The organism is Paenibacillus sp. FSL A5-0031 (assembly GCF_001956295.1).
Classification (GTDB): domain Bacteria; phylum Bacillota; class Bacilli; order Paenibacillales; family Paenibacillaceae; genus Pristimantibacillus.
Genome location: NZ_MRTD01000018.1, coordinates 1 through 57,671, shown reverse-complemented (window position 1 = coordinate 57,671; position 57,671 = coordinate 1). Strand labels below are relative to the sequence as shown.

The window sequence follows — 57,671 nt, the reverse complement described above, 5'->3', positions numbered from 1 at the left end:
TTCAAGGAGCAGCCTATCCGGGCTTAAATAACGCACGACAGGATCTTTAGTGCCGTCATTTGCAAGAGTTTTCATTTTCTCCTCGAACTCATCCCACGTCCATGCTTTTGCCGGATCGAGATCTACCCCAGCGAGCCGTTCCTGATTGCCAAACCAGATGCTCGTCGTTACACCATAAGGCAGGGCATATAAACCTTCGTTATACTTTAAGGCGTCTAAAACATTCATATAATAGTCATCCTGTTTAAAGCCATCTGCTTTGTCCATCAAATCGTTTAAATTGGCCAGAAGACCTTTTTCAGCATATTTGTTATAAGCCAGTGCGTCAACCGCAATAATATCAGAAGCATTGCCGTTCATCAGCTCTGCATTTACAGTCGTCACAAACTTCTCAACCTCAACGGGATCGACCCCTCCACGTGAAGTACGCCCACTGGATTCCGGTACGGTATAAGAGGGCTTGATTTCAATTTTAATATTAGGATTCGCAGCTTCAAATTTCTCTTTGGCCATCTCTAGGAAACGAGTTGACGTTATAACCGAAAGCGTAATTACTTTTTTCTCATTAGAATTTGGTTTATCCGTAGCTACCTGCTCTTTATTTGAAGGACTATTTGAAGAGCCGCATGCCGAGATTACAAGCATGAAAGAAATAAGAGTTAAAATAAGACCTTTTTTACCCATCCTGTTACGTTTCATATCGAACATCCTTTCGTTTGGGGCTATTATAAATAGCAGCGATTATACAAAATCCGAATATAGTAATCCATAGTCCGGGCTGAACCACCTGCGGCATTCCAGCAAGTATTAAGGTGAAATTCGTAAAAGCGTAACTAGTAGCCATGCAATAAAAAAGTGTAGTCATTTGACCTTGCTTCGAAAGTCCGGCGAGCCGCCATTCGCGAATCCCCATAAGAAACAAAGGCAATCCAAGCAGAATTCCCATCACCGTCAACAAGGGTACAAATGAACGAAGTCTTGACTCCATGAGCTGAAATTGAAAGGCTTGCTCAGCGAGTACAGGCTTTTCTCTCCAAAATTCAAACAGCTTCGATTTAAAAAAATGCAAGTCGATCCATCTCTCAGGTATCATTTCAGAAGGAATATAGAAGGAGTACCTTGTGTAGGGCCATAAAATAACCACCATCACGGCAAGACCCATACAAGCTATGGCCCGCGTCCATATGAATCCACTTTCCTGTCTCCAAGCATCACTTGCATAGCCCATTTGCAAAGCTGATCGGAAACGCCAAAAGATAAGAAGCAGCAGCTTTCGCATCAGCAGCAAGCTTAATCCAATAACCAAGAGGCCCGCCAAGGATGGAAGCAAACGCGGCAATTGTTCCATTAACCGCATTTTGTGATCTCCGATTTGGATGGTATAGCCATCAAGCGGTAATTTGTTTGCCTGCAGCACGACTTGCACATCTCGCTCACCGCTCAATATTGCATCAGATGCTTGAAGCTCGATCGTTCCCACTCGCAGCTCTGGCAACAGTTCGCTCAAAACGCCCGCTGGCAGAAGCACCTCCGGCTTTGTGCCGGTTGTCATCCATTCCAGCAAATGATTATCTTTCCGATAGACACCTATAATTTGAAATTTTTTATTCAGTATCGTAATCTCCATGCCAACAACGTCAGTAGAGCCAAAGAGCCGTTCTGCCAAGCCTTCGCTTAATACAACAATATTAGAATCCTCAGACATCGATCGCTTCGTAATCATGCTGCCTTCCGATAGCCATAGCGTTGTAAAATCGGTATAATCCCCGCCGATCCCCGCAATCTGAACAGCTTCCGAGCGCTTCCCTGCCTGCACAGGTACCTCTGCTTGCATTTTATAGGAAGCCTTTCGCTGCCAAGCTTCAATAAGCTTGTTCGCCTCAGCATTCGAAAAACCCGATGCTCCGTCATTTCCTTGCACTGAGTTCACCTGCATGATGATTCTACTCGCACCAACGGAACCGCCCGATTGCTTCCATACCATGATTGCCGCTTCGGAGAACCCGCTGCTGAAGCACATCAGCAAGATGCCGATAGCCGCTAGAAATGTACCAAAGCGTATCGTTCTCACTCCTCTCCACCTGCAATCAACACTCTTTGACCGTCTTTGATCTGTTTATTGCTGGATATGACGATGCGCTCGTTTCCATTGAGGCCATCTTTGATCTGAGCATTTTGATCGTCAGCCTCTTTTACAACCACCTTTGTTTTGCGAATGAAGTATTCCTTGCCGAGCGAACCTTCCCTTTCACCGATGTAGTATACAAACTTCCCCTCCTCATTGCTTTCTCTTAAGGCAGCATTAGGAATGAGAAGTGCTCTCATATCTTCATCGTTATCAGGCTCCTGCTTCCATTCAAATTCCCCATACTCACCTCCTTGAAGTCGTTTATCATTCACAGCAACGCTAATCTCCTTCTTTCCAGTTGGAGGCTGTGAGTTGTCTGATTTTTCTGATTTTTTAGTTTTTATGGCGCTGATTTTCCCTTGAATTACGGAATCATCTAAGCTTGGGATGGTAACATGGATAGCTTGACCAACCTTAAGATACTTTGCTTGTTCTTCGGATACATCAGCTTTGAAGACATATCCTCCTGTTGACTTCTGAATGACGTTAAAAGCCGCAGTACCTGAAGGAATGGTCATCCCAACAGTCGCAAGCACTTCTTCAACCTTACCGTTCACCGTCGAAACGAGCTGTGCGTTTTGTGTGATTTGTTTCTGCAAATCATTTATTTTGCGTTTTTGTGCGTTGAGCGTTAATCTGCTGCTTTCTATATCAAGGGCGATGCTGCCAAGCAGCTTTTCATCACCGCTTTGAATTGCCTCTTTGTAGCTGATTTGCAGTTTTTCCAAATTGATTTGCTGCTGATCATAGCTAAGCTGTTCATTAGCGACCGCTTCCTCAGCAGCCTTCGTATCAAACTCGATCAATACTTGTCCTTTTTTAATTTGATCTCCTACCTCTACCTTGACCTCTTTTACCGGCCATGACGTTTGTACGGCATTTATTTTGACCGTTTCTGCCGATTCAACAGCTCCAGATCCACTCAACTTAAAATTCAATCCGCCAAATGTCGGCATTTTAGCAGTAACCCTTGGTAAAGAATATTGAAGCAATGTATTCGACATCAACGTCAGCACCAGCATCATCAGAATAAAAGCAATGATTAGGCGTCCCGTTGTTTTCCTCATTGATTTGCCGGGAGTGACGGTTTCTTCTGCAGCAGTTGCGGCCATCGTTATGATCTCCTTTCTATCCTTTTATTCCTGACAGCTGGACTCCTTCAACCAGCTCTTTCTCCGCAAACAGCATGAGGAGAATCGCCGGAAGCATATATAAGACCGATGCTGTAAAGGCGATGCCAATATCCGCTTCATTGATATAACTGAGATAAACGGATAACGGCTGCTTGATCGCATCCTTTAAAAAAATTAGCGGCTGCTCCACCATGTTCCAGTTATCGATAAATGCCAGTACCGCCAGTGCCGCCATCCCTGAGCGGCACATCGGAAGCACAATAGTTAACAAGATAGTAAAGTGGCCTGCGCCATCCATACGAGCGGCTTCTACGTAGCTGTAAGGAACAGCCTGCATGAACTGCCGCATCAAGAACACGCCAAAGGCGCTAAATATGCCAGGCAAAATAATCGACAACTCGCTATTTAGTAGTCCCATCCAATTCGCCATAATATAGTTCGGTACAAGCGTTACCTGAAATGGCATCAGCATGACAACGATATAAGCGAAAAACAAAGGTTCTCTCAAGCGAAACCTTAACTGAGAGAATGCATACCCAGCTAAGAGGGAAACAACAAGCTGCCCGGCAACAATCGGTATTGTCAGCTTCATCGAGTTCCAAAAAAGAAATAAAAATTGCGGTTGTCCTAATAAAATGTCATAGTACGCATTCAAAGTTACTTGAAACGGAACCCAGTGCAAGCGAACATACTGGCCTTCAGACAGCAGCCCATCGAGAGAATGGTCTTCCTCATCGGATTGAGGTCCCAAAATCGGCGCGAGCTCTATTTTTATTTCGCTTGGAGACATGAATGAATGGGTGACCGTAATGACGATGGGAAAAACGATAACCAGAACAAGCATCAGCAGCATCAGCGTTAGCAAGCTTTTGTAAATCGCACTTCCAACACTTGCTTTCCGCTCTTGCAAACGCCTTATGATTTCCATCCCTATAACTCTCCTTTCACGAATCTAGTTGTCATGCTGCTAGAGCCAACGACTAAAGCGACGTTCCACCATAAACAGGAACAAAACGAGCATGACGATAACGGTCGCCATCAAAAAAGCGGCCGAAGTCATTTTCTGATAATCAAGCTGTTGAAACATGTTGTTCATAAAATGCTGGAGCATATACAAGCTGGGATGCGGGTATGGGCCAGCCAGCATATACGTTTCTCGAAACACCTTAAACGAATTAATAATCGACATAATAAAGACGAAAAAAGTCGTAGGCGTCAAGTAAACGAGCGTAATAGATCGCCATTGCCGCCATCTTCCCGCGCCATCTATACGCGCAGCTTCGTAATGATCTATTGGGATGTTTTGCAGACCCGCGAGAAACAAAAGCATGTTGTAGCCGACATTTTTCCAGACATAGATCATGATTGCGATGTAGAGTGCTGAGCCGCCCTCCATCCAATCCTTAGGCGCCATCCCCCATGCATCCAGCCAATTGTTCAGAATCCCGTTCATATCGAAAAAGATTTGCCAAATCAGCACAATGGATGCCACAGGAATGACTAGCGGCGATAAAAAGGCAATTCGAAACCATCGTTGACCGAACACCCTTCCATTTAACAAAGAAGCGAGAATGAGCGACAGCAGCATATTTATAGGCACGCATAGAACAGTGAACAAAAACGTGTTCCACATCGCTCTGCGAAACGAATTGTTGCCAAGAAGATCAATGTAATTCCGAATCCCTACAATTTTCCCATCTATCGGTGTATCCACTAGCGAGTAATAAAACCCGATCCCAAACGGCAGGAAGAAAAAAATAGTCACTCCCACTAAGCTCGGGATCAGGAATAAGGCGGCATATGTTCCATCCGATCGGACCATTCTCAAAGCTGAGCGTCTAAGATTGATGATCTTTCCCATCAACATCGGCACCGCCCTCCTCTGGCAGCGTCAACCTAAATGCGACCCCGCTATTTTTATTAACAATCTCGATTTGTGCTCCAATGTTATTTAAAATTTGCTTAACGATCGCAAGACCAAGCCCGAATCTGCCATGTGGTCCCATTTTGAAAGGATCAAATACGTCCTGAAGCAGTGAAGCCTCCATAGGCGGACCGTCATTATAAATTTCAACCGTTAATGCCCGAGCTATGTTGTCAATCTCCGCTGAAATCAAAATTTCGCTGGAAGCATAACGGATTTGGTTGTCGATTATATTTTCAAATACCACCTTCCATTGTTCCTCGTTCCCTGTGATAAACCAATTGGGCATTTCAAAGGACCAATGCAGCTCTGGACGCCGATAGCGCAGCCGCTCTACAACATCTTCCAGTACTGCCCTAATATCCATCGGTTTCATTGCAGATTGGCGGGCAGTGGACCTGATGTACTGCAGTCTGTTCAAGTTCAGCAAGCTGTGGATCTGTTTATCCAATCGCTCTGCTTCCGAGATAATCGTTTCAATACTATTTTCAATCGTTCCCTTCGGATAAAAACCATCCTTAATGGAATGAGCATAGCTATGGATGACCATAACAGGCGTTTTTAATTCATGAGAAGTATTTTGCAAATAAGATTGCTGCGCTTGATCCTGTTGAACGAGCCGCTGGCGCATCGTCTCAAAAGCTTTGGCCAATCGCCCTATTTCATCCTTTCGATCCAAATCGAAGGGCTCATGCCAATCATGCTCCGAGATGCGGTTAATTTGCTTTTCCATAACGGAAAACGGCTTGGACAAATAACGAGCAAGCCACATACAGGGAAGCCAGCTTACAAGCATTAAAGCGATTAACAGCAGGCTGAGATTTCGGAACAATGTCCCGATTTGCTCATTCCGATAGTTGTTTGAGGTATACGAGACTAAGAAGCCTGATTTATTATCCTTCGGCTTTTGGATAATATATAAGATACTCTGTCCACCAATTGTTTCTTCATAAGTCTCCACTGGTTTCGTTTGGCTGGCCGTCTCCTGCTTAAGCTTCTCAACAAAAGATTCTGGTAATTCTGTACTGGCTGCCACAGGAATTAACTGATCCTTATAAAAAAACAAATGTGTAATATCTGCTCCTCTAGGTACGAATGTTGTTGTAGTACGTGCTGGCATCGCCTGATCTCGACTATTCGAGCTAGGACTCGTTTCTAATACTGGCCTTCTAATGATAGGTACTAGAAAGAGTGAAGCCGCTTCGTTATCTTGAGTAGAGATGGTGATGGATAAGGTATCATTCTCCTCGCTTATCGTGAATCCAGCGAATAGCTTTTGCGAATCTTTAATCATTCCATATATTTGCCCGGTAAAAAAACTTCTGAGCATAGAAGGCATTAGCAGCGATACAGCTAAAAATAGACATAACATAACTGTTGCAAATACAGCCCAAATTTTGACTGCCATCGGCCAATGCTTCATAGCTTCACCAGTCTGTAGCCCGAGCCATATACCGTTTCCAGCCGCAGCTCCGGCATTTTTTTGCGCAAGCGCCGAATGAGATCATCGACAACACGCTGTGCCGTAGTAGTCGTCTCCCCAAACCTGCTTCAAAACCTGCTCTCGCTGCATCAGTTGTCCTGTGTGAAGGGCGAAATACATTAACAAATCAAACTCCTTGCTTGTTAAATCTATTTTCCCTTCAAGGCCGCACTTCACGATTCGAGCTTTTCCTTCAATTAAATATGGTTCGATTTCTATGTTTTGAATCGGAGCCAGTTCCTTTTGAAAATTACCATAGACGCGATTGAGCAGCTTCCTTGTACGAATGACCAGTTCACGGGGCAGAAATGGTTTGGCCAAATAATCATCGCTCCCAAGCTCAAGACCAACAATTCGATCCAGATCAGCATCTCTGGCAGAAATAAAGATTATCGGTGTATCGTTATTGTCCTTTTTGATTTCCGTTAACAGCTGATAGCCATCCATGCCAGGGAGCATAATATCAAGAATCCACATATCCGGTTTTTGCTGAATAGACCGCCTTGCTTCCTCACCGTCCGTAAAACTGCTAACCTGCCAGCCTTCCTGTTTTAAGTAATAAGCAAGAATCTGATTCAAGTTCATATCATCCTCAACAAGATAAATCGTGTACATAGCGTGATCTCCTTCATGTTTCTGTGCTTAGTCTAACAAATGATTATCGCCAAATTACCAAAAAATTATGGGAAATTGTATGAAAAAAATAAAATATCTGCGAATCCAAACTTACACGTTAATTCAGATAACCTATATTATTTCAATTAATAAGTTAAAAAGATTCAAACAAGTTACAATTATTTTCCACTGTATACTCGTGTGCGCGGTCTGCCCAATCTTAGGCACAAATAAATAAACCACTTCAGCAGAAGTGGTTTGAATTTATGGTTTGATGGAGACTAGCGGGATCAAGCCGCCGACCTCTTGCAATATGCCCCTAACCTTAACATCACACAGAGAAAACTAAACGCCAAACTGCTTTAAATGATGGTCCAAGTGCTTGTAGATACCGATGCCCCACTGCTCGGAGGTAAGCTTGCCGAAAAAGGGGTGGGGATGAGTCGTGCACCTCTCCGGTCCATTTCGCTGAAATAAGTCGGTTTTTTGTTTCAATAATTCTCTTTCTTTATCGAATTCTCTTTCATCTGTAAATTTAATGGTCGGGATTGTTGACATATTGCGAGGTAATGTCTTGTCATTATACATTATTGGTTTCACGAAGCCTCCAATCACGATCCCAAGCCATCCTCTCTTTGGGAAAGAAACGCCCGAGGCAATGTCCTGGAATGCGGAGCAGTGAGCGAGCATTTGAGCAGCATTCATCTGCCCCCAATGTGGTTCTGAATGACCCTCTAACTTATCGATTCGTGCTAAAATCTCGTTCGTATAGTTTCGATCAAAAATACTTTTCATTCATTGCCGTCCCTTCTCCGTAGATGAGCAGTTCATAGAAACCATATCGTTCAGGAATAATCCATATGAGAATCGGACAAGCGAATCATCCGGCTTTTCAGTCGAGTTTGTCATGATTGCAGGTTACCATAATGACAACCTTCTGTCGATCATCCACCTTCCACTACTTCCGAGTGGTCGAAACGATAGGGGTATTGCACAACACGGAACTCAAGCAGATTACTACTATCATACAAAAAAGACTTCTGCATAGCAGAAGTCTCATTTCGGATTAACAATATTTATGAGAATGCAAGAGGTCATCAGTTCAAGCGCAGAGTCTTCATCCAAAAAGCATTCGTTCGACCTTTTTATTTTTCACGAATCCAAACCGTCATTTCACCCGGCTTCCGATTACCCCAAAATGCGTATGGCACAGCCAAAATCGGGACGCTCTTCTTCTTTCGCGTGACCGGCCTGTACAGGTCATCTTCCCAACAAAAATCTGAACGCAGCCCCTCTCCGTTTAACACGACAATACCGCCTAGAACATCCTCCTTATACACTGCCGTTAATTCAGAATCCTCGGGAAAGCAGATATCCGTAAGGTCCGGGCCGTTGTCCACTTCCTCCATACAATAAACGAGCGGACCGTATTGCAAAGCGATTTTGCCTGCATTCTCGTGCACTTTGGGGTTCGACTCAATGCGCTCAACGATCATTGGGAAATGCAGCTTGATTTCGTCTTTTTCCATCCACGTTCTGCTGATATGCGCATAGCCACTCTTGACGATCGTATCCAGCACTATCAAGTTCCCGTTAACCGTGATGTAAGGGTCTCTGCACCATGAAGGAATCCGGAAAGAAAGCGTGCAGTCGGTCGGCTCATCCGTTTGCAGTCGGATCTGGATATTTCCGTCCCATGGATAATGAGTTTCCGTATGCAATACCAGCTTTCTTCCTTGAACATCGAATGTACTCTCATTGGAAGCATAAAGATGCATAGCGATATCCGCACCGTTTTGCGTAAAGAAGTAAGTGTCCAAAGACGTCAGCAGCCTTGCAATATTAGGCGGACAACAAGCGCAGCCGAACCATGGCACGCGCTCGGTTCTGACGTGCTGCATATCGTAACGGTATTGAGTTACAGCAGGATGAACCTCCAATGGATTGACGTAAAAATAACGTTTGCCATCTAGCGACATCCCGCTCAGCACCCCATTGAATAGAACGCGTTCCAGCACATCCCCGTATCGGCTGTCAGTTTCAATCTGGAGCATTCTAAATGCCCACATGGCAAGTCCGATGGATGCGCATGTTTCAGTGTATGCCGTGTCGTTAGGCAGATCGTAATCAATCGTAAAGCGTTCGGCATGACCTTGCGAGCCAAGCCCTCCCGTTATATACATCCGCTTGGAAGTCACATGAACCCATAGTTTGCGAAGCGCTTCAATCAGCGTTTCATCTCCGTATGCAATCGCGAGATCCGCCATAGCCGAATACAAATACATGGCACGCACAGAATGTCCTTCTGCCGTTTCCTGCTCTCTTACGGGGGTGTGAGCCTGATGGTAATCCAGATCGAACCAGCGATCCTTGGATGGTCCGCCGAACTCAGGCTCCTCCTTCAGGAAACTCGGCTGCTTTCCACGCTCCTCTACGAAGTATCGGCTCAAATGCAAATACCTTTGTTCTTTCGTTGCCTTGAACAGCTTTACGAGCGCGAGCTCAATCTCCTCATGCCCGCAGTACACCTGCATTTTATCCGAATCCGGACCCATAATCCGGTCAATATAATCGGCGTAACGGCACATCATATCCACAAAAGACCGCTTGCCCGTGGACTCGTAATAAGCCACCGCGGCCTCGATCAGATGGCCCGCGCAATAAAGCTCATGCCCGAATGAAAAATCCTTCCAGCGCTTTTCCGGTGCAGCGACTGAATAATAAGTGTTCAAATAGCCGTCTGACTGCTGGGCACGTCCCATCAGATCAACAACCGCATCGATGACGGCTTCGAGCTGCGGATTCGGAAAGTGCCGCAGGCTGTACGCGGCTGCTTCGATCCATTTGGCTACATCACTGTCCTGAAAGACCATTCCGTAGAAAGTTCCTGTCTGTTCTCCTGCCGAGATGCGGAAGTTTTCTACGGCGTGACTTGGCTCCGCGCCTTCGATTTCATCGTTCAGCGCCTTCCATTGATAGGGAATCGTTTCCTGGATAGTTTGCCGAACTCTGGGCTGCCAAAATTGGTCATTAAGCCTCACATTCATTTCGATAATTCTCCTTTCAATGGGACAAAGCGACAATGATCCGAACTAATTTTTCAATCCGGTCATCGTGATTCCCTCTACAAAATACTTTTGACCAATCAGGTAGAAAATGACACCTGGAGCAAAGGATAAGCACGTGGCGGCCATCGTCATCGACCAATCTTGCTTCAATTGACCTCTGAAATTGGTGAGCCCCAACGCTATGGTGAATTTATCGCTCGAATTAATGTAAATCATCTGTTGGAGCAAATCGTTCCACAAGCCGATGAAAATAAACAGTGCGACGACGATCATGGCGGGCTTAATCGCTGGAATAATAATATTGAACAAGATGCGGAAGTATCCGGCTCCGTCAATCGTTGCCGCTTGGTCGAGTTCTCTCGGTATGGAAAGAATAAACTGTCTAATTAAAAAGATATTAAACGCGCCGCCTCCGCAAAAATATGGCAAAATCAATGGCAGATAGCTGTCATGGACCCCCAAACCCCGCGTCCATCCAATGTACAGCGGAATGAGCGTAACCATGGTAGGCAAAAGCATTGAACCGACACATAGAGTCCAGATCAACTGTTTGCCCCGAAACCGCAGCCTCGCAAAGGCATATCCGCACAAGGTGGCCGTAAACGTTCCCGCCAAACAGGAAGGAACGATGATGATCATCGTATTGCCTAGATATTTCCAAAATTTAAAAACCTTCAGCGTATCTTCATAATTGGAAAACAACCAATTTCCCGGCAATAGGGATGGCGGATATTTGTAAATCTCGGGATTGGTCATCAGAGACGTACGAAAAATCCACCAGATCGGAAAGAGCACGATTAAGGCAAATAAAACAACGACTACAAACATAATCACGTTTATCGTTCGTTCACTGCGTTTCTTGCTCTTTAGTCTGACGTACGCTGCTTCACTCAATTGCCATCGCCTCCTTCAGAAAAGATCCACAGATTTGATGTCTTGAACAAAACACCGGTAAACGCGGCAAGGATGGCGAAAATTACAAAGGTTGTCGCGCAAGCATAACCCAGCCTGTAATTGACGAAAGCCTGATCGTACATTAGATAAGTCATGAACCTTGAAGAATTGCCCGGTCCGCCATTGGTCAGAGAAAGGGCCGGCGTTATGACTTGGAGATTAGCGATCAGGCTCATCAACAAGTTGTAAAAGATAATCGGCGTCATGCAAGGCAAGGTGATATGCCAGAAGCGTTTCCATCCGCTTGCGCCATCCATCTCAGCCGCTTCATGATAGACGCTCGGAACGTTCTGAAGCCCGGCCAAAAAAATAACGATCAAGTTCCCCGATAACCAGACCGCAATCAAAGAAAGCGAAGGAACTACCCATCTGGAATCCGCAATAAAGAGAATTTTGCTGAGCCCGATTTCGGAGAGGAGAAAGTTGAAGAAACCGAAATTCGCCTCGTAAAGCCAAGACCATCCTACGTATATAGCTGCAGCCGGCAAAACGAACGGCACATAAAATACGGCTCTGAAAAAACCTCTTGCGGGAATTTTACGATTCAACAACATCGCGATGAAAAACGAATAAATCATGCTTCCGGCTACGGATAATACGGCGAAGTAGATCGTTGCGATAATCGAATCTTTAATGTACGGATCGGTGGTAAACAGCTTGATATAATTATTGAGGCCAACAAATTCGGGTTTGGCTAACCCTGTCCAATTCGTCATGCTGATTCCGAGCACCCCCAGAAGAGGCAGGTAGGTCAGGAAGATCAGTCCGAGGAAGGCCGGAATCAAGCAAATATAAGCAACTCTTGCCTCGCTTGAGTAAAAGCGAGAACGACGCTTCAGCGGTTTGTTAATCGGTTCCATATCTCGCTCCCCACCTCATGTTTGAAGGAAGACCGCCACTTGCAATATATTGGCGGTCATTCCTTTTATCCGTTATTTATTGCCTGTATGAGCCGCATTCAAAGCATCGAGATTTTTGGTTATGGCTTCCTTCGCGGTCGTCTTTCCGGTCCAAACATCCCCCAGAGTTGATCCGAGCAAGGTGTTAAAGTCCGTTGTATGATTTGTATAGAACCATGAAGCAGGTCTCGCAGCGGAGGATTGCGCATAATCGACTACCGCAGACTTGTATTCGTCATACGGAGGGAAGTTCGGATTGTCGACCCATTTATGGGTGAGAGTTTCATCCGTATACCACTTTTGGAGCGTTGGCATCCAAATGCCTGATGAGATGAGCCCCCAGTTGTTTTCTTCGGAATTGTACCATTTGAGCCATTCCATCGCTTCTTTCGGATGCTTGGTCTGGGAGAATACGACATTGGCGCCGCCCGTGTTTAAAGTAACCTTTTCCTTCATATATGGCAGTACGGCAACGCCATAGTTCAAACCTTTCTCCTTGGCTGTATTCAAGCTGGTTCCTACATTCCACGCACCATTTGTGGCCATGGCAACCGTTCCTGCAATGATAGTGCGCTGAATGCCATCATCGGTCTGGCCAACCGACAACGGGGCAACATGATCTTTCAAGTATAGATCAGCAACTTTCTGAATCGCTTCCGTACTGGCATCTTCTCCGATTCTCACTTCGTTCCCGTCACTTGAATAGAAACCGCCGCCATTGCTAAGCGCCCAGGTTTCCAGCTGCCACGGTAGATTTTCAATAGAGGCGCCATACTGAACGATACTCTGCGATTTAAAACCATCCTCGTCAGGATGTTTGCCATTCTTGTCAACCGTCAGCTTCTTGGCCGCAGCTACGAATTCATCCCATGTCCATGCTTTATCCAGTGCGGATGGTGGATAAGCCACATTCGCTTTGTCAAACATGTCTTTGTTGTAATAAAGGAGGAGGATTTCATTGGCAGCAGCATAGGCTACCGTTTTGCCTTGATATTTGTAGGCCAAGCTATCGAGCGGCTTGCTGTCGCTTCCATCGTACATGGAGCTCACATCATTCAACATGCCGTCGGAGGACCACTGGATGACGCCATCCTCCTTCAATATCCCCGTATCCGGCAATTGGCCTGCCGTTGCCTGTGTATTCAATTTTGTCATGTAGTTTTCCCAAGGAATCGCTTCCACTTTTACTTCGATTTTGTCTTGGAAAGCATTAAACTTGTCTGCCGCCGCCTGGACGGTTTTCCCTTCTTCTTCGCTACCCCACATCGAATACGTAATCTTGACCTTCTCCGTTTTGGAAGGCGAATTCTCCGGTTTACTTGTAGCCTCTTCTGCCGATGGTGTTGTATTTGTCTCTTTGTTACCATTGTTCCCACAGCCTACTGCACTGAATGTCAGTGCAGCCAAGATTAGACCTACCCCAAGTCTCTTTCCTACTTTCATTGCCCCGTTCTCCCTTCATCAATTAAATGATGTTAAATGCTAATCGTTTGAATGAAACGTTTAGCCTTTCTACGCCTGACCAAACCGTCGTGTTTTTCCGTTGCAAGATGACATGATTCAGGAAAGCGCTTTAATAGAATTGTGACATGAAGTACCTTGAAAAAAAACAACATTTTCCAACCTGATTTTTAATATTTTCAACCTTCGTTCTTACGCCGCCGACTTCCCGATATCGGGCAATCGAACTTATGCCAGATGATCAGCAGGAAACTCTTTATTTAAAAGACAACTATGAAGTATTATAAAAATAACAATATTTTCTACCTTGATATTCACGATTCCAATCTTAGGAGGAAACAGTGTGGACTCTACGATTCTTCATTTTATCTCACCACCGATTCCCTATTTCGTGGATTGCGGTTATGCCTATTACGAGGTAGGAGATACCCATATCGACCGAAATTGTATCAATGTATTCGATCTGATTGTCGTCCGCAAAGGGGTTCTCCCCATTGCCGAAAATGACCATACCTGGGAAGTCAATGAGGGAGAAGGACTCATCCTTCTCCCGAATGCTCATCATTACGGCAACGCTCCCTGCAAAGCCGATACGGAAATCATCTGGATTCACTTTCAAACGTTCGGCAGCTGGCAGATGTGCCGAGATATGAACGAATGCCAGAGCAACCAGCTGGAACTGATCGAGGAACACAAAAAGCTAGCGTATGTCAATCACGCCGATGTCTGCTCCATCTTCCTTCCCAAGCACATGAAGCTGTCGACGAAAGCGTTGGAGGCGCTTGAGACCTTCTTTCAGCAGGAGAATGAACCGCAGTCGCTTCGGAACTGGAAGCGGCAAGTTTCCTTCCAGTTATTTTTGCAACATTTGGATCGCGAGCTCGCTTCCCCCACGAACGCCACCGCGATTCAGCTCGCCGAGCAGATCGAACTGTTCATCCGCCAGAACTATGCCAGCGATATCACGAACTCGGTGCTGCAAAAGAAGTTGAACTATCACCCCAATTATCTGGCTAAGGTGATGCTGAAAATGTACGGAATGACCCCAATAACCTATCTACAATATTACCGGCTCGAACAGTCCAAACGGCTGCTGCTGCAAACCTCCAAATCTATTGCCCAGATCGCAGATGAAGTTGGCTTCCATCATATCTCGCATTATTCCACCTGTTTCTCCAAGAAAGAAGGTCTCTCTCCCTCAGGCTTCCGCAGCAAATTTGCCAAGAAACGCTAGATGCAGCGAATTTAACCACGCATGATGTTTTGACAACTGGCGCGCAAAGGATTCATGGTAACTAAGTAGGCATGAGCCCAATCATTGGTTTTTCCTAACTTTGCTGTGGGCATAATTTACCATACGCGCTCTTGTGATTTCACAAATAAAAAACACGCCCTCTATTGGCGTGTTTTTTATTTGTGCATGGTGAAGCACGAACATTATTTGTTGTAAATTCTGTAGAGCAGCACCGCCGTCTCGGCTCTTGATGCATATCCAAGTGGATTGATGTTATTGCCGCTTCCGTTGACGATTCCGTTCTTGACTAGGGTAGCAATGCTTTGTCCTGCATAATCTGCAATATTGTCTTTATCGGAGTACGCATTCACATCAGCAGAAGTGCCTGCAAGCAAAGGCTTGTTGGCGAATGCCATCGCCCTTTCGATAAGAACCATCATATCCTGCCTTGTAATCGTCGCATCCGGATTAAACTTTCCATCGCCCATGCCGGTAGCTATGCCGATCTTCTTGGCTACGGCTACAGCTTCCGCATAATAAGCTACTGGATTCACATCAGAGAAGTTCCCTTCTGTTGTCGCGCTTAAGCCTAAGGCATTGACCAAAAGAAGAATGAAATCCGCTCTTTTAATTGGTGCGTCAGGTGTATATGTGTCAGTCGATGTACCGTTGATGACCCCTTTAGATGCTAAGACTTCAATCGCTTGCTTAGCCCATCCAAAGTTGGCAATATCGGTGAAGCTTTTCTTAACGTAAGCTATTGCAAAATCTCCGAAAAGCGTTGTGGTAAACGTGACAGTACCTTTGACAGGGTCGTACTTTCCTGTTGGTACAGGGGTGACCTTGCCTGTCTCATCAATACCCCATACAACAATATGTTCGTGATCAGACAATTCAGCTGGCGAAGGCGTATAAGGAATCGATACCGTTACCGGTGCACTTGGATTGCTCCAAGACTTTGTAACACCATCCAGCTTGAGGTCAATTCCGATTACTGGTCTTGTAGATAGATTGGCCTGATCAGCAGCATCCAGTTCACTTGCATCCTTTTTCGTAATCACAATCGAAACGTTATGCGCTCCAGTCGTTTCAATCGTGCCGAGCATAGCTGCAGATACCGTGACAGTTCCGATTGGAGTCGTAATCTCGACTGTGCTAGTCGAATCTCCTGCTTTAAAGGCTGCTATTGGAACCGTAACATTATAGGCATTAGCGCCGTTAACGCTCGGGATCTCAATATACAATTGCTTGGAAGCATCCCTTGCTTTACGGAATGTCTCCGAATCAATGACGGTCGTTGCCGTGCCCGATGAATCTATCGAAGGTACAGGAGCCTTGATATGATTCGGTTTAGTTGTGACTGGAGGTGGCACCGATCCTCCATCGCCGCTTCCACTATCACCACCGCTTCCTGAACCCGAGGTAGTGGTTACGGATGTCGATGGTCCGTCAGTACTCCAGTTATTCTCTGCATCGCCCGCTTCAACCTTGAACGTATAGGTCGTGCTCGCAGATAATCCAGCCACGTCATAACTATTAATATTTCCTTGCAACGTAGCCAAAAGTTCCGTTCCGTTATACACTTTGTAACTTGTCACTGCAACATTGTCTTCTGCATTAGTCCAGTTTAGTGTGACCTCTTTGGAGCCTACGTTTGTTGCCTTGAGCGAGCTGCCTGCAGGCCATACTGGTGCAGTTGTATCACTAGGCGTTGTTTCGTCCGGTAACGTTGTAATTACGGCGACCGGTCCATCTATGCTCCAGTTATTGTCTGCATCGCCTGCTTCGACCTTAAACGTATAGGTCGTGCTCGGCGATAGCCCATTAAAGGAATAACTATATACGCTTCCTGTTACCGTGCTCATGAGGTCTGTTCCATTATATACTCGATAACCCGCTACTTCATTATCGCCAGCTGCCGGTGTCCACGTCAGTGTCAGCTCGGTACTGCCTACATGAGATGCAGTAAGCGTGCTTCCCGCAGGCCAGCTCGGCTGCACTTGTACGGGATTAGCCTCCAACTCAATAGGCAGCACTAGGTCAGTATCCACGCTAAAGCCAGCGCTTTGCGAAATGAAGCCAACCTTGCTCACGGTATACGTATACGCTCCTCCTTCCGGCAATCGGAAGGATTTGCCATCGCCTGCCGAGCTGTACAAGTATCCTTCGGAATCCTCCACCGTAATGACAGCGTCAGCGGGCGAGACATCGAACGAAATGTCACGGTAAACCGTAGAGTCGTCATTCGCCTGCAATACATTTAAAGTGGCATAGGATAAGTTAAAGCCGGTTTGCGGCCAGAACAAATAAACGTCTTTTACCTCGTTAGTCTCCGCAATTTCAATTTCCGAAGTAAACACCTCTTTAAGCTGCTCCCAACCGTCTGTCGTTCCACTAATATTCAGCGTCGCGACTGTCACAGCTTCATTCACAGTCCCTACATCCGGTTCAGCGATGCGAACTTGGATTTCTCTCGTGGCGGTAGACGGTGAAGCATATCCGATCATGACATTTTGAATGCCATCCTTTAAATCTACTTTGTTGAACTTCAACCAGCCGTTGGAACCAAGGAATTGAACCCAATCGTTATTGAAAGTCATCTTTCCGTTAGAGCCGCTTCCGCCGGATTCCGCATTTCGATCAATCCCTCTGAGCTTGAGGGGCTGAATCGTGCCAGAGACTAGTCGTACTGGAAGATGCTTCGTCCATTGCGGCTCTTTAGTAGATGTGGCACTAACTACGATATCCTGCGTACTTGCACCTTCTTTAACCGACAGTTTGCCATCGCTGCTGATCTTCACTCCCGAATAGTTTCCGCCTAAGCTCCATTTCACGTTGCTGCTGCCCGTTTCGGTCGAACCGTCACTATAGGAAATCGATGCGGTATAGCTCACATCCGTTCTTCCTGTTGCTGGCAGGCCAACCAATGTACTTCCCAAAATGTTTATCCCCGCAATTGCGGCGTTATCCTTGCTTGTGAAAAATTGCAAAGACTTCAGATTGCTAGGACGTGTAAAAGAAAGATACAGATCATGCGTACCGCTTACGGTATAAGGCAAGCTGGCGGATAACGTTTTGTATATCCCCATGTCACCGGTGTTGTCTGCAAGTATGCTCGCAATGACCGGGGAGGTAGGGCTGTCCAGCCTCAGTTCAATGTTGCCCAAATCCTCAGGGACCTTCTTGTTCGAGCTGACCTGAAGGTGAACCTTGTTTGCTCCTTCATTGCCGAATTGAAGATTTTTAAACATGGCATAATCTCCGGCAGCTGCCTCTTGCAGCGCTGTAGAGCTCTTGTTTATTCTGCCGTAAAGGATATCCGCATCGACCGCATTCATGATGACGTAAGGATTATGCGAAGCTGCAGCATCTTGAATGCCACTAATCACATATGTATCACCCTGCTGAGCTGAGATAACAATCGTATTGTCATCTATAATGCTAAAATCGACTGGAGTATTGCCATTCATGACGGTAGCCGTGCTGATGTTAGCCCCTTTGATCGTGATCGGCCCGTTCGTACCCGGCTTCAGAACCGCTGATGTGAGGCTGGCCTGATCCCATGCCATGTCAATTTCTACATTCCCTCTAGCTTTCAAACCCGACACGCTGCCCGTACTCCATTTCGAAGGAAGCGCCGGCAATAACTCAATCGCCCCTCCTTGGCTTTGCAGCAACATCTCGGTCATCCCAGCTGTTGCACCGAAGTTGCCGTCAATCTGAAACGGCGGATGAGTATCGAATAAGTTGCTAAGCGTAGATTCATATAATATCTCCTTAACCAGCTTCTGTGCGCGATCGCCGTCACGCAGACGCGACCAGAAGTTAATCTTCCATGCTTTGCTCCAACCCGTACCTCCATCTCCCCGAGTATTCAAGGTAACTTTCATCGCATCAACATATTTGTCTTCTTCTTCGCTTCGTCCTGCTACAATTTGCGAACCTGGGTGAAGCCCATACAGGTGGTTCGTATGACGGTGGCCGTTGTCTCCTGTAAGGTCCATGTTCACTTCGTCCTTCCACTCCATGAACTGCCCGCCAAGACCAATTCTAGAACCTGCAAGTTTGGACTGTGCCTTCATAATTTCATCCAATTCCTTGCTATCCATGTTCAAGACTTCACTAGCTTTAATAACTTCCTCAAATATTCCCCAAACGACCGCTTGGACCTCAGTCGCACCCAAAGAATAAGGACCGTGCTCTGGAGAGTAAGAGGGGTTCGCAACTAATGTGCCATCGCGCGTGTCCTCCCACAGGTTGTCTACCCAAAACAAAGCGGCTTCCAGCATAACGCTGTAATTATCGCGAAGAAATGCTTCGTCCATCGTAAATTGATAGCGCTCCCATATATTCTGGGCAAGCCATGCTCCATCTTCAGGTGAGAAAAATGCTCCGCTTACCGCAGGTGCGGTATTGCCCCAAATATTATTCTCGTGATGCGTCGTCCATCCTCTTACCGGATCGCCTGCGGGTGTGACATAGCCATGCTGAGCGCTAATTCTTCCTCTAGGCACTAAGCTCTGAATATATTCGATCAGAGGAACATGGGTTTCTGATAGATTCGTTTGCTCCGCAAGCCAGTAATTCATTTGCAAGTTAATATTGACGTGATAGTCTGCACTCCACGGCGGATTAGTTCCAGCAGCCCATACACCCTGCAAATTGGCAGGCAAAGAGCCTTCTCTTGAAGATGAAATTAATAGATATCTGCCAAACTGATAGTATAGCTGCTCCAAATATCGGTCTTCCAAAGGCTGATTGGTTCTTGCATATCCTGCTAACAGCTCATCCGTAGGCTTGTTAGGGAACGGTGCATTCATCAAGTTGAGATCAACACGGTCAAATAAATTTTTGTAATCGTTGACATGCCTCTCATATAGCTGGTCATAGCCTTTCTGTGCAGCTGCTTGCAGTCTATCACTAACTGCGGTGAGCGGATTCACTCCTGTAAAATAATCAAATGAATCGTCCATGGACTGCTGATAGTTGGTGCCAGAGGTCATCAGAATTAAGATCGAATCTGCGTCTTGTACTAAGATTCCATTATTTTCTGCAACCATAGTTCCGCCGGTAGGAATTACCTTCATTTGCATAGCAAAATGCAGCGTGTTGTCAAAGTCATTAGCCGCATTGGCCTTATTATGGTCGGCTGGCCAGCCCGTCATCGTAATCGTGTCTCCTAGTGAAGAGATCGTCTTGCTAGTCTGTGCCGATGTCACGCTGACGAACTGATTGAATTTACTTTCGTCCGTAGAGCTGAGACGTATCGCCATCACATTATCGGGATAATTGACAAGGTATTCTCTTTTTATTCCTGCGCCGCCCTGATTGTAGGACACACTTGCAACAGCGTTGTTAAAATCGAGCTCACGCTTATAATTGGTAGGATGATTATCCTGCGGAAGAGTGCTTTCGTCGAAAATGATTTTTAATTCCGACATTTGCAGAGCTTGATTGGTTCCATACAAAGAAGTGATGTTCAGCTTAAAAAATTTGTACGAGCCGGGCACGTCTAATTCAAATTGCTTAGTTTGTTTCCGTCCTGCCAGATCAAAATCGCTTACAGTATCGATTATCGAATAACTCACTCCATCATTGGAGGCTGAGATTGTCCAGCTTTTCGGATCTCTCGGCTGAGAATCGTTGCCCGTTGTAATGGAATAGGACTTCGTCGTCATGTTCTTATCATATTCCCATTCAATCACATACTCCTTGGCTCCTTGGTGACCATCGGCAAAATATTTGGTATCCGTATTATTATCGAATAATTTATCTACCTTCTCACCAGCGTTTTTTGTGTTGTCTTGGGCAGAAAAAAACTTTGTAATGGTCGGTCTTAGGGATTTTACATCCTGCAGCCATATGGAGCCCAATTCCTGATAGGATCCAAAATTTTTCTTCGTCCCGATCAGTCCGCCCGTCTCTGTAGATTCCACTCCATTAATTAATTTTTTAATCGAATCACTGTTCCTATAGTCACGGGCAATCACTTTGCCATTCTCATCCTTATAAGCAGGGGTTCCTGATGAAAACTGTGTCATCAAATCCTGTAGTTCGGTTCTCGCTTGCTGCAGAAGAGCATGCTTCTGTTCAGCAGTGTCTTTATGCCCGCCGTTATAATCGGGGTTGGCGCCGGGGCCGCCAGACCAAAGGGTCTTTTCATTAATTAAAATTTGATCCTTATCGACGCCTCCAAAAACCATCGCTCCCATATAACCATTCCCGAGCGGAAGCGCTTCGGATTCCCAGTTCGTTGCCGCTTTGGTATACCAAGACTTAAGCGGCACCGGATCTGTGATTGGATTCGCCACTGGGCTCGCAGGATCCGCGTAAGAAGAAACAGGCAAGTAAGTGAAGCTTGTCACGGTCAATACGATGGCAAGAGTAGAACTAACAAGCCTTTTTCGCATAGAGCTTCCTCCTCAATTTCCGTTATTTTAATAGAATAAAATGATCGGGACTGTCGCTGAAGGATGAGCTCCTTTACGTACAGCCCCAATATGGCTATGAAATGATTGGCTTATCTATTTATTCGTAAAGAACGGCTTTAACCTCTTCGTTATCGATGTTGGTTTTGTCGTACCATACGAAACCGCTGTCGATAGCGGGTTCAACCGTTTCGCCTTTGGCAGCCGCAACTGCGGCTTTTACCGTTTCATAGCCGATGCCAACCGGATTTTGGGAGATAGCGCCAGCCATCGTGCCATTCTTGATCGCATCGATCTGTGCTTTACCGGAATCATAACCGATAACTGTCACTTTACCGACCGCTTTTGCTTCCATTACTGCATTAATTACTCCAATGGCGGAACCTTCATTTGTACCGAAGAAGCCCTTGAGTTTCGGGTACGCTTGCATAATCGCCTTTGCCGCATCGGTCGATTTGAGATGATCTCCCCCGCCGTACTGAATATCTACAATTTTAATATTTGGGTATTTTTCCTCGATACGCTTCTTGAAGCCATCGCGACGATCGATGCCCGTGCGGCTCGTTTGGTCATGGGCAATAATCGCAATCTCGCCTTCACCGCCGATTAATTCCGCCATTTTATCTGCTGCAACACCAGCGGCAACCGCATTATCCGTTGCTACTGTACTAAGCGGAATGTCACTGTCCACGCCGGAGTCGAATGCAATAACAGGAATGCCGGCGTCTTTAGCCTTCTTGAGCAGCGGGATCGAAGCTTGGCTGTCCAGTGCAGCGAAACCAATTGCGCTAGGCTTTTTATCCAATGCCACTTGCAGCATTTCAAGCTGTTTGTCGACTTGGGATTCAGACTCTGGGCCTTCGAAAGTGATATCCACGTTCAGCTCTGCTGCTGCCTTCTCTGCACCGATCTTAACCGCTTGCCAGAATTGATGCTGAAATCCCTTGGAAATAACCGGAACATACATTTTCTCCGTGTTCGCAGGCGCTTCAGAGCTCGGTTTTTTAGTTGACTCTGGTGCATTCGTAGGTGTATTGCTGCCTCCGTTCGAGCTGCAAGCGCTCATGAATACTACGAGTACCAAAGCTGCCATCATCCATACTTTTCTCATGTTCATATCCCCTTCATCATGAATTATATTTGCATTTATATATAATCTCCGGAGGAGGCTATATCGCTGTTAAGCCTTTCGACGACGCAAAATATCCGCATATACCGCGAGTAATATAACAAAACCAACCACGACCGTCTGCCACTCCTGAGGAACCGACATGATGCGTAAACCGTTCGTCAATACGCTCATAATGAGTGCGCCGATTACGGTTCCCAAGATCGTTCCCTTACCGCCGCTTAGTGAGGTGCCGCCGATGATTACCGCTGCTATCGCTTCCAGTTCGTAACCCGCGCCGAGAGAAGGATGCGCCGTGTTTAACCTTGATGCCATCAGAATGCCGGCAATTCCCGTAAACACGCCGGTTATCGTGTAAATCACGATTTTCCAATTTCGCACATTAATGCCGGATAGACGCGTCGCCTCTTCATTGCTGCCGATTGCGAAGTTGTAACGGCCAACAATCGTTCTGGACAATAAGATGCTCCCGAGGATGGCTGCGATGAAAAAAATAAGGACAGCGTTCGGAATATCGAAGCCTGGAATAAGGTCACCTAATACCGATCCTAATGATATTTCCATAAAAGCTTCATTGTCGGTGAAATAGATCGGCTTAGCTCCAGAGATAACTAATGCTAACCCTTTGGCAATCATCATCATCGCGAGCGTGGCGATAAATGGCGGAATTCCTAGTCTAGCAATCGTAAAGCCTGATAAAAATCCGCATAACGCCCCGGTCAGCAAACCGCCGATAATACCGATTGGAATAGGCAGCCCCCAGATCGTAATGAAGACGCCAGTCATGACTGCGGACAGCGTCATGACCGTGCCAACCGAAAGATCAATGCCGCCCGTAATAATGACGAACGTCGAGCCTAACGCCAGTACGCCAATAACCGCGGTGGAGAGCAAAATGCCAATGAGATTGGAAAAATGAAAGAAATTATCCGACGCGATAGAAAAAAAGATGACGAGCAAAATCAAACTTCCAAATACTAAGAGCTGCTGCAGCCCTGACTTAATCGCAAAATGCGATTTCTGCTCAACCACTGTTGTTTTATTCATGCTTCTCTTCCTTTCCCTCCCGACGTTATCCGATTCGATCTGTTGCATAAGTCATGATCTGCTCCTGGGTTGCGAGATGATCATTCATAAGCTCCCCGGTAATTCTTCCTTCGCACATCACGATGATACGATGACTAAGCCTTAAAATTTCTGGCAGTTCCGAGCTGATCATAATGATCGATTTGCCTGCAGCCGCCAAGTTCTCAAGAAGCTTATAAATCTCGCTTTTGGCTCCGATATCGATCCCTCGAGTCGGCTCATCGAAGATTAGGATGTCGCAGTCCCTCGTTAACCACTTCCCAATGATGACCTTCTGCTGGTTCCCGCCGGATAGAAATTTCAGCTTCTGTTTTATGCTTGGCGTTTTTACCTTAAGCTCCTCAACGATTTGAGTCGAAATCTCATTCATGCGTTTTTCGTTCATCCAAAAACCAGCCCTTGTGAAACGACCAGCCGTTGCCAACGTGGCATTCGTTGAAACATCCATTTCCAGCAGGCACCCAAAGTGCTTCCTATCCTCGCTCAAATACCCAATGCCATGCTTCACGGCCTGATGGGGCCCGTTAATCCGTACCTTGCGGCCATGCACGTGGATCTCACCGGAATCGAGCGGATCAGCACCGAAGATTGCCCGGGCAACCTCCGTTCTTCCTGCGCCGACTAATCCGGCTACGCCAAGTATTTCGCCCTTGCGCAGCGTGAAGCTTACGTTGTGAAGAACATTTCTACGGTTTAGATTACGTACCTCAAGCATGCTTTCGCTCGATTCGTCCTTTAACCGGTTCGTCTTATCCGATTGATAGAGCTCTCGGCCTACCATCATCGAAATAATTTTATCGATGCTTGTATCGGCGGTCGCAACCGTATCAATGTAGCTTCCGTCTCGCATAACCGTGATGCGATCGGTAATTCGTTTCAGCTCCGCCATACGGTGGGAGATGTATACAATGCCTACCCCTTTAGCTCGCAGCTGGACGATAATCTTAAACAATTCCTCAATTTCCGCATCACTAAGCGCGGCTGTCGGTTCGTCCATAATTAACACTTGAGAGTCGTAGGAAATAGCTTTAATGATTTCAACCATTTGCTGCTTGGCGACCGTCAGCTTCGATACAAGCGTGGTAGGATCGATATCCAGATTCATTTGTCTGAGCAAAATGGTGGTTTGTCGATTCATCTCTTTCTCGTCCAGAAACAGTTTTATCGCTTTCCGCGGCTCTTTGCCGATAAAAATGTTTTGCGCGACGGTTAGATCGGCTGCGAGATTCATCTCCTGATGAATCATGCTGATTCCCTTTTTTTGAGCGGCTCTTGTATCCGGAATACGTACTTCCTCGCCCTGATAGAGAATGCGTCCCTCGTCCATCTGATACACGCCTGTCAACACCTTCATCATGGTCGATTTCCCGGCGCCGTTCTCCCCAACAAGTGCGTGTACTTCGCCAGGCCGCAGGTCGAACTTACAATCCTTTAAGGCATGGACCCCGGCAAAGCTTTTCACGATTCCTTCCATTTGCACTAGACTCTCACTCATCGTTTCATCTCCTCTCTCCATATTCATGTTGTTACCGATAACTTTACACGGTTCATTCCGCCACTTACATGTGATTTCTTCTTGTAAGAGTCGAATAATTTTGGGGATTCAACCCATTAGATGAAACTAAACAATTTGTTTTGGACGCTACGCGAGCAGATCATTCTTACGATCGCTGTTGCAGCCAGATTCTTGGATTTGATTAGACATTTAAAGGGTAGAATCCGGCCGCAAAGGCGAACACTTCGTTTCTCCAGAACGATCTGCTCGCTTCGCTTAAACTACTAGTTCAACCTATTTAGTCGTTAACAACAAAAAGGCACAGCAGGCTTTCGCCTACTCTGCCACTCTCCCATTATTCTCAATCTCGTTCATCTATTCATTTCCAACAAACGGAAACAACAGCTTCTGATTCTCCTCTTCATACATATTTTTTTTCGTTATAAGCAGTGAGCCCGTATCGATAAGCTTCGCAGCCTTCTTGCCCTTAACAACCTCCATGGCCGTTTTAATGCTGAGATAGCCCATTTGAAAAGGCCTTTGAAGCACCGTAGCATTCATGACGCCTTCATCCAAAAGCTTAATCTCGTTGAAAGAACTATCGAATCCAATCAGCTGCACTTTCCCCTTTAATCCCAGTTCCTGAATGGCTCTTCCCGCTCCAACCGTAGTCGGCTCGTTGAGACCGATAATGCCGAACACATCGTTATGCTGCTGCAGCATTTCCATAGCCAGCAAATAGGAATTTTGCTCGGAGCCCTCGCCATTGTACGTACCTAGCATTTCGATTCCGGGATAATTTTCTAAAACTTCATGAACGCCCTTTTCCCTGTCGATATGAGAAGCAGCGCTTTTGACATAGCTTATAATCGCTATTTTAGCCTTATCTTTGATCAAGCTTTTCATCGCTTCGCCCGCTTCTCTGCCAGCACTGACGTTGTCCGTCGTTACGATGCTATCGGCTGCATCTGACTTGATTCCCGAATCGACGATAATAAGCTTAATTCCGTTCTTCTTTATTTTCTCTGCGACGGGTACGAGTCTCTCGTAATCGGTCGCAGCCAATACGATTGCATCTGGCTTATTTAATATCGCTTTCTCCACAAGGGCAATTTGTTCATCAACGTCCGTTTCCGACTTTGTCCCCCATACCTGAACGTTTACATTAAACTCTTGGGCAGCTTCATGCACTCCGTCAATTAATACCTGCCAGAATTCTACCGATGTATCGATTGTTTTAAGGATTACCGTAACCTCTATCTTCTTTTTCGCAGATAATCCGTTATGCCCATATACAAAAACGGCCACAGCGATGAGAAGGAGTGCAACGGCGGTTGTTACCCACTTATGACTTCCTGCCATGTCTCTCGTCCTCCAAAACTTGGCGCAATTTGGGAATACGGATATAGACGGTTGTTCCCTCTCCTAGCACGCTCTGGTAGGTTAATCCGTATTGCGCCCCGTAATAAAGCTTAAGCCGTTCCTGAACATTTTGCACGCCGACTCCTCTTCCGCCCTCCGTAACGGAAGCTGGAAGATGAAGCGACTTTAATTTCTCCTCCTCCATCCCATTCCCGTTATCTTCAACAATCAGAATAATGTCCGTGTCCGTTTCTTCGCAAGCAACCCGGATGAAACCAGGTCCCTGCTTCATCTTAATGCCATGATAGATCGCATTTTCAATAAGCGGCTGCATAATGATTTTGATGACCCGATATTCCTGAATCGATTCGGATATTTCGATATGATAATCCAGCTTATTTTTATACCGCATTTTCTGAATCATTAAATAGTTTGTAATATGCTCAATTTCAGTTTTAATCGAAACCAGTTCCTCACCCTTGCTGATCGACGAGCGGAAAAGCTTGGCAAGCGCCGAAGTCATTAACACAACTTCCCTAGACTTATTGCTCTCGGCCATCCATACTATGGAATCAAGCGTGTTATAAAGAAAATGAGGGTTGATTTGGGCTTGAAGGGCGCTGATCTCACTCTTGCGTTTTTGTTCCTGATCGAGTACCGTTTGCTGCATCAGCTCTTTAATTTTCCCGACCATCATATTAAACGCTCTTGCAAGCCTCTGGATTTCTACTGTTTTGTGACCGGGGACATGGATATCGAAATTCCCCTTTTCCACTTCCTTCATATAGCCCTGCAAGCGTTTGATCGGTTGGCTCACGCGTTGAGATAAGAATAATGAAATAATAATTCCGATAATAATACAGATGATTCCCAAAACAATAATAGACAGCAGCACATTACTCTGATTTTCAGCTAATTCGCTTACGTAGGAGACACCGACAATTTTCCAGCCAAACTCAGAATCCTGAACCGTGTACATTCGGCTTTCGCTGCCTTGGTTGCTTATGAATGTTCCGTTTCTGATTTCCAGCACTTTATCGATCATCTCTGTTTTCAAATTACTATAAATCAATTGCTGCTGGGGATGATAAACGATTTTCCCATCCGAATCGATGATGAATAAATATCCTCTTTGGCCTAGTCGAATATCCTTAAACATGTCATTCATAACGCTGAAATTCAAATCGACCAAAAAAACGCCCAGCTTCTTGTTCCCGTCCTTGCTGACCAGTTCCCGGCTCAAGGATACGACCCAAGGATACATGTCTTTAAAAATAGGCTGCACGTGCGAAGAGGAAATAACGCTTTGCCCGCCCATGCTTTTAGCGTTCCTATACCAATTCATACTTGTAATATCGACGTTTGGATTTAGCTCGAGCTCTTTGCGGCCGGACACGAACTGTCCGCCATAACCGAAAATGTTCGCTGAGCTAATATCCGTTCGGGATACCAGCATCCCACCTAACATTTCGGAGATCGCTTCCTTGTAATCCTTCTCTTCCTTTAAACTATTAAAGGAAGCTGAGGATAAATAAGCTTGAACTGCATAATTGCCAGCTACAAGATCAGACATATACTTCATGCCGTTAATGTAGGATTTAATATTGTTATTTACCTGTTTCACCAGCTCCGTAGTATACGTCTGCGCTGTGGAATTAACGGAATCCTTAGTTAAGTAAAAGGAAGTAACGCTCATCATAATGCTTGTCATAATGATGAGCGCGACCGAGGCAAGCACCATATTCGTCTGAATACTCGGCAATCGCGAAAACATTCTCACTCGTATCACACTAACCCTTTTATTTTTTTATGGCGATAATCCGTTGGGGTTTCTCCCGTATGCTTCTTAAATGCGCCGCTAAAATAATGAGGATCGCTGTAGCCAACGGCATATGCGATCTCATAGCTCTTTAAAGCTGACACAATTAATAATTCCTTCGCTTTCTCCATACGCAGATGGGTTACGAATTCCACGAACGTTTTACCATTGGTTTGCTTGAATATGGTGCTGAAGTAACTTGAGCTCATCGATACGTGATAACACACCGACTTTAATGATAGCTTCGGGTCCATATAATGCAGCTTGATGTACTCTATCGCCTTTGCGACTTGGAACACGCATTGATGCTCCCGCATGCTTTTGATTGATCCGACTACTTTCGCGCATTGCTCCTTCAGCCACGCTTCAACTTCACCCATCGACGCAAACTTAGTCATTTCATTCATTGGAGCTTGGTTTGCTCCGAACACTTGTGCACTGTCAATGCCCATGACATAGAGGGTGTGCATAATCGTCAATACAATCCGTTGCAGATACATGTGGCAAATATCGAATGGAAAAGCATGTTCGCGGAACATGATGAAGATTTGCCTAATCCATTCATCCATCTCTTCCGGTGATCCGGTTTTCAGTTTCGTGACCAGTTCACTTTCCCAATCAATGAGCGACAACAACTCCGGCCGCTTTCGCTGCTCCATATCCCATATGCATATAATTTGATTGGTACCGATGACGAAACGATAATCAAGCGCTGACAAAGCAGATTGATTTAAACGCTGCACTTTGTCCGTTAAGCTGCATACATGTCCGATGCCTATAGAAAGTTTAACAGGCAGGTAATCGGTTATCGTACTGTGAATTTCTTCAGCCACCTGCGTCGATAGATCATGTAGTTCATCCCTCTGATGACTAGAAATGATGACATGCACACGATTTTCCCGATCTCTAAAAATAAGTGTCCCGGAACGGTCAGCTATAATTTCCTGGGCAATGTTATAAACAGCAAAACGAATAAGCTCCTCGTCGGACAACGTCTTAGGCTGGCTCCATACGAACTCGTCTACTTCTATGGCCAGCTCGATCACGAAGGAGCCGTCCCACTCAATATCAAAATAGCTGAAGTTCTCATTCTTTTGTTTTTCTGTCATCGGCGAAGTCGCAAATCGTTCCAAAAAACGCTCTTTCAACAAAGGCTGGCTCTCCCTCAATTGACGCTTCAACTGCTCGAAATCTTGCATTTGATTTCTTTCGCTGTCAAGCTCAGAACGAAGCTTACAAATGACCTGCTCAAGTTCCGCTGCCGTAACCGGTTTTAAAATATAGTCAACAGCTTGCAATTTCAAAGCCTGCTGGGCAAAATCGAAATCATCGTAGCCTGTAAAAATAATGACCTTCACTTTCGGGAAACTGGCAGAAAGCTCGCGCGTCAGCTCAATGCCGTTCATGAACGGCATTCCGATATCGGTCAACACGACATCCGGTGTATGACGGTTAATGAAATCTAGCGCTTCCTTGCCGTCCTCGCAGCTGCCTATGCATTCGAAACCTAGCCTCTCCCAATCCATCTGATCTTCTATCGCTTCTCGAACCAGCGCCTCATCGTCGACAATCAACAACTTGTACATAAGATCCCCGCCTTGTTATCTAAGGTACTTTGCATGTTTACAACAACGATCCATGATGTTAACAGGAATTGAAAGCGCAATCATATTGTTTGGGTCAAAATACTTGAAACCGGGCATGTGGTCTATGAAGCATTCTCTTAGCTGTAGATTGAATTTAAATAGAGGGATTGATTTTATACGAATTCCTTTCATCGTATAAGAGGAATTTGGCAATGTAAATGTAAATATATTCGGAGTTAGTCGAATTTTCTCTTTTTATAAACGTATGACAAATCCAAGGTTACGCGCTATTCATACATTTTGGTCGCTGTGCTTAAACTTCATTTCTTTTGTTCCATTTAATCATAATTAAATGGTTTCTTCATTCATCCTAATCTCCGATTTATAACTTCAGCAACTGCAGACCAAACCCTCTTTTTGAAAGGCAAATAAAAAGGATGTCAGCCTTGGCTAATCGCCGCTGACATCCTCACTGATTAAGACTCTACGATCCGCTGGCAATAATTATGCTGACTGATCTTTTTAATTCTCATCCAGCTCCAAAATACGGAGCAGAATTGTAATTACTTCCGCTCTGGTAGCCACGGCATTGAAGTCAAACTTGCCGCCTTCCTTGCCCTGCATAATCCCTTTTGCAGCTACTGCGCCAATCGCGCCCTTTGCCCACTCTGGCAATTTAGCATTGTCAGTAAAGTTTGCTGCTTTGTCCTTTTGGTCTTCCAGCTTCAACGAGCGAGCAATCATAACCGCGAGCTCAGCGCGCGTCAAACCGCTATTTGGACGCAGCGTTCCATCCGCATAGCCGCTTAAAATCCCCGCTGATACAGCCTGCTCAAGCGCTTCCTTTGCCCATGGAGCAATGTCAGCTTCATCATTAAAGGCATGCTGCTTTCCATCACTTTGTACAGTCAATGCACGGGATAACATCACTGCAAATTCCGCACGGGTTACCGCCGCATTTGGCTTGAAGGTTTGATCCTTGTAGCCAACTACAAAACCTTTAGTCACTGCTTTACGAATCGCAGCTTCTGCCCAGTGTCCGGCAATATCCTTCAATTCAATCTGGTTCTCTTGATTTCCGCCGGTGTTGCCTCCGTTGTTGTCGCCATTGTTGCCGCCATTGTTACCGCCGTTGTTGGTGTCAGGCGTTGTATCAACTATTGTAATCGTCAACACCTGCGGCTGGCCTGCGCTAAACTCAAACGTTAGCTTCGCAGTACCTTTTTGTAATTTCGCCAAGTAAGCCGTCGTAAACGTGATCTGATCACTATTCACAACATAATCAGTTCCAGTCTGCAGCTGTGTACTGCCGTTCTTTATGGCTGTCAGTGTATTCCCTTTAAGCTCCAGCTTTATTGCAATTTCTTGCTGCTTGCTAGGGTTCAGATCAAATTCTGCAGCAGCTTTGCTGATTTCGCTATCCTGAACGATAGGTTTGATTTTGTTAAGAAGATTCGTCTTAACTTCGCCGTCTGCCATAATCGTAACAAAGTTGCGAGCTATAGCGTTATCGGCAGCTGATCCAGACGCGAGAGCCTTTGAAACGGCAGCGCTTGCCGATGCTTCAAGCATTTCATTGTATTTGCCTGCATCTAACAGAAATACATCTGTAAATGAACTTGAATTTTTTAATTGTCCACTTTCAACTTCAAAGGTGGATCTGGTGCTGTCTGATTCACGCGAACTGTCAGATTCATTGAGCATGATTGATATTCCGATTCTTCCGTTCGTAAGCTCCGATGCAGAATTATTATGAACGGTATTAAACGGAATCTTTAAATCGTAAATCGTCGTTTTCGTATCTTCATCTCTCGTAATTTTTGCTGCGATATCAGTTATCGGAGCAGTCGGTGCATTGGCGCCTGTGGGACGTGTCCAAGCCCATATTACATCTTTGTTGTCATTGGTGAGCGCGAACCCCAATTCATTCCGCGTAGTACTGTTGGTTGCGGGATTGCGTAAATCAATGCCTAACTGCAAATTATCCTCTCTCCATATATTTCCTCCAGTTTGGCTATTGAAGTGCACGTCGTCTGTAACGACAATGTATGCGTATAAATTGCTGTCGTCCCATGCGAAATGCGATCCAACGCTGAGGTCTTGCGGACCATCCCACGTCCCTGAAGTGACATAATCTTTGGTGTCCATTACAAATGCCGGCGTTGCAGCACTCTTTGCCGGATTTTCTGCGCCTGCAGAACTTACCTTTTCGGCGTATGCTGCGTCAAATTTTGCCGTATAAGTGTATGCTTTTCCGTCATCGAGTTGAAGCTTGAATGTGATCAGACCTGCAGCATAATACGGTAAATCTACGGTTACGGATTCGCCTGCCGCAAGCGCGTTAAATGTAATGGGAGTGAAATCTTTAGCATAAGCAGCCGGGGAAACAATTGTTAAGGTTCCGGGTGCAGAGGCTCTTCCTCCGACATTATACTTAACGTTGAATTGTTGTTTATCTCCGTTTTTGGTTAGGTTAAATACAAACGGTTCCGCCAATAAATCCGAGCCGTAAATGCCGTACGGATTGTCTGCTGGAGTACTGTTTCTCAAACCGGACGCGTAAAAATTGTTGCTAAGTTCTACCGATGTGCCGCTCTCGCGCAGCATGGCATACACATTATTATTCTGGCCGTTCTTGGATGGCTGGAAGTAAGAAGTGTATACATGCGCCTTACCGCCGTGGACATCAATACCCGGATTGTTGCCGGGCAGCTGAGTAAAGTTTGCTTGCTGTAAGCGAACGACACCGTTATTTACGATCGCTCCCGCTACGGTCGGGCTTCCCCAGAACGCGCTGTTGTACAGGACAAGTTCAGCGTCTTGGTGGATTTTCGCGGTATTAGCTGCATCTCCCATTCTGACATACGCTCTATTCGGCTCCGTCGTGATGTTCGTATTCACCAATTCTGAGTTGATCGCGATTATTTTGGTGTGTTCGTCAGCGTCTTCCACATAGAGTGCGTATGTGGTTCCATCCGAACCGTGACCAATCATCGTCATTTTTCCAGGGTATGCGAATTCTCCGTTCCCCAGGTCTCTTTTCAGGAAGTGTATGCCGTATACCGAACCAAAAACGAAATTGTTGAAAATCGTCTGGTCCTCCACATCAGCGAATTTGAGCGCACTCATGTATCTTTGTACGAATCCGTACAAATCGCCGGTAGGGGCCGAATATCCTTGGCCTCCCGGAAGTCTCAAAGCGTAATGCGGATTGAATTGCATATTTCTAATAAATCCGCCTTCCGCGCCTCCTCCGACCCAAATGCCTGCTCTGAGGAGCGTGCCTCCTAAATAGTCTACATAGTGACCATCTGTTTTGTAGGAAGCCAGATCTATTCCTTTATCCCCTATTGGGATCGTTAAGTTGATTGCATATACGCCTGCGCCTTGTCCCTGTACCAAAAACGGAGTTTTTAGTGTTAGGTTAGGGTTGTCGAGATTGACGCTGGTTATATTCGTTTGCGCAATGTTAAGTCCTCTGAGTCCTGCGTTTGCCTTAAGCTGTATGAGGGAATTACCGTTTTCTCCCTCAGCCCCGCCGGTGTACGCAGTAAAGATCGCCGTGCCGCCGCCTTGAGTATGGTGCTGCACGTCCCATGTTCCTCTGAGTTCAACACCCTCGGGAACGATGACGGGATTATTCAGTCTATATCTTCCACCAGGTAAATAGATCGTGCCGCCGCCGTGATTAGCTTTAATATAGTCGAGAGCTTCCTGCAATTTTGCAGAAATATCCACGTTCGGTGCGTTGCCGGTTAACGAGCGTGGGAAGTCAAGTCTAAGCACTGCGCTTGATGTCGGTCTCGGATGTACGTCAATATCTGTTTTTACGTCCTTCGGAATAGGTTCAAATAGATAATCAACATCATTAACGATTTGTACCGCGGTGTTATTACCGTCAGCCTTAACGTCAAGTTCAAGGTTATCGATGTGAGCGGCAAGGTCAGCGCTCTCGATGTTAAGGTTATAACCTGAATTTACCGATTTGAATGTTCCGAAGTTTGCTCCAAAATGTGCATGTTTGTCTGCCTGTTTGAAATTGCTCTGACTGACTAATGCGCTTCCTCGGCCCAGGAAGTTCAGCGCATAATTGTCATATTCATCGAACGTGCTATCCTCAAAGGATATAACTCCACCTCTGGCGTTGCTTACAATCGGACCTTTAAATGCAACTCCGTTGAATTGAACAGAAGTGTCGAAACGTTCGTTGAAATATACTGCTGTGTCGCCTCCGAATTCCGAGTTCGAGAGCAGCAGACCGAAACCGTTAACGTTGTCAATGTATATACCCGTTTGACTGTCTTCGATTTTCAATCCGTAGAACTGTGCGTTCGGTGCTTCGTCGCCGCCAGGTTCTCTTCCGATCCACATCCCCGTCTTATACCCGGAAATATTCAATCCCGAGACATATTCCCAATCTGATCGGTGCATCATGAATCCGGTAGCGTTCGCTCTTGTGTACGCTCTCGTATCCGCAAGAGACGGTGCGCCGTCAAGACCTGAATTTGCCCAGTATTTCGGATCAATGTCAACGTTCTCGATACGTCCGATATCTGTACAGGTGTGAACCACGATGCCCTTGTAGAGAGCCGTCATATTGCTGTTCACAACATAATGCATTTCGCTCGGCAGGGAAATGAATCCTCCCCACGCGTTTACAAGAGTAACGTTATCAAGCGTCACGCTGTTTCCGGTTCTCTGATAGAACGTCCACGGATACGGAATTCCTTTTATATCCTCAAATTCCCCTGTCTTCTGACCATCTGCGTTCCTCTTTTCAACAGTGGTAGTAGCATTTATATCTTGATTCGGATACCATACGGAAAGGTTCGTTACACCTGTGCCTTGTTCCATGTCTATGAATCTATCGGACACGTTAGCTACTTTTTTGCCGCCAGTCTGATTTTCTCTCTCGTCAGAGTCAACATACGTGTCATAATTGGCGGAGTTATGTCCGGCATAGACCGCGAGAATGGTTCCACCAATTTTACCATCGTAATCGTCCGCATCCGGATTATCCCATTCGCCACGGAGCTGTACGCCTGCCCGCAAATTTAAAACCTGTTTATATTCGTAGGTTGTACTGCCTGTCGTGCTTTGAACGCTTATTGTGCCGGTAGTTTCCGTGTAGAACGCAAAGGTTCCCGCCGGAATATAGACTACGCCGCCGCCGTCATTATAAGCCGCATCAATCGCCGCCTGGAAAGCCTCTCTGTTATCGAAATCAACTAAGCCTTCCGCTTCTGCCATCTCTGCTGTTTTCGCACCGAAAGCGAGTACGTTAAAGTCCGATATCGCCCAATCTTTCGCGTCGTGTTCCTGAACGATTGCCGCTCTCATGTGTTTTGCGTAATCATATCGATCCGGAACTGTGAGCACAAAAGTTTTAGTCTGGGTTACAGGAGCGGCTACCGAACCTCTTTTTACCGTCGCCGTGAGCGTTACCTCGCCTCCGCCGTCCGGACGGTTTGTCGGTATCACGCCTGCAGTGGTTATAAGGGTAGCAGCGGATGTCGTCCATGTAATATCCGTCATATTTTCACCCATGGACGGAAGAACTAAGTTCGTTGTCACATTAGTCTCCGAAGCATTCACGCCTTTGATTAAATTCCATGTCAGTTTATTCAACATATCGTTTACCGCTTCCTCGTCGGTTCCGGTCCCTGTTCCGCGAACGACGATATTAAATGTTTTAACAACGGGTGTTGCCGTTCCTTTGCTTACTGTCGCCGTGAGTGTTACGGATGTATTCACTCCTTGACGAACTACTGCGCCGGTGTTGCTGTTGATCACCGTGTTATTGGTAGATGCCCACACAATGTTCGTACTCGCTGAACCCGCCTTAGCAAGATTCAAATTGGTTTCAACCAGATCCTGTCTGGTATTCGTACCCTTGATCGCGTCCCAAGTCAGCGCGTCCGAAACAAGTTTTACCGCTTCTTCATCCGTTGGAGGAATTTCGGTTATTCGTATGCTCTGTATGATTGCTCCGGCTGCACCGATCCGGAAGTGCGCTCCTTGATTTTGTGCTCCTATCGCAAAATTAGCTCCGTTAAGCACACCCTTTGAAGTCACCCAAGTGTTTCCGCTTCCTGTCGCCGGAAGGCTCGCTGATCTATACGCTTCAAATCCAGAGAAGCTGCCGGGATATATAGTGTTATACTGCAACGAAATACCGCCCGCGGCGCTCGGTCTCCAGTAGGTGACCGCTAATTCGACCTTGTTTGCTTGCTTAAGCTTAAGGTCGTCTACAATGACGTACATAAAGTTGCCGATCTTCACAGCGTTTACGCCGCTTTGAGTGACTACATCCACTGCGGTACCGCCGTCTCCGATAAGGCTGATGCCTATGCCTTTGCCTTGTAGTCCTTTGTACGGTCCGGCCGGATCTCCACCGTCGCCGAAACCGCTTCCAATGGTATCAACGGCATCAAATGATTCAGGCTCGTTGAAGTCAATGAACACTTCAGCAAGTTCGTTAGACGTACTGGCTACTGTCAAATTGAAAGTTTTATGAACAGGTGCTGCATTGCCTTTGGTTATTTTCGCCGTAAGGGTTACGGCTTTTCCTACGTCAGGGTCGCGAGTTACACTGCCAGTTGCGGTATTTATGATACCAGCAGGTTCAGCCGACCATTCTATAGCCGTTTCGTTCGCACCGGTTGTCTTAAGAGTCAACCCCGTTCTTACTTCGGATTGAATAACATTCGAATTCCTAATCGTGTCCCATGTCAGCTTATTTGCTGCGTCCGATATTGCTTGATTGTCGTCAAGATGCTCCACTTTAACTCTTGTATGCGTTCCTGCGAAAGGATATTGCGTATTTTGAGCCGTGCGTGCGAATGTATAATAGATGTTGCCTGTTGGTTTTGTAAATGCCGCAGTATAAACGCCTGTACCCAGAGTACCCGTCGTCCAATCGCCGACCGCAGGAGCGTTACCAGTGGTGTTGATTGCAAACTGCACAGCCTGACCGTTTGTTGGCGCTGCTGAAGATAACGTAACGTTGCCCGTTGTCTCAACAGCTGTAGGAATAGGTTTCGGCGAATCCACGGTATTCTGAAAACGCGGGTTCTTGATATAGATGTCGCCTTGGGGCACGGATGACCATTGCATTTGCAATCTCCCCGCCTGTACCGTGTCCAAATTAACGGGATTGAAACCATTCGGAGAATTGGCTGCTGATAATTGCGCATAAACCGTAATCCATTCATTAACCTTTCCGTTTTTGATTTCGTTAACATTAAGGTTAAGACGCGAATTGGTGTCAAGATTGTTACCGCCACTTGCCATGGCGATCCAGTTATTTCCACTGAGCTTTAAAAGGTCCGAATGTGTAACATACATATCAAAAACAAAATATTGATTCGCATAAGCTGATAAATCCTGATTGCCGCTGCTGCTAACAAAGCGGGCATCCCAAAGCCGTTCAACGCCAGCGCCTATTTTTCCAGCACCCAACTTAACCGCGTTATTTCCGTCCGGCGCATTAGCGCTGCTCGTTCCCTCTTCTATATTAGGAAAATACGTCGCAGCCCGGGCGTTAACCTCCGCCGGCACAGCTCTCACCGTCAAGGTAAACGTTTGTGTAGCACTTGCATTACCCTTGGTTATTGTCGCCGTGAGTACGACGGTTTTGTCTACTTCCCTATTCAATAAACGATTTACGCCTCCGGTACTGCTTATTGCCGCATTGTCCGAAGCCCATGCTACGTTAGTTGTCCCTATTGTTGTCGGAAGACTGAGTTGTGATTTTACATCGTTATTCGAAGTATTACTGCCTTTAATCGCATCCCATGTCAGAGACGCCGCCGCCTCATTTACCAATGTTTGTTCGTCAATAGACGTTACCGTAATTCTTGAAGATGCGCCGATGAAGTTGTAACTGTTGTCTGCTTTCGCCCGCGCAAATACATAATAGGTCTGCGCTGAAGGCAATGTCGCAAATTGATGAGAATAAACATTATCGTTTTTACTTCCATCCACCCAGCCGGCTGCGGGAGCGATCCCATCTTCGCTTATTGCGAATTCCACAGCTTGCCCGCTAGCCGGTGCGTTCGCAGTTACTGTTTTTGTTGCTACATCAAGTGCGGGAGCCGTTGACGGTGAAACCGGAACGCCTAACGTACTTTTCTGGAAACGCGGGTTTTTTATGAAAACGTCAGTGCTAGGGACACTCGTATCCCATTGCAGATGCATGGCCAGTCTGGTTACTTTGTCTAACCACGCGTCATTAAAATTCCCGGCTACGGCACTTGACGAAGATAACTTCGTATAGACCGTCGCCCATGTGCCCACTGCAGCATTTGTGACTCCGCTCAAATCAAGCTGGAGACGAGAATCAGCGTTGAACTTATCCGCAGCGGGATTACTGTCGCTTACGATGACGAGCCAGTTATTGCCTAGCATATTTTTAAAGCTCGCATTTGGAATATACATCTCGAAAACGAAGTATCCGTCTTTATAAGCGGATACATCTTTTAGAGGCGCCACGCTCGGCGTGAAGAGGTTATCCCAAGGCCCCCCGCCCTTTGAGGTTCCGGTGTTTAAACTCCACGCTTTCTGTCCGTCCGGCGCATCGGCGTTTGTCGCCGTATTACCATCTGCACCTGCATTTACGGTCAAAAGAGATACGTCATCTCCCCATGCCGCGCTGACTGCCATAAGCGGAGAAAACAAAGTAAATAGCATCGCTGTCACAAGTAATGATGCTAATAATCGTCTTTTTTTCATTCTCAAATTTCCTCCATATATCCTATTTTTAGGTTTTGAAGAGATCCCATAACTCTTTAAAACTTCTTCACTTAAATACTAAATTCAAAACTTTCTATGATTTTATGTAGTGCACAAAAAAAGTGATCCTTTACACCCGATATGAACCCCTCATGTATGGCCTGACAACACTTTCCCGCTTTTATGCTAGCTGCCGCATCACCTCTACTATTCCATATGTCCAGTCTTGTAAATGCGCCCCCGTCCACAATTGACCCGATGTTAGCGTTTTCACGAGCTCAAAAAAATAACAAGATTCAAAGAGCGATAAGCGTACGTGCAAATAACGTAATCTCACTACTTCTTTTAACCTTGTAATAAGTTCCATGAACACGATTTGTATATTGGGGACTTATCTTATCATACGAGTGTTGCAATAAAGTTCCAATGAGGTAGTCTTATCCTTTACGGGGGCAATATTAATTTAAGTAGATTGAATTCAATCTTGATTCCAATCCTAAATTTCAATTCCTCCAGTAATCTTCTGAAGCAAGTAGGCTTCACCAAAAAAACCACTTCAGATGAAGTGGTTTGAGTTAATTGTTTGGAGGAGCCTAGGGGGATTCTCACCCCTGACCTCATCGATGCTATTGATGCGATCTCCCGTATGAGGATATTACGCTACCCCAAGTTATTTAACATTCGGCTGGTGTGGCGTTCCATTCATTCACGATATACACGCATCAACTCATTAAGGCTCCACCGATTCGGCTACCTTCATGGCCTCGTCGCCCGAAATCGGACCGGACACGCCATAATGAATGCCGTCAACAACCCAGAACAGCTCCGTGAACTCGGCTTGCTCGAAAATTAAGCCGTCCGCTCCGCCCACTTTGGTCTGTGTGAACTGGTCCGTCGGGAACGCCGCCGGCATGCGGCTCGCGCTGAACGTCACCGTCTTATCACCCGAGCCGTATGTGAAGTTTAAATCTCTAAGCGGTTCGTCCTTCATTCCCACGCCGACGATCTCAGCCAGCTTGAAGCCTTCCGGGGCGACTTGAGGAACAAGCACACCGGAACCGAAAGCTGCTTTCGCTGCCTCCGCCGTTCCTAATGGAGTTGTAATCAATTGGGACAACTCCGAACCTGTGGCTCCTCCGTTTCCTGGCGGTACGATTTCCGACGAATTATCCGTTGGCGTCGGGACTGCGGCGGGCTCTTGCAGCATCGGCAATCCCGCCACTATGACGACTGCCGCGACCAGCGCTGCCGCTCCTGCAAGCCAGGCTTTCGGAAGAACGAATCGGCGGCGGCCTCTCGCTTCCGCGGCAGCTTGTTTCCTGATCTTCTGTTTAATACTATCGCTCAATTCCATTTTAGAAAACAACATATCATCCGACTCCTTTTGCAATTGTTGACGTAAATTACGCTCCATGTCCGTCATCGGTTGTCTCCTCCTTGCGCATTTCCCGAGCCAATGCCTCGCGCGCCCGGTGCAGTCTGTTTCTCACGGTACCCTCGGGCGACGACGTCGCTTTCGCAATTTCCCGTGTGTCCAAGTCCAGATAATAATATAAATATAAAGCCTCCTGATACGGCAGAGGCAGACGCAGCATATGGCGCAATATCTCGCTTTTCTGCAATCTTTTAAGCGCTTCTTCTTCTACGTTGAATATCCGTCCCCGCTCCATCAGGCTGGGATCGGTCGGCTGTTCCGTAAACATCCGCACGCCCATCTTGTCCCGGCAAACGTTGATAGCGATCGTCGTCAACCAGGTTTTAACCGCGCTATCTCCACGAAACGAGTTCCAGTTGCGATAAGCGCGAAGAAATACCTCCTGACTGATATCCTCGGCAAAATGCCGATCCCCGGTATAAAAATAAGCGGTGCGCATGATCGTCGAGCCAAAGCTTTCCATCAGCTGCTCTAGAGCTTGAGTGGGATCTTTCGGGAAATTTTCCTTGTATTTCGAGCCGGCCGGCATCACTGAATCATCACCTCCACCTATTAGACGGCCTGAGCGCATTTTTCGCTGCACTTCGCTTTACATCTGACAGTCCAATAAGGATTTCGCCAATTTGAGCTTAATTCCCCATACTCCTTCTTGCTTGAATTTCAAACGATAAAAGCCTCATTTACTCGTCTATCTTGTAGGGTCTGGTCATGGGAGATGTTCAGCGCATGTTCGTAGGCCAATTGGTTTCGACGCAAGTTTGTACGTATTCATATTTAACCCAGAAGTTCTTGGTTTGATTGCGAAAGACGTTTCATTATTTCAAACATATTAGTTACTTGCTTTTCATTGATGAAGCTTCCGGAACCTCTACGCCTATCGACCTTTTATTACGATATTGGACAGGCGTGACCCCGACTATTTTCTTAAACACTTTAGCAAAATAATTCTGATATTCAAACCCTACTGCGATCGCAATATCATTAACGGATTTTTGTGTCTGAGTCAATAATTGCTTGCTCTCCTTGATCCGTATTTGATTTAGATTTGCATTGAACGACTGCCCGGTTTCTTTATTCACTTTATCCGATATATAAGAAGGGTTTTTTTCTAGTTTTGTTGCTACTTCATTCAAAGTAATTTTTTCAAAGAAGTGAGTATTCATATATTGAATCGTGCTTTTGACCAGAGCTGAATAATTAGGATTAGAATATTCATTAATTATGGCTGTAAACTTCAAAAACACCTCTCTTATTAGTTTAATAATCTCGACCCTTGAATGCATATTCTCAACTTGAAGGATGTACTTATCGGCGATCGTTCTAGCGTATTCATCATCGGTTCCAGCTTCCATGGCGATAGTAGATGCGACCGCGCAAAGAGCAATAAAATGATTTTTAGTCGATCGGACTAAGTCGCCTTTAGCAAGCTCAATATGGTCGTAGACAAGTTCAGATTTAATATTCTTATACGAATCGAAAAAGTCCTGAATAGCCTTGATATCTCCCGCTAACATTTTTGCTTTCAAATACATGCCTTTCTCCAGAGGAAAGTGGATAAATTCCTGCTCATAGTAAATCTGGAGAAGGGACACATCGGGCGATGCAGGAAGCTCCCTTTCATATGGAATCGTATATGTTGTTGGCTGAGGCATGGAAAATGTATCATTCGATTGAAACAGCCAGGAGCATAACCGAATCAAATGTTGAGTTTTCTCCGTACCTGGGAGTTCTTGAATTGGACCTAAGATGATATATTGGCCAGTATTTTTTAACAGTTGGACATAAAACATCCATGAATAGGATGAAAGAAATAAAATATAGGAGTGATTTGTCTCCAGCATTTCATTCTGGTTATTCTTTATCCATGCCAAGAGATCTGTGAGTGCCCTCTGGTCGTCAAGTTTGGATGATGTCTTGGAATCCATGTAAGAGAAATAGATATTAAGCTCCAGGTCCACACCTGTAATGCCTTCCCCGGAAATCAAATGAAAGCTACTAGCTTTTTCCTCTAACAAACGGATATCTATTTGATTTTTTTCAATCATTCTTAAACACCCCAATATTTTTATCTAAAACTCAAAGAAATTATCCAAGTTATCATTTCGATGATAGTATACTTTGTTTTATCTAAAAATGAAAGGGGTTTCAAATTTGGTAAACACTTATAGTTTATTCCTGTTTCCCGTACCTCAGCATGTAGTTCCAGAATCGGGGCAATGGCTGAAACCGGATCAGTTGTTCGTTCGACTCCGTTCATCTCCGTTGCCTGAAAAGAGCGAGGCTATGATTAAGCATCGGTTACTCGAAATCGCAGGAAAGTCATGCGCAGTAGTAGACCAGAATCAAGAACACGAGGCAGCATTTTCATTTGTATATAATGATACGATCGATGAGCAAGGATATTACCTTTCGGTTCAAGAGACAGGTGTTGCGATTCAATATGCGGATCTGGCTGGCCTGAGCTATGCGCTGACTACTTTGAAGCAGATTTACAATCAGTGTGGGGCAGCGATACCTTATGTGAAGATTGAGGATGTGCCGGATTTGAAAGTAAGAGGCTTGATGCTGGATATTGGGCGAGACAAAATCCCCTCCATGCATTCTCTGTATAAGCTTATCGATCTGATGGCCGATCTCAAAATGAATCACCTGCAGCTTTATATGGAAGGCTACTGCTTCGAGTACAAGCGCTACAAAAGTTTCTTCCCAGACGAAACGCCACTGACAGCAGCTGAAATTCAAGCATTGGATCGATACGCCGCTGAACAGTTTATTGATTTCGTTCCGAATCAGAACTGTTTGGGGCATATGACACAATGGCTTGATAAAGGGCGGTTCAATGAAATGGCCGAATGCCCGGATGGCTTCGAGCTTGGACCTGGCCTCACATTTCCGGCTTCTACCTTGAACGTCAAAGATCCCAAGTCGCTGGAATTAGTCGAGAACATGCTTAATGAGCTGCTTCCGAATTATTCTTCACCGTTTGTTAATATCAACTTTGATGAACCGTTTGAGCTGGGAAAAGGTAAAAGCCGTGAAGCAGATACGGAATCAAATACCTGCGATCTTTACCTGGAATTTCTGAATAAAGTCATACAAATCGTACAAAAACATGGGAAGAAGCCTCTTTTCTGGGGGGATACTATTCTCAAGCATCCTGAAATGATCACAGATCTGCCTAAAGATTGCGTTGTGTTGGATTGGATGTATGAAAATGTCAATTCTTTCGAGATTAACTGCAAGACGTTGATGGAATTCGGTCAGCCTTATATGGTCTGCCCAGGCACAAGCAGTTGGAGTTCTATTGCAGGCCGGACGGATAACATGCTCGGCAATATTGCTGATGCTGCGATTAACGGCAAAAAATACGATGCAAAAGGCCTCATTGTGACCGACTGGGGGGATATGGGACATTGGCAGTACACTCCCATCAGCTATGCAAGTTACGTTTATAGCGCTAGCTTGAGTTGGAATGTAGATTCTATCGCAACGGCTGAAGCAGATACTGCGAACTATTTAAACCAATTCGTTTTTGAAGATGCTAACAAGGTTATGGGTAGCTTTGTATTTGAGCTTGGGAACTACTACCTATACGAGAATTTCCCGATGCTGAATATGACGGGCACGTTCATTCTATTGTCTCCAATGGGCGGATTGAGTTCAAGCGAAGTGCTAAATCATAAACTAAATTCTCTCTTCGAGACAATTGTCTATTCAATGGCTAAATTACCTAAAAATGAGACTATTGATTTTATGAGGAATTACCAATATGAAGAGATGAGGTATTTTCTGGGTGAAATGGAGAACAAGCTTAAAGAAAGTGATATGAAGTGCGCGGATAATCAGCTAATTCGTGAAGAGTTCTCACTTACGATTCGTCTTCTTCAGCATGGTATTGACCTCTTTGAGTTTATTTTGCTGGAGCAAAACGAGAGTGAGAAATGGAGCCAAGAAAGAGTTACTAGATTGATTGATTCAATTACAACATTCAGCGGCCGTTACATTGCCGTATGGTTGAAAAGAAATCGGATTGGCGGCATGGATCGAAGCATACAACAATTTAACACTCTCAAAAAACAATACGAGATGAAGCTTAAAGAGTTAAAGTCCATTTAAAAATAGGGAGAGAGTGTCATGCATCAAGTGAGTGCGAAAGAGAAATGGTCCTACGGTGTAGGGGCCATGGGACAAAACTTAGTTTATGGACTAATGACATTTTTACTCATGGTATTTTATACCGATGTACTTGGAATTAGCGCGGTGTTTGTTGGTACCTTATTTCTCTTAGTAAGAATTTGGGATGCATTACTGGATCCGGTCATTGCTGTGATCGTTGATCGAATTCACACGCGTTGGGGTAAATTCAGACCTTTTATTTTAGCGGGAGGAATTCTAGTCTCGATATTGACCGTTCTGTGTTTATATGCACCAGATTTTAGTCCTGCTATGAAAATTACCTATGTAATCATTACGTATGCGCTGTGGAATACGGCATATGCCTTGTTCGACGTTCCTTTCTGGTCACTGGCGCCTGCCATGACGAGTGATCCCATAGAACGCACCAAAGTAATTGCTATAGCGAAGATGCTTGGCATTATCGGTGGTGTAGTCGCTGGTGGCGCTTCTCTACCTATAATAAATGCTATTGGGAATGGGAATGCCAGTAAGGGATACTTTTGGACGGCTGTTATATTTGCTGCTCTCTGTATTTTGTTCACCATCATCTTGTTCCGTAATACGAAAGAACATATTTATGAAGTCAAACCCGAGCATGAATCGCTAAAGGCAAGTCTGAATGTTGTGTTGAAAAACAAACCTCTGCTCATCCTTACTCTTGCTGGTTTATTTACCGGGACCTCATTGATATTGAAGCAGACGGTTACTCTATATTATGTAAGATACAATCTCGGGAATGAAGGGCTCTTTACTGCTTTTTCGTTGAGCAGTATGTTGTTTATGCTTCTTGCAATAGGAATCATGCCGAGAATATCCGCTAAATTTGGTAAGAAGAAAACGTTTATTGCTGGTGGCATAATCTGTATAACCGCAAATGTATTGTTTTTCTTCGGACAATCGGATCAAATCTTGTTCTTGTTTGCAATGAATGCAATCAGTATGTTCGGCGTTGGTTTTAGTATCGTTCTTGCCGCTTCCATGCAAGCGGATACGATCGAATATGCCCAGTGGAAAACAGGGAAGAGATCAGAAAGTATTGTTACGGCTGTAGGCACGTTCAATGGAAAGATAGGTACAGCGATTGCCGGAGCCGTGGCGGGATATGGATTAACTCTCTTTGATTATTCACCGAACGTGACGCAATCGGATACTGCTTTGACTGGGATAAATTTGATGATGTCAATCATTCCGGCAATGGGGATTGTGCTCAGTATAGTTATCATTTCGTTCTATGATCTATCTGAAAAGAAGTATGCCGAGATTGTAGCGGACCTTAAAGCATAGGGTGCCCGCTTGAAGGAAACATGCTAATGGACTAGGCTAACCACCAATAAAATAGAAAACCACGTCCAGAGGACGTGGTTTTCTATTTTATTGGTGGAGCCTAGCAGCTACGACTTCGCTTAGCTTGCCGCCGAGTGGCTTGTCGCGGAAGGGCGCATCGGGACGGCTTACCGGCTTCATCTGTCCATTCAGGAAGTTTATTCTGTATCGTCAAAAAAGCACATCCCGGGCGCGTTGCCGCGCTAATCGGAATGTGCTTAAATCAATTGTTCCCGCGTCTACTCCTGCTGCTGCCCCTCGATTAATTGAAGAACGCGATACAAGAACGTCGCTGCTTCCGCTCTGCTGGTCGTACTCTTCGGCTTCATATAGCCGTTGGAGCCCGTAACCAGCCCATGCTCGAGCATCGTTGCCACGCTGTCCGCAGCATATGGCGCAATCTGGCTCGCATCACGGAAGCCCTCAAGTGTTGAACCGGATGCGGACGGCTTGATTGCCCCCGTCGTTTGCAGCGCTCGGGTCAGCATAACCATAGTGTCCTGGCGGCTGATTGAGTCACGAGGACCAAAGTTAACTTCGTTCACTCCCGAAACGATTCCCAATTGCATGGCGATAGACACCGCATCGTAGTAATAATCATTCGGCTTCACATCGGCGAACGTCGAGGTAATCTCGGCGCGCAGGGCAAGCATGTTCACCAGCATCAGGATAAAATCAGCTCGCGTTACTTGATTTGCGGGGCTGAAAGTGCCATTTTCGATCGAAGTGCCTTTGACGATGCCTTTTTCAGCAAGCTTCTCGATCGCCTCGCGCGCCCATTCATGCTTGCCAAGGTCAGTGAACGCAGCCGGTTTCTTGCCGCCGGCAGCAAAGACGCCGACTTGGTCGATGGAGAATCGCAGTACGCTCTTGTCTTTGTCATAAGACGCGCCATCAATTGCCGCCGCGCTGTTGCCCGTCAGCTTAAAAGCTTGCAGATCAGCTGCTTGCTCTCCCGCTTGAAGCGAATATGGAATCGCAATGGAAATCGGTGCCTTCGCATTGTTCCAAGACAGAGCTTTACCGTCCAGTTGCAATGCAATTTCCACGATTGGCCTGTTGCCGATCCGGCCAGCCGCTTCGTTGCCGCGATACTCGCCTGCATGGTCGCTTACGATAACGAGCAGCTTTCCGGCATTCACCTTGACTCCAGCCAGCATGTCGCCAGTCAAAGCAAGCTGGGCATGCGGCGTGGAGATATGCAGAATCAGATTAGACTGGTTCGTCAGATTAGCTGCCGGAAGCTCCAAAACATAGCTGCCAGCCGCGTTCGACGGCTTCAATTCAAGACGAATATGCTTGTTGCCGTTGCTGTCGGCTGTTGCCTTACGAATCGCGGCATTCAGATCCGCTTCTCTGACCGAAGCCGCAGCCTGATTGCCTTTCAATGTCGGGACAAACACGGCTTTGACTGAACCGTCCGCTTGCAACGTATACGGATCTTGCGCCGGACCGCCTCCAATGCTGCCTCCATTGCCTCCGCCAGTGGAAGGCGGCTTGCGATATTCGAAGACTGCCTGCTCTGCAGTCGTCATGTTATCCGTTTCAAGCTCGACCATATACAGTCCTTGCTCTTCTCCGGTCAACGTAAAGGCGATGCGGAAGCTTCCGTCATCCTCAGTGCCCGTCTGACCGGTATATTGAATGTTGCCTTTTGGGTCAAGCACTTTGACATACAAATGTTCTTTCTTGCCGTTCATGACCAACCCGTCGATCGTGACTTTCTTCGTGGAGGCGTCCACTGCGGCTTGTATGCCGTCCAATGATTTCAGCACTTGCTGCTGGGCAAGATCGTACACGCCGAATTCATAGAAAGAATAACCGTAGAACGTTGCCCGATTCAGTCCCTCAAACTTGATGTATCTTGCCGTCGTTGCCGGGAATACCAGCGTATTCTTGCCGTCGGACGCTTTAACCACACCATTGTTGCCGACTTTCAAAGGCTCCCACGTCTGCTTATCATCCGAGACGCTCAGACGGTATTGGTCCGCGCGCGCATATTCCCAATCGATGCGGATCGTATTGAAGGTTTGCTTGCTGTCCAGATCGATCTGGAACCAAGCGGTATCGCGCACTTCGCTCGCCCAGCGCGTGCCCGTTGCGCCATCCAGCGCTTTCGAAGGCTCCAGACCTGCGGCTTCCGTCGAGGATGCCTCTGCTTCTTTGTCTTGCGCGATGCTGCCGATCTCGTAATACACGCCTTCCTTCAGCGCCGTATAAGCGCCTTCCGTTACAAATTCAAGGCCTTTAGCCCCTTCCAGCTTCGCATTGAATGCCAGCAAATAGCCTATGGCTTGCTCAGGATCGCTCTCTTGTGTACGCTCCATCATGATCAGGGCGTTCCGCATAGCGCGGATCGTATCGGCATTGCTAAGCTGCTTGTTGACCGCGTATTTATCAACAAGAGCCAATAGACCTTTAGCGCCCAAACGTGCTTCTATTACGAATTTAACCGTCTTGGATTTGGCGGCCGCCACCGTCAGCTCCAGCACATGCTTGCCCGGCTTGCCCATCAGATCTACAACAGTTCCTTCCGTATAAGGCTTGCCGTCATACTTGGCCGTTACTTTAACGATCCCGCTGCCGTCATCTCCCGGGATAGTCCAGGTGAAAGCGGCCTGTGTCGTATCAGGCACGATTGTATGCTCCGAGATCGGCTCCCCGTTCATGAGCGCTACAACATCAGGCGGAGCGGTGTCTTGCTTCTGATAAGTGCCTTTCACGAATTGATATAGCCAATCGTAGAGGACGCGAGTAGCTGGCTCCGCGCTTTTCGCCGCGTTGTAAACGGCGTTGTTGCCTTGATAATAAGCTTTATACCCTTGCTGCATCAGCCCTGTATCCACGCCGCTGTTCAAGTAATCGATGAACCTCTCGCGGAAGACGGCGTCGTTGATCATCCGGTCATCGAACTCCAGCTCCAGCGACATTCCGTACCGTTTCGCCATATCCGCTGTATCTTCAAGACGCGAAGGATCCTGTTTCTCGAAGAAATAGTTCGGCTGCAGAGAGATGGCATCAATGCCGACATCCTTCCACATGAATGCCTTATAGGCCATAAAATGAGGAATCCAGAACATCTTCAGGCCAGCGTTATGAACGATGTCGCTCGCTTTCTTGACCATCTCCGGGCCAGTCGAATGCGTGCTGATTTGTTCCTCCAGCCAATACATGCCGACGAGCTCCAGGTTCGAGTAGCCCGCAGCCGACCATCTGGACTTGACTTCATCGGTCCACCACTGAATCGCTTTGGCCCGGTTGTCCAGCGATGCGACATTACCGACCACACTTAGATTGAAGTTCAGATTTCCACCGTTAATGCTGCCGAAATCGGACTGATATTCGCCCGGATCGGGAATCATCAGCACAACCTTCGTCTTACGGTCAGGCTCTCCAAGCTTCGCGCCTACCTCGACCGTCGCCTCGTTCAACGCGCTCATATCCCCGCCGGCGTTAAACGTTTTATTCAAATACCATTCCCATTCCTCTTTTCTGGCTTTGCCGGACGCTTCCGTCGCTCCGAAGCCTCTGCCGTTCTCCGACGTCAAACCCAGATACAGCACGCCGTCGAACAACCAATCAACAGGCTCCCCTTGCTTGTTCACATAGCTGATATTTGGGATAACCCGTTCCTTTGTCCAAGTTCCTTTGCCGTCCGGGTAATGCCCGTTATACAGCAAGCCCAGATTCTGAATCCCGCCAGTAGCATCCCCAGACTGCTGGAGACCGTAAGGCTCAGGCTGCACCGGCTCCGCTCCGACGATCAAGCCGTCCGCGCCGATAATCGTCACCTCGTCGATCATACTCCATGCCCTTGGATGCATGGAGAACACCACTTTCACATACCGAGCGTACACGAGTCCTTCGGTATAATCGCCACGCTTGACGGCTCCAGTCTCTGTGCTGCCGTCCCACGTAAACGTCTCGATGTCGGTCTGATCGCCCCATAACAACTTGGTCGCATTATGGGACAATACGCCCCAGTTCACCTCATCGTCCGACACGTAGAATGAAACGGTGAGCGGTACGAGCGTTTCATTGTTCGGCCAATCGTGCAGGAAACGAGCGTTCACCTCCTGGATTGTCTTTTGCTCGCCTAGATCAAATACAACCGATCGGGATTTCATGTTGCGGTGGCCCACCCAGTTGCCGCTGTTACGCGATAGATCGGCAGCATTGCCGTCCGTCAGCTTCGTCCCGTCATCCGGGAAAGCATCCTCCGGCTGTTCCGACCAAGTGTACGTTTTCCCTTGAGCCACATTGTAGAAGTCGGCGTTTTCTCCGCCCGCCTCCTCCGCATACACGGAGGATATCAACGAGAACAGCATGAACGGAACAAGCAACAAAGCAGTCAAACTTCGTCTAGTTTTCACCTAAGCTCACGCTCTCTTTCTATGCATAATTAGTTCTGCTCCTGGGCTTGCAATTCTGCAAGCGCATCGAGCATGTTCAGAATGACGACCACAGCTTCAGCACGCGTCGCCGAGGCGAACGGAGCAAACCGGTTATCCCCGCGACCTTTCATTACTCCCGCCTCCTGGGCTGCTGCCACGTACGGCTTCGCCCAAGCCGGGATTTGATCCGCGTCCGCATAAGAGAGCTCATGCCCTTCCGCAGTCTTCAAGCCCAAGCCGCGAACGATCATCGCTGCCAGTTCTGCTCGGCTAATCGAAGCCTTCGGTCGGAATGTCGCATCCGCATAGCCGCTAATCAGGCCGGATTCCAAGGCTTGCGCGATATAAGGCTTCGCCCAGGTTTGAATCGAACCTGCGTCAGCGAAGTCCAGCGAACGGTTCGCACCTTGCAGCTTCAACGCTTTGACCAGCATGACGACGAATTCGTCTCTGCTGACCGTCTTATTCGGCTTGAACGTCTCGTCGGTATAGCCCGCTACGAATCCAAGCTCAACCGCCCGTTTGATGGACGCTTCTGCCCAATGGCTAGCAATATCGTTCAGCCGAACCGTTGTCGATCCACCGTTTTGGCCTTCTTCCGGATCTGGAATTACTGGAGTCGGAACCCATCCTCCGCCACCGGAGCTAGGCAACGCTTTGATTTTGATCTTGAACGTTTTCTCCGCGGATGCAGCTCCCTTGCTGATCGTCGCGGTCAGCACGACCTCCATGTCGCTGTCTGACGGACGTTGCAACAACTGTCCGTTGGCATTCAGATAGTCGGGCTTCGAGCTGCTCCAGACGATACGTGTGCCGAGCTGTCCTTTCTGCGGAAGATAGAGATTCGCGGCGATGCTTTCATTCACATTAAGCTTGATCAGCCCCATTACATCTTCGATCGTTAGACGATCGCGCGCAACGCTCAGCCCTGCATACGCCTGCTCGGCCTCAGGACGAGACAGCTGGGCGGTTTGAACTGCCGTAGTCGCTTGCCCAATCGCTTGCTGAAGCTGTGCCCAGCCCTCAGGTGAGTAATTGTCCTCCACGAGCTTGTCGGCCTCGATAGCCGTCAACAGATCGATAATCGGCCGTAGATTACCGAGCTTATATTCCTCGCCGTACACTTCAAATTCCTCAAAGGAATAGCCGAACATGGTAGCTCTGGACACGCCTTCGAACTTCACGTATCTGGCTGGCGTGCTTTGGAAGGTAGTCACGACGCGTCCCGGCTTGCCGTTAATCTCGCCGTTGTTGTCTTTCACAACGTTCGTCCAGTTCTCCTTGTCCTCGGACACGAGAATGCGGTACTTCGAACCGTAAGCCGTTTGCCACAAAATAGATACAGCATCAATGTTCTTCACTTCACCCAGATCCACCATGAACCAGGTATCGTCCACCCAATCGCTGGACCATCTGGTGTCCCCTCTGCCGTCCACCGCTTTGTCCGCCGTGTAGGACGTGGATTCCGGCTGCGAGGATTCGGCTTGCTTATGCAAAGCCAGATTTCCATGCAGATCCACGTAGGTGTTCCTTACGATGAGTTCATCAATCAGGCCTTTAAAAGCATTCGTTTCACTGCCAATTTTGGCTACTGGCAATACGAACGTTTCCAGCTTGGAGCCGTCTTTGAGAGTAGCCGTATACTCACTGCCGTTAATGAAGATGGAGGTCCCCGTGTCGTCGCCGATCATAATGACATGGGTCCATCGATCGGTCGGCAGCTTATAATTGAATTCGCTGACGTAATTTTCTTTCGTGATGGCCAGTTTGCCGCTGCCCCCAATGTTGTATTTCAGCTGTCCGTCCGGAGATTCCAGCAGCACAGCTCCTTGCGGGTTGTCAGCGTCCGGTTTGATCCACATGGACATCGTCCAGCCGAAACCGAGCGTGCGAAGCGGCGTTTCCACATAACTGGCTCCGCCTTCGAGCCTCACTGCTTGCCCGAAGATTCCCTTCTCCGTGCCTGCATTCACCGCGTTCCCGTCAAAGCCATTGCCAGAACGATCCGCGAAGCCTTCGTCGAAAGTATAATCGAGCACGATATTACGCTCATTGTGGACTTGAAGCTTGTGCGACTGATGAACACCCGGCGGGTCCACGTACTTTGCAGCATCCGCCTGGAAGCTAGCAAAGTTCCGATCGATGCGGTTGCCTCTCCACAGCTTCTCCGCCAACACTTGCATGGAAGGCAAGATCCGCTGATGCGAGTCCGCCATGGAGACGCCCTTCTCTACGGACACGTCGTTCCAGAGCGCGAACATGCCGCCTTTTACTTGCGGATGCGCATAAGGAAGCTTCGTCTCCAGCCAATCGTTAGGCTCCCATTCGTTGTAAATGAAATCGTAATTCAAATAGTTGCGGTAAAACTGCGGAACGACATAGAGCAAGTTCGTGTTAGTATTGACAACGTCGTAGCCAAGCTCAATGGCCTGCAGGACGCTTCCGTACGGCTCATACCAGATGTCCATCGTCGCATTGTTGCTGACTGGCGTTGTGCCGTCGTATGCCGACAGACTGCCCCACAGACGAGCGCGCTTGCCTTTGCTGTTAATGTGATTAAGCAGCATATCCGTGTATCTGCGGAACGCCTCTTTGTCGTTGCCGAAATATTCATCCGTGCCGACGTGCACGTCCGGGCCGACGAAGGTCGGATTGCTGCCGTCGAGATACTCGTCAAAGAGTTCTTTAATGAAGTCGAGCGTCTCTGGACGATTGATATCGAGCTGATTGTTGCTGCCCAACCTAGGGTCGTAAGCGATGAACGCGCCGGAATGGCCCGGCGTATCGATTTCCGGCACGACGTTCACGCCGTATTCCATCCCAAGCAGCTGCAGATCTCTGAATTGCTGCTTCGTATAGAAGCCGTCCTTGCTCGTCACTCCCGGGAATTTCTCGCTCTCCAGACGGAAGTAGCCGACATCGCCGACATCATCGTTCAGGTGAATCTGGAACCGGTTCATCTTATAGTAGGACATCAGTTTGACATAGTCCCGCAAAAATTCGATCGTATAAAACTTGCGGCTCACATCGAGCATGAAGCCTCGATCCGCGTATTTCGGATAATCGCGCGATTGCCCCTTGGGCATCGTCTTATGATCGGCAGCGTGGCCAAGCAGCTGCAAGATCGTTCTCGTACCGAACATGACGCCCTTCTGTTCGGAGCCAGCGACGGAAGCATATTCACCTATATTCAGTTCATACCCCTCAGTCCCCAACCGTGCTTGCGCAGCATCCAGCACCAAGAAGATGTCCCCAGCTTGAGGTGAGCCAACCGTTACTGTCAGCGGCAGCTTCGTTAATTCAAGCAAGTCCTGCTGCAAAATGTCTGCCGTTCCCTGCAGAGCCACCTCATCCTCCGCACGAATGACGATTTTCGTCTTGTCCGTCAAGCGGAACTCGCCTGTTGCGCCCAGCCACTCACGCAAAGAAGGAATGACACGCGGCTCCGGGTTCCGATCACCCGTCTGCTTGAAGAGACCAGGCACTGTGACTAGCGCATTATCCGTTAAGAGATATGTCGGATCGCTATCGCTCTGGATTTGCAGCAGCAGCTGAACCTGAGTATCGACTAGCGGCGCTTGGATAGTGCCCTGCGCATCGATAACCGGCAAGCTGTCTGTGTTCATCAACGACAGCGTATAACCCTCCGGTACAGCGGGCAGATTCAACTGAGTGTCTCCTTCGGAGATGACGATGCTGTGTTTGACCGCGTCCATCATAGGCGGCAACAGCGGTTTGCCTTTGTATACCTCAAATTCCCAGAAGGAGTATCCGTAATAGATACCCTCAATTGGACGTCTCGTTACTCCTTGAAACTTGACGTATTGCGCCAGTGTCGGCTCGAAATCGATCGTATCCTCGACTGATCCGCGGGCGACGAGCACGCGGTTGTCCGCGAATACGTTCCTCCAGGTTACCGCATCGTCAGAAACGAGAACTTGATATTGTTCCGCGGGAGTCTGCCAGTTGATGACGACTCTTCCGATTTCTACAGGCTCGCCCAGATCAACGTAAAACCACTGGTTATCCGTTCTTTCTGAAGACCAGCGGCTTGCATCCCGATTGCCGCCGTCGACCGCTTTCTCAGGTCCGAAAAAGTCTACTTCGTTCGACGACGAATAAGCCGTCTTTCCTAAAGCCAAGTTCCCTGTTGCGGCTTTGGACTTCTCCGATGAAACGGCAACTAAGATGAAAGCGATAACAAAAAACACTAAAAAAATATTCCTATACCGTAAACGCACTAAGATCCCCCCGTTGTTTATTAGCTCGAATTTTACTCCAGCTTACCGCATGACCCTCCATGCTCAACTCCTGCTGCAATTTTATTATAAGTAGGGGCATTCGTTTCTTCGATATACTTGTGTTTACAATCCATATACAATTGTGGACATTCTGTCTTCTACGGTGAATCAAGGCTAAGCATGCCAGCATTTCGGTCATATCTAGTTCCAATTAATAGAACAAAATCGTGATCCTTTCGAAGAGTAGCGAAAAAGAAAAAAGCCATTTCAGTTGAACTGGCTTTTCTTCATGTTATGGAATATCGAAGACTAGGGCAAAGAACTATTTAGGCGTAAAATAGGCTGTCGAGACTTTCTCGACAGCCTGGCCATCACGATTTGTGATGGCGTTCCCTTCATATGGAGCTTAGATGTAACGACTCGCACATGCTCGTCTATCCGTCATGGGATGTCCGGATCCTGATCTAATGGTTGACGAAACCAACTCGACGAGGACTTATAGCGGCAGATTCAGACGCCGTGCTCCTCCGCATTCGCTCCGTCGGCGCAGACTGAACCCCACGAGTTCGCCCCATGTAGGCCTATCCGGTGTCAGGTGACAAGAATCTGTGCCCTTATTCATACTCGCTTTGCTTCCAAACTTCTAGCCAGCTTTGCACGTATTGCGCCGATTCAAATCGATAATCTCTTTAATGCCGTATTCTTCGAATTTATCCAGCAGCGGGTCGCTGCCGTGCTTCAACTTGAAGTCCATTTCTTCCGGATAGAGCGGGACGATGGCATAGAAGTGTACGGTCCGCCCATCCTCCATGTGAAGTGAAAGAAAATCTTCGTTCACATCAAGGGGAGGCAGCAAAATGATTCCGCTCATTTCCGTTTGCTGCGATAGCGGTTCGGCCGGATCTCCATTAGGCACCGTATGCTCCCAGCCTAGCCAAGTGTCGTAGTCATGGGGAAAACCGGCCAACATTTTCAGCCATCGAATAGGCCAATAGTGATCCGGATTTTGTAAATCTTCTTGCGAGATCCGCCAATCCGGCGGCAAGCAGATCATCAATTCCGCGTATTCGTAGCCTTCCGCTCCTTCTGGCGTATTCATGGGCATAAAGCTCATGCCCGTTGTGAATAAAGTATAATAATTGCGTTCGGGAGTTGGTTTTATGAAGTGGACGTCAATATGAACGACATCCGATAGGATTTCGTGGAAAACGGAATCGACTTCCCCGATATGCTTGCGCACGTGGTCTTCGATTTTCTCGATCCATTCTTCTTCCCCGTATACCGGAGGCCGCCATTCATGCTGTCTATCGCTATAGCGATAGATTGGGTTCCCCGACTCCGAATATTCCGTAGATTTAGACATGTTCGCCTCTCCTTTTCTTCCTCAATTTTCATCTATTTCATCATAGCATAAAGACTATATACAAGGGATAAACCCCATCTTCCCCAATACTCTTCATGCTTTTGGACTTACAGGCGTTTATCTAGGTCTATGAGAAGTGATTTCGATCTCCGCTTAGTCACAGACAAGCGTGGATTCATCAAACCCTAGTTATTTAAGTGCCGCTCAGGCTAACTCCCCTTCCCTCCCACTGTTGATCATCCGTCGGGAATGGGACAATGCTCTTGTCACCATCAAATGACAAGAACTTGAGCCCATAAATCAAAAAAGCCACGATTTACGCAACTTGTTATGGAACAAAGTTTCTGTCAACTGACACCAGCCGTACTAGCTTGCGAGGGTGCCCTGCTTGAACTGGCCATCAGCGTGGATCTGTAATGCCGGCGGATATCAATGAAACTTTGCAGTGTTGCCTAAACCACCTTTTCTAAAGGTATGGTGAAATAATCAATCTTCTTGATCTTTAACCCAATTTTCGAATTCGGATGCCTCTTTGGGATCATTTAGACGATAGATCCAAGAAATCTCTTTTTCATCATCTAAATAATCTGTTACGGAAAAAACAACTATACATTTTTGAAAAAATCCATCTGATCTCAACTGTTCCAGAGCGAGTATGCATGAATCATATAGGTATCCCTGAAAATGGGTAAACTGTTCATCTGTATGGGGTGATTTATGAAACTGCTCGATGACTTGCTGTACGTCATTAAACCACTCATGACCAGAGAATTCATACTTCCACTCGGCTGGACTCCATTTGTAGTACAACGGATCGTCCGGGTCTTTTTCGCATTTCTCCTTCAGATATTCTTTTGTGTTTGCAGAAGGGCAAACCGTCATTGCTCCTTCATCTGAATAGAGTCCGAAGGCGCAAAACTCATCGGTTGGGTTAGATTTTCGTAATTCGGAAAAGGAGTTTTGAGCTGAGTCTCTAATTAATTTCACAAGATCGATATTTTCTAGCATTTTTCACCTCATAAGAATATGTCTCTGCCTAGCAAAGGTCTTGGGTATTTCCTGCGCTGCTCTTCGGTAGCGGCCTTCCATTCTGATTCCAGCTTGGCCAGAGGACGAAGCCGTCGGGCTCGTAGAGATACTCGGCAAGATGAAAGCCGTGAATCACTCCGGCAAGCAGGCCGCAGTCATAGAGGAAGCTCGTACGCCTGAAGGCGTCCTGCTTGTCTATGCGCCGGCCCAGCGCGTCATAGCTATGGCCGCCGATGCCGTGTAGTACGTTTATTCAATGTGATTACAAATATCGATTAAAATTCATGAACCTGTTAAAAGGAAGAGTAAAGTAATAGAGTTGATGTCGCAGTGCAAGTCGTTAGCAGAATCTGGATTCTACCCTTGAGTGCTTATATACGAAGTTACTTAGTTTCCTTTCGATGATTGTTGCTTAATGACAGCTTCTTTTGCTCTAAGGACAATATCATCCACATCGGAAAACTGACGCTCAATAGATGCTAGTGCCTTCAATAAAAAAAGGCCAAGATTTTTATCTCCTAGGCATAATTCCGTTTCGGCGAATAATTCGATGTCTTCGAGTTTTTCTATATTTTTTTTGTTATTGATGTTTTTAGGATATTCGATGTATTTATGGAGGGTTAAGACTGCATCTTCGCCCTTAGTTTTAAAATCGCGAACAATTCCGTTGAATATGGTGTCTTTGAATCCTTCCTGGAGCCTGCCTTTTTCATTCCGTGCATCCGGATGAAATGTCGCCAAATAATTTTCGTTTCTTATAGCCTGATCATTGATGATGTAGGATATTTTTTCTTCGTCAAGAATCTTTATTATTTCATCAATTGACTTAAACTTTAGTCTTGCAAATCTTGCTGGAGAAAATTGCTTGCGTAAAGAATCTTCATTATTTGAAAGATATGCCCTAAAAGAGATTTCAGAATTTCCTTCTAAGAGTTCTTTGAAAAAAACAAGATGCTTTTCATCTACCATATCTGCCTCCTGTACTTCTTGAGCTTTTGGGTATATTATGGTCACGCATCATTTTTTTTGATCCATCCGTCAGAATGAATGGCAAAATGTAATGCATTGGTGATATCTGCAATCAATCGAACCAATTAATCCAGATCTCTAGCCCAACTAACTAACTCTTCATCTTCAAAATTATATGGATTTTTGTAAATATTAGAGTAATAG

General features: G+C 46.6%; 30 protein-coding genes and 1 pseudogene (1 of these 31 running past the window's edge). 3 read left to right on the top strand and 28 right to left on the bottom strand.

Annotation, left to right across the window (positions count from 1 at the left end; genetic code table 11):
- The 12 genes and pseudogenes from BK120_RS26205 to BK120_RS26150 form a co-directional block, all read right to left on the bottom strand.
- Nucleotides 1-699 carry the 5' portion of an ABC transporter substrate-binding protein gene (locus BK120_RS26205; RefSeq protein WP_076270458.1) on the bottom strand. Its footprint begins 672 nt before the window's first position, so 699 of the gene's 1,371 nt are visible here — the first part of the coding sequence; the start codon lies at nt 697-699; the stop codon falls past the left edge of the window.
- Nucleotides 689-2,071: an ABC transporter permease gene (locus tag BK120_RS26200; RefSeq protein WP_076270457.1), complete on the bottom strand. Its 1,383-nt coding sequence runs from the start codon at nt 2,069-2,071 to the stop codon at nt 689-691. The genes BK120_RS26205 and BK120_RS26200 overlap by 11 nt, the downstream gene beginning before the upstream one ends.
- Nucleotides 2,068-3,240 (bottom strand): efflux RND transporter periplasmic adaptor subunit, encoded by a 1,173-nt coding sequence (locus BK120_RS26195; protein ID WP_076270456.1) that lies wholly within the window; start codon nt 3,238-3,240, stop codon nt 2,068-2,070. The genes BK120_RS26200 and BK120_RS26195 overlap by 4 nt, the downstream gene beginning before the upstream one ends.
- Before the next feature lie 16 nt (nt 3,241-3,256).
- Nucleotides 3,257-4,189 (bottom strand): carbohydrate ABC transporter permease, encoded by a 933-nt coding sequence (locus BK120_RS26190; RefSeq protein WP_083682476.1) that lies wholly within the window; start codon nt 4,187-4,189, stop codon nt 3,257-3,259.
- Nucleotides 4,190-4,228: 39 nt separating this feature from the next.
- Nucleotides 4,229-5,128: a carbohydrate ABC transporter permease gene (locus tag BK120_RS26185; RefSeq protein WP_083682475.1), complete on the bottom strand. Its 900-nt coding sequence runs from the start codon at nt 5,126-5,128 to the stop codon at nt 4,229-4,231.
- Complete coding sequence (locus BK120_RS26180) at nt 5,100-6,593, bottom strand: HAMP domain-containing sensor histidine kinase (protein WP_179089899.1); 1,494 nt, start codon at nt 6,591-6,593, stop codon at nt 5,100-5,102. The genes BK120_RS26185 and BK120_RS26180 overlap by 29 nt, the downstream gene beginning before the upstream one ends.
- Nucleotides 6,594-6,604: 11 nt before the next feature.
- A pseudogene (locus tag BK120_RS26175) lies at nt 6,605-7,253 on the bottom strand (response regulator transcription factor).
- A gap of 375 nt (nt 7,254-7,628) precedes the next feature.
- The gene (locus tag BK120_RS26170; protein ID WP_076270454.1) at nt 7,629-8,078 is read right to left on the bottom strand and encodes a DUF1569 domain-containing protein; all 450 of its coding nucleotides are present in this window, start codon (nt 8,076-8,078) and stop codon (nt 7,629-7,631) included.
- Nucleotides 8,079-8,428: 350 nt separating this feature from the next.
- Nucleotides 8,429-10,330: a glycoside hydrolase family 127 protein gene (locus BK120_RS26165; protein WP_179089898.1), complete on the bottom strand. Its 1,902-nt coding sequence runs from the start codon at nt 10,328-10,330 to the stop codon at nt 8,429-8,431.
- A 45-nt stretch (nt 10,331-10,375) separates the two neighbouring features.
- Entirely contained in the window at nt 10,376-11,245 is an 870-nt protein-coding gene (locus tag BK120_RS26160; protein ID WP_076270453.1) for a carbohydrate ABC transporter permease, read from the bottom strand.
- Nucleotides 11,242-12,165, bottom strand: a complete 924-nt coding sequence (locus BK120_RS26155) for a carbohydrate ABC transporter permease (protein WP_076270452.1) — start codon at nt 12,163-12,165, stop codon at nt 11,242-11,244. The genes BK120_RS26160 and BK120_RS26155 overlap by 4 nt, the downstream gene beginning before the upstream one ends.
- A gap of 72 nt (nt 12,166-12,237) precedes the next feature.
- A complete protein-coding gene (locus tag BK120_RS26150) occupies nt 12,238-13,647 on the bottom strand; it encodes an ABC transporter substrate-binding protein (protein WP_076270451.1) in 1,410 nt (469 codons plus the stop codon).
- Between the two features lie 361 nt (nt 13,648-14,008).
- On the opposite strand from BK120_RS26150, the gene BK120_RS26145 reads away from it, so the two are divergent.
- Nucleotides 14,009-14,899, top strand: coding sequence for an AraC family transcriptional regulator (locus BK120_RS26145; protein WP_076270450.1), 891 nt, complete (start codon nt 14,009-14,011; stop codon nt 14,897-14,899).
- A gap of 203 nt (nt 14,900-15,102) precedes the next feature.
- On the opposite strand, the gene BK120_RS35535 is transcribed toward BK120_RS26145, so the two are convergent.
- The 11 genes from BK120_RS35535 to BK120_RS26090 all read right to left on the bottom strand — a co-directional run bounded on the left by BK120_RS35535 (nt 15,103) and on the right by BK120_RS26090 (nt 42,017).
- Complete coding sequence (locus tag BK120_RS35535) at nt 15,103-21,309, bottom strand: glycosyl hydrolase family 95 catalytic domain-containing protein (RefSeq protein WP_076270449.1); 6,207 nt, start codon at nt 21,307-21,309, stop codon at nt 15,103-15,105.
- A gap of 118 nt (nt 21,310-21,427) precedes the next feature.
- A complete protein-coding gene (locus tag BK120_RS26135; RefSeq protein ID WP_076270448.1) occupies nt 21,428-22,444 on the bottom strand; it encodes an ABC transporter substrate-binding protein in 1,017 nt (338 codons plus the stop codon).
- Nucleotides 22,445-22,507: 63 nt separating this feature from the next.
- Entirely contained in the window at nt 22,508-23,503 is a 996-nt protein-coding gene (locus BK120_RS26130) for an ABC transporter permease (RefSeq protein WP_076270526.1), read from the bottom strand.
- Nucleotides 23,504-23,528: 25 nt separating this feature from the next.
- Nucleotides 23,529-25,037, bottom strand: coding sequence for a sugar ABC transporter ATP-binding protein (locus BK120_RS26125; RefSeq protein WP_076270447.1), 1,509 nt, complete (start codon nt 25,035-25,037; stop codon nt 23,529-23,531).
- A 375-nt stretch (nt 25,038-25,412) separates the two neighbouring features.
- The gene (locus BK120_RS26120; protein WP_076270446.1) at nt 25,413-26,399 is read right to left on the bottom strand and encodes a substrate-binding domain-containing protein; all 987 of its coding nucleotides are present in this window, start codon (nt 26,397-26,399) and stop codon (nt 25,413-25,415) included.
- Nucleotides 26,383-28,173 (bottom strand): sensor histidine kinase, encoded by a 1,791-nt coding sequence (locus BK120_RS26115; RefSeq protein WP_256711034.1) that lies wholly within the window; start codon nt 28,171-28,173, stop codon nt 26,383-26,385. The genes BK120_RS26120 and BK120_RS26115 overlap by 17 nt, the downstream gene beginning before the upstream one ends.
- Nucleotides 28,174-28,184: 11 nt before the next feature.
- Nucleotides 28,185-29,804: a response regulator transcription factor gene (locus tag BK120_RS26110; RefSeq protein ID WP_076270445.1), complete on the bottom strand. Its 1,620-nt coding sequence runs from the start codon at nt 29,802-29,804 to the stop codon at nt 28,185-28,187.
- 522 nt (nt 29,805-30,326) lie between these two features.
- On the bottom strand, nt 30,327-38,537 hold the full coding sequence (locus BK120_RS26105) for an immunoglobulin-like domain-containing protein (RefSeq protein WP_076270444.1): 8,211 nt from the start codon (nt 38,535-38,537) through the stop codon (nt 30,327-30,329).
- Between the two features lie 730 nt (nt 38,538-39,267).
- The gene (locus BK120_RS26100) at nt 39,268-39,744 is read right to left on the bottom strand and encodes a DUF4367 domain-containing protein (protein WP_179089897.1); all 477 of its coding nucleotides are present in this window, start codon (nt 39,742-39,744) and stop codon (nt 39,268-39,270) included.
- A 196-nt stretch (nt 39,745-39,940) separates the two neighbouring features.
- Complete coding sequence (locus tag BK120_RS26095; RefSeq protein ID WP_076270524.1) at nt 39,941-40,501, bottom strand: RNA polymerase sigma factor; 561 nt, start codon at nt 40,499-40,501, stop codon at nt 39,941-39,943.
- A gap of 304 nt (nt 40,502-40,805) precedes the next feature.
- Complete coding sequence (locus tag BK120_RS26090; protein WP_076270442.1) at nt 40,806-42,017, bottom strand: helix-turn-helix domain-containing protein; 1,212 nt, start codon at nt 42,015-42,017, stop codon at nt 40,806-40,808.
- A gap of 106 nt (nt 42,018-42,123) precedes the next feature.
- Between BK120_RS26090 and BK120_RS26085 the strand changes: the two genes are divergently transcribed.
- Entirely contained in the window at nt 42,124-44,088 is a 1,965-nt protein-coding gene (locus BK120_RS26085) for a beta-N-acetylhexosaminidase (protein ID WP_076270441.1), read from the top strand.
- 18 nt (nt 44,089-44,106) lie between these two features.
- Nucleotides 44,107-45,432 (top strand): MFS transporter, encoded by a 1,326-nt coding sequence (locus BK120_RS26080; protein ID WP_076270440.1) that lies wholly within the window; start codon nt 44,107-44,109, stop codon nt 45,430-45,432.
- 278 nt (nt 45,433-45,710) lie between these two features.
- On the opposite strand, the gene BK120_RS26075 is transcribed toward BK120_RS26080, so the two are convergent.
- From BK120_RS26075 to BK120_RS26055, 5 genes are all read right to left on the bottom strand, one after another.
- Nucleotides 45,711-49,844, bottom strand: a complete 4,134-nt coding sequence (locus BK120_RS26075; protein ID WP_076270439.1) for a DUF4855 domain-containing protein — start codon at nt 49,842-49,844, stop codon at nt 45,711-45,713.
- Between the two features lie 29 nt (nt 49,845-49,873).
- Entirely contained in the window at nt 49,874-54,106 is a 4,233-nt protein-coding gene (locus BK120_RS26070) for a discoidin domain-containing protein (RefSeq protein ID WP_083682469.1), read from the bottom strand.
- A gap of 643 nt (nt 54,107-54,749) precedes the next feature.
- Complete coding sequence (locus tag BK120_RS26065; RefSeq protein ID WP_076270437.1) at nt 54,750-55,469, bottom strand: suppressor of fused domain protein; 720 nt, start codon at nt 55,467-55,469, stop codon at nt 54,750-54,752.
- A 486-nt stretch (nt 55,470-55,955) separates the two neighbouring features.
- Nucleotides 55,956-56,477, bottom strand: a complete 522-nt coding sequence (locus BK120_RS26060) for a DUF4303 domain-containing protein (protein ID WP_076270436.1) — start codon at nt 56,475-56,477, stop codon at nt 55,956-55,958.
- A gap of 408 nt (nt 56,478-56,885) precedes the next feature.
- Nucleotides 56,886-57,467, bottom strand: a complete 582-nt coding sequence (locus BK120_RS26055) for a hypothetical protein (protein WP_076270435.1) — start codon at nt 57,465-57,467, stop codon at nt 56,886-56,888.
- Between the last annotated feature and the right edge of the window lie 204 nt (nt 57,468-57,671).

Excerpts from the sequence above, each read along its gene's own strand:
- BK120_RS26195 (WP_076270456.1), bottom strand. The coding sequence starts at position 3,240 with ATGGCCGCAACTGCTGCAGAAGAAACCGTCACTCCCGGCAAATCAATG.
- BK120_RS26190 (WP_083682476.1), bottom strand. The coding sequence starts at position 4,189 with ATGGAAATCATAAGGCGTTTGCAAGAGCGGAAAGCAAGTGTTGGAAGT.
- BK120_RS26185 (WP_083682475.1), bottom strand. The coding sequence starts at position 5,128 with ATGTTGATGGGAAAGATCATCAATCTTAGACGCTCAGCTTTGAGAATG.
- BK120_RS26180 (WP_179089899.1), bottom strand. The coding sequence starts at position 6,593 with ATGGCAGTCAAAATTTGGGCTGTATTTGCAACAGTTATGTTATGTCTA.
- BK120_RS26170 (WP_076270454.1), bottom strand. The coding sequence starts at position 8,078 with ATGAAAAGTATTTTTGATCGAAACTATACGAACGAGATTTTAGCACGA.
- BK120_RS26165 (WP_179089898.1), bottom strand. The coding sequence starts at position 10,330 with ATGAATGTGAGGCTTAATGACCAATTTTGGCAGCCCAGAGTTCGGCAA.
- BK120_RS26155 (WP_076270452.1), bottom strand. The coding sequence starts at position 12,165 with ATGGAACCGATTAACAAACCGCTGAAGCGTCGTTCTCGCTTTTACTCA.
- BK120_RS26150 (WP_076270451.1), bottom strand. The coding sequence starts at position 13,647 with ATGAAAGTAGGAAAGAGACTTGGGGTAGGTCTAATCTTGGCTGCACTG.
- BK120_RS35535 (WP_076270449.1), bottom strand. The coding sequence starts at position 21,309 with ATGCGAAAAAGGCTTGTTAGTTCTACTCTTGCCATCGTATTGACCGTG.
- BK120_RS26135 (WP_076270448.1), bottom strand. The coding sequence starts at position 22,444 with ATGAACATGAGAAAAGTATGGATGATGGCAGCTTTGGTACTCGTAGTA.
- BK120_RS26130 (WP_076270526.1), bottom strand. The coding sequence starts at position 23,503 with ATGAATAAAACAACAGTGGTTGAGCAGAAATCGCATTTTGCGATTAAG.
- BK120_RS26125 (WP_076270447.1), bottom strand. The coding sequence starts at position 25,037 with ATGAGTGAGAGTCTAGTGCAAATGGAAGGAATCGTGAAAAGCTTTGCC.
- BK120_RS26120 (WP_076270446.1), bottom strand. The coding sequence starts at position 26,399 with ATGGCAGGAAGTCATAAGTGGGTAACAACCGCCGTTGCACTCCTTCTC.
- BK120_RS26115 (WP_256711034.1), bottom strand. The coding sequence starts at position 28,173 with ATGTTTTCGCGATTGCCGAGTATTCAGACGAATATGGTGCTTGCCTCG.
- BK120_RS26110 (WP_076270445.1), bottom strand. The coding sequence starts at position 29,804 with ATGTACAAGTTGTTGATTGTCGACGATGAGGCGCTGGTTCGAGAAGCG.
- BK120_RS26105 (WP_076270444.1), bottom strand. The coding sequence starts at position 38,537 with ATGAAAAAAAGACGATTATTAGCATCATTACTTGTGACAGCGATGCTA.
- BK120_RS26100 (WP_179089897.1), bottom strand. The coding sequence starts at position 39,744 with ATGCTGCAAGAGCCCGCCGCAGTCCCGACGCCAACGGATAATTCGTCG.
- BK120_RS26095 (WP_076270524.1), bottom strand. The coding sequence starts at position 40,501 with ATGCCGGCCGGCTCGAAATACAAGGAAAATTTCCCGAAAGATCCCACT.
- BK120_RS26090 (WP_076270442.1), bottom strand. The coding sequence starts at position 42,017 with ATGATTGAAAAAAATCAAATAGATATCCGTTTGTTAGAGGAAAAAGCT.
- BK120_RS26080 (WP_076270440.1), top strand. The coding sequence starts at position 44,107 with ATGCATCAAGTGAGTGCGAAAGAGAAATGGTCCTACGGTGTAGGGGCC.
- BK120_RS26065 (WP_076270437.1), bottom strand. The coding sequence starts at position 55,469 with ATGTCTAAATCTACGGAATATTCGGAGTCGGGGAACCCAATCTATCGC.
- BK120_RS26060 (WP_076270436.1), bottom strand. The coding sequence starts at position 56,477 with ATGCTAGAAAATATCGATCTTGTGAAATTAATTAGAGACTCAGCTCAA.
- BK120_RS26055 (WP_076270435.1), bottom strand. The coding sequence starts at position 57,467 with ATGGTAGATGAAAAGCATCTTGTTTTTTTCAAAGAACTCTTAGAAGGA.